General features: G+C 69.3%; 49 protein-coding genes and 2 tRNA genes (2 of these 51 running past the window's edge). 29 read left to right on the forward strand and 22 right to left on the reverse strand.

The window, feature by feature from the left end:
- Both NAM01S_RS13265 and pth read left to right on the forward strand, forming a co-directional pair.
- Positions 1-375, forward strand: the 3' portion of a protein-coding gene (locus NAM01S_RS13265) for a 50S ribosomal protein L25/general stress protein Ctc (RefSeq protein WP_067784456.1). 225 nt of this gene lie to the left of the window's left edge; only the last 375 of its 600 coding nucleotides appear in the window; the start codon falls outside the window, past its left edge; the stop codon is at positions 373-375.
- A 23-nt stretch (positions 376-398) separates the two neighbouring features.
- On the forward strand, positions 399-980 hold the full coding sequence (pth, locus tag NAM01S_RS13270) for an aminoacyl-tRNA hydrolase (protein ID WP_067784459.1): 582 nt from the start codon (positions 399-401) through the stop codon (positions 978-980).
- Between the two features lie 22 nt (positions 981-1,002).
- Here pth and NAM01S_RS13275 read toward each other — a convergent pair whose 3' ends face one another.
- The gene (locus NAM01S_RS13275) at positions 1,003-2,649 is read right to left on the reverse strand and encodes a fatty acyl-AMP ligase (protein ID WP_067784462.1); all 1,647 of its coding nucleotides are present in this window, start codon (positions 2,647-2,649) and stop codon (positions 1,003-1,005) included.
- A 590-nt stretch (positions 2,650-3,239) separates the two neighbouring features.
- Here NAM01S_RS13275 and NAM01S_RS13280 point away from each other — a divergent pair.
- Positions 3,240-4,109, forward strand: coding sequence for a hypothetical protein (locus NAM01S_RS13280; protein ID WP_067784827.1), 870 nt, complete (start codon positions 3,240-3,242; stop codon positions 4,107-4,109).
- Positions 4,110-4,142: 33 nt separating this feature from the next.
- On the opposite strand, the gene NAM01S_RS13285 is transcribed toward NAM01S_RS13280, so the two are convergent.
- Positions 4,143-5,060, reverse strand: a complete 918-nt coding sequence (locus NAM01S_RS13285) for a ribonuclease Z (protein WP_067784465.1) — start codon at positions 5,058-5,060, stop codon at positions 4,143-4,145.
- Positions 5,060-6,238: an aminotransferase class V-fold PLP-dependent enzyme gene (locus tag NAM01S_RS13290; protein WP_067784468.1), complete on the reverse strand. Its 1,179-nt coding sequence runs from the start codon at positions 6,236-6,238 to the stop codon at positions 5,060-5,062. The genes NAM01S_RS13285 and NAM01S_RS13290 overlap by 1 nt, the downstream gene beginning before the upstream one ends.
- A 241-nt stretch (positions 6,239-6,479) precedes the next feature.
- Between NAM01S_RS13290 and egtA the strand changes: the two genes are divergently transcribed.
- The 4 genes from egtA (at position 6,480) to egtD (ending at position 11,038) form a co-directional block, all read left to right on the forward strand.
- Positions 6,480-7,790 carry an ergothioneine biosynthesis glutamate--cysteine ligase EgtA gene (gene egtA / locus NAM01S_RS13295; RefSeq protein ID WP_067784830.1) on the forward strand — a complete coding sequence of 437 codons (1,311 nt, stop codon included), beginning with the start codon at positions 6,480-6,482 and terminating at the stop codon, positions 7,788-7,790.
- Between the two features lie 106 nt (positions 7,791-7,896).
- Positions 7,897-9,234: an ergothioneine biosynthesis protein EgtB gene (gene egtB / locus NAM01S_RS13300; RefSeq protein WP_067784471.1), complete on the forward strand. Its 1,338-nt coding sequence runs from the start codon at positions 7,897-7,899 to the stop codon at positions 9,232-9,234.
- Positions 9,234-10,070: an ergothioneine biosynthesis protein EgtC gene (gene egtC / locus NAM01S_RS13305; protein ID WP_067784474.1), complete on the forward strand. Its 837-nt coding sequence runs from the start codon at positions 9,234-9,236 to the stop codon at positions 10,068-10,070. The genes egtB and egtC overlap by 1 nt, the downstream gene beginning before the upstream one ends.
- Positions 10,067-11,038 carry an L-histidine N(alpha)-methyltransferase gene (egtD, locus tag NAM01S_RS13310; RefSeq protein ID WP_067784477.1) on the forward strand — a complete coding sequence of 324 codons (972 nt, stop codon included), beginning with the start codon at positions 10,067-10,069 and terminating at the stop codon, positions 11,036-11,038. The genes egtC and egtD overlap by 4 nt, the downstream gene beginning before the upstream one ends.
- Before the next feature lie 200 nt (positions 11,039-11,238).
- On the opposite strand, the gene NAM01S_RS13315 is transcribed toward egtD, so the two are convergent.
- From NAM01S_RS13315 to NAM01S_RS13345, 7 genes are all read right to left on the reverse strand, one after another.
- On the reverse strand, positions 11,239-11,883 hold the full coding sequence (locus tag NAM01S_RS13315) for a DUF2461 domain-containing protein (protein WP_067784480.1): 645 nt from the start codon (positions 11,881-11,883) through the stop codon (positions 11,239-11,241).
- Between the two features lie 28 nt (positions 11,884-11,911).
- Entirely contained in the window at positions 11,912-12,808 is an 897-nt protein-coding gene (locus NAM01S_RS13320) for a DUF4190 domain-containing protein (protein ID WP_067784483.1), read from the reverse strand.
- A gap of 50 nt (positions 12,809-12,858) precedes the next feature.
- Positions 12,859-13,125 carry a hypothetical protein gene (locus tag NAM01S_RS13325; protein ID WP_067784487.1) on the reverse strand — a complete coding sequence of 89 codons (267 nt, stop codon included), beginning with the start codon at positions 13,123-13,125 and terminating at the stop codon, positions 12,859-12,861.
- Positions 13,126-13,203: 78 nt separating this feature from the next.
- The gene (locus tag NAM01S_RS13330; RefSeq protein ID WP_067784490.1) at positions 13,204-14,025 is read right to left on the reverse strand and encodes a hypothetical protein; all 822 of its coding nucleotides are present in this window, start codon (positions 14,023-14,025) and stop codon (positions 13,204-13,206) included.
- 146 nt (positions 14,026-14,171) lie between these two features.
- Entirely contained in the window at positions 14,172-15,152 is a 981-nt protein-coding gene (locus NAM01S_RS13335) for a ribose-phosphate diphosphokinase (RefSeq protein ID WP_067784493.1), read from the reverse strand.
- On the reverse strand, positions 15,149-16,639 hold the full coding sequence (gene glmU, locus NAM01S_RS13340) for a bifunctional UDP-N-acetylglucosamine diphosphorylase/glucosamine-1-phosphate N-acetyltransferase GlmU (protein ID WP_067784496.1): 1,491 nt from the start codon (positions 16,637-16,639) through the stop codon (positions 15,149-15,151). Before glmU ends, NAM01S_RS13335 begins: the two co-directional genes overlap by 4 nt.
- Positions 16,640-16,727: 88 nt before the next feature.
- A tRNA-Gln gene (locus NAM01S_RS13345) sits at positions 16,728-16,798 on the reverse strand.
- A gap of 364 nt (positions 16,799-17,162) precedes the next feature.
- Between NAM01S_RS13345 and NAM01S_RS13350 the strand changes: the two genes are divergently transcribed.
- Positions 17,163-17,777 carry a TetR/AcrR family transcriptional regulator gene (locus NAM01S_RS13350; protein WP_067784498.1) on the forward strand — a complete coding sequence of 205 codons (615 nt, stop codon included), beginning with the start codon at positions 17,163-17,165 and terminating at the stop codon, positions 17,775-17,777.
- A gap of 181 nt (positions 17,778-17,958) precedes the next feature.
- A complete protein-coding gene (locus NAM01S_RS13355; RefSeq protein ID WP_067784501.1) occupies positions 17,959-18,606 on the forward strand; it encodes a TetR family transcriptional regulator in 648 nt (215 codons plus the stop codon).
- 36 nt (positions 18,607-18,642) lie between these two features.
- On the opposite strand, the gene NAM01S_RS13360 is transcribed toward NAM01S_RS13355, so the two are convergent.
- The gene (locus tag NAM01S_RS13360) at positions 18,643-19,005 is read right to left on the reverse strand and encodes a hypothetical protein (protein WP_067784504.1); all 363 of its coding nucleotides are present in this window, start codon (positions 19,003-19,005) and stop codon (positions 18,643-18,645) included.
- A 204-nt stretch (positions 19,006-19,209) separates the two neighbouring features.
- Here NAM01S_RS13360 and mfd point away from each other — a divergent pair, with 204 nt between their 5' ends.
- The 3 genes from mfd to NAM01S_RS13375 all read left to right on the forward strand — a co-directional run bounded on the left by mfd (position 19,210) and on the right by NAM01S_RS13375 (position 24,759).
- Positions 19,210-22,827, forward strand: coding sequence for a transcription-repair coupling factor (gene mfd / locus NAM01S_RS13365; RefSeq protein WP_067784507.1), 3,618 nt, complete (start codon positions 19,210-19,212; stop codon positions 22,825-22,827).
- Positions 22,824-23,543 carry a nucleoside triphosphate pyrophosphohydrolase gene (locus NAM01S_RS13370; RefSeq protein ID WP_067784510.1) on the forward strand — a complete coding sequence of 240 codons (720 nt, stop codon included), beginning with the start codon at positions 22,824-22,826 and terminating at the stop codon, positions 23,541-23,543. Before mfd ends, NAM01S_RS13370 begins: the two co-directional genes overlap by 4 nt.
- A 124-nt stretch (positions 23,544-23,667) precedes the next feature.
- A complete protein-coding gene (locus NAM01S_RS13375) occupies positions 23,668-24,759 on the forward strand; it encodes a glycerol dehydrogenase (RefSeq protein WP_067784513.1) in 1,092 nt (363 codons plus the stop codon).
- A gap of 213 nt (positions 24,760-24,972) precedes the next feature.
- On the opposite strand, the gene NAM01S_RS13380 is transcribed toward NAM01S_RS13375, so the two are convergent.
- Positions 24,973-25,584, reverse strand: a complete 612-nt coding sequence (locus NAM01S_RS13380; RefSeq protein ID WP_084482909.1) for a DUF4232 domain-containing protein — start codon at positions 25,582-25,584, stop codon at positions 24,973-24,975.
- Positions 25,585-25,751: 167 nt separating this feature from the next.
- On the opposite strand from NAM01S_RS13380, the gene NAM01S_RS13385 reads away from it, so the two are divergent.
- A complete protein-coding gene (locus tag NAM01S_RS13385) occupies positions 25,752-26,741 on the forward strand; it encodes a phosphodiesterase (protein ID WP_084482910.1) in 990 nt (329 codons plus the stop codon).
- On the opposite strand, the gene NAM01S_RS13390 is transcribed toward NAM01S_RS13385, so the two are convergent.
- Complete coding sequence (locus NAM01S_RS13390; RefSeq protein ID WP_084482911.1) at positions 26,689-28,173, reverse strand: stealth family protein; 1,485 nt, start codon at positions 28,171-28,173, stop codon at positions 26,689-26,691. The genes NAM01S_RS13385 and NAM01S_RS13390 overlap by 53 nt on opposite strands.
- A 520-nt stretch (positions 28,174-28,693) precedes the next feature.
- On the opposite strand from NAM01S_RS13390, the gene NAM01S_RS13395 reads away from it, so the two are divergent.
- The 3 genes from NAM01S_RS13395 to NAM01S_RS13405 all read left to right on the forward strand — a co-directional run bounded on the left by NAM01S_RS13395 (position 28,694) and on the right by NAM01S_RS13405 (position 30,462).
- The gene (locus tag NAM01S_RS13395) at positions 28,694-29,149 is read left to right on the forward strand and encodes a flavodoxin domain-containing protein (protein ID WP_067784518.1); all 456 of its coding nucleotides are present in this window, start codon (positions 28,694-28,696) and stop codon (positions 29,147-29,149) included.
- 205 nt (positions 29,150-29,354) lie between these two features.
- Positions 29,355-29,837, forward strand: coding sequence for a pyridoxamine 5'-phosphate oxidase family protein (locus tag NAM01S_RS13400; protein WP_067784836.1), 483 nt, complete (start codon positions 29,355-29,357; stop codon positions 29,835-29,837).
- Positions 29,838-29,886: 49 nt separating this feature from the next.
- Complete coding sequence (locus tag NAM01S_RS13405; protein WP_067784521.1) at positions 29,887-30,462, forward strand: TerD family protein; 576 nt, start codon at positions 29,887-29,889, stop codon at positions 30,460-30,462.
- A 19-nt stretch (positions 30,463-30,481) separates the two neighbouring features.
- Here NAM01S_RS13405 and NAM01S_RS13410 read toward each other — a convergent pair whose 3' ends face one another.
- The 5 genes from NAM01S_RS13410 to NAM01S_RS13430 form a co-directional block, all read right to left on the reverse strand.
- Positions 30,482-31,885 (reverse strand): MATE family efflux transporter, encoded by a 1,404-nt coding sequence (locus NAM01S_RS13410; protein ID WP_067784524.1) that lies wholly within the window; start codon positions 31,883-31,885, stop codon positions 30,482-30,484.
- Entirely contained in the window at positions 31,882-32,913 is a 1,032-nt protein-coding gene (locus tag NAM01S_RS13415; protein WP_067784527.1) for a PLP-dependent cysteine synthase family protein, read from the reverse strand. Before NAM01S_RS13415 ends, NAM01S_RS13410 begins: the two co-directional genes overlap by 4 nt.
- 102 nt (positions 32,914-33,015) lie before the next feature.
- Entirely contained in the window at positions 33,016-35,310 is a 2,295-nt protein-coding gene (locus tag NAM01S_RS37070) for a Y4yA family PLP-dependent enzyme (RefSeq protein WP_307188676.1), read from the reverse strand.
- Entirely contained in the window at positions 35,301-36,311 is a 1,011-nt protein-coding gene (locus NAM01S_RS13425; RefSeq protein WP_174554800.1) for an ornithine cyclodeaminase family protein, read from the reverse strand. Before NAM01S_RS13425 ends, NAM01S_RS37070 begins: the two co-directional genes overlap by 10 nt.
- Positions 36,283-37,413, reverse strand: a complete 1,131-nt coding sequence (locus NAM01S_RS13430; protein WP_157107727.1) for a TauD/TfdA family dioxygenase — start codon at positions 37,411-37,413, stop codon at positions 36,283-36,285. The genes NAM01S_RS13425 and NAM01S_RS13430 overlap by 29 nt, the downstream gene beginning before the upstream one ends.
- Before the next feature lie 332 nt (positions 37,414-37,745).
- Here NAM01S_RS13430 and NAM01S_RS13435 point away from each other — a divergent pair, with 332 nt between their 5' ends.
- From NAM01S_RS13435 to NAM01S_RS13470, 8 genes are all read left to right on the forward strand, one after another.
- Positions 37,746-39,275, forward strand: a complete 1,530-nt coding sequence (locus NAM01S_RS13435) for an ABC transporter substrate-binding protein (protein WP_067784536.1) — start codon at positions 37,746-37,748, stop codon at positions 39,273-39,275.
- The gene (locus tag NAM01S_RS13440; protein ID WP_067784539.1) at positions 39,272-40,201 is read left to right on the forward strand and encodes an ABC transporter permease; all 930 of its coding nucleotides are present in this window, start codon (positions 39,272-39,274) and stop codon (positions 40,199-40,201) included. Before NAM01S_RS13435 ends, NAM01S_RS13440 begins: the two co-directional genes overlap by 4 nt.
- Before the next feature lie 13 nt (positions 40,202-40,214).
- Positions 40,215-43,883, forward strand: coding sequence for an ATP-binding cassette domain-containing protein (locus NAM01S_RS36570; protein ID WP_253798415.1), 3,669 nt, complete (start codon positions 40,215-40,217; stop codon positions 43,881-43,883).
- 106 nt (positions 43,884-43,989) lie between these two features.
- Positions 43,990-44,715: a lytic transglycosylase domain-containing protein gene (locus NAM01S_RS13450; RefSeq protein WP_067784542.1), complete on the forward strand. Its 726-nt coding sequence runs from the start codon at positions 43,990-43,992 to the stop codon at positions 44,713-44,715.
- A gap of 123 nt (positions 44,716-44,838) precedes the next feature.
- Positions 44,839-46,125, forward strand: coding sequence for a phosphopyruvate hydratase (eno, locus tag NAM01S_RS13455; RefSeq protein WP_067784545.1), 1,287 nt, complete (start codon positions 44,839-44,841; stop codon positions 46,123-46,125).
- Between the two features lie 90 nt (positions 46,126-46,215).
- Complete coding sequence (locus NAM01S_RS13460; RefSeq protein ID WP_067784548.1) at positions 46,216-46,860, forward strand: FtsB family cell division protein; 645 nt, start codon at positions 46,216-46,218, stop codon at positions 46,858-46,860.
- Positions 46,857-47,384 (forward strand): DUF501 domain-containing protein, encoded by a 528-nt coding sequence (locus tag NAM01S_RS13465; RefSeq protein WP_067784551.1) that lies wholly within the window; start codon positions 46,857-46,859, stop codon positions 47,382-47,384. Before NAM01S_RS13460 ends, NAM01S_RS13465 begins: the two co-directional genes overlap by 4 nt.
- Positions 47,377-48,324: a Ppx/GppA phosphatase family protein gene (locus NAM01S_RS13470; protein WP_067784554.1), complete on the forward strand. Its 948-nt coding sequence runs from the start codon at positions 47,377-47,379 to the stop codon at positions 48,322-48,324. The genes NAM01S_RS13465 and NAM01S_RS13470 overlap by 8 nt, the downstream gene beginning before the upstream one ends.
- A gap of 155 nt (positions 48,325-48,479) precedes the next feature.
- On the opposite strand, the gene NAM01S_RS13475 is transcribed toward NAM01S_RS13470, so the two are convergent.
- Positions 48,480-49,028 carry a TetR/AcrR family transcriptional regulator gene (locus NAM01S_RS13475; protein ID WP_067784557.1) on the reverse strand — a complete coding sequence of 183 codons (549 nt, stop codon included), beginning with the start codon at positions 49,026-49,028 and terminating at the stop codon, positions 48,480-48,482.
- Positions 49,029-49,134: 106 nt separating this feature from the next.
- Here NAM01S_RS13475 and NAM01S_RS13480 point away from each other — a divergent pair, with 106 nt between their 5' ends.
- Positions 49,135-50,061 carry a lipase family alpha/beta hydrolase gene (locus NAM01S_RS13480; protein WP_067784560.1) on the forward strand — a complete coding sequence of 309 codons (927 nt, stop codon included), beginning with the start codon at positions 49,135-49,137 and terminating at the stop codon, positions 50,059-50,061.
- Here the strand turns inward: NAM01S_RS13480 and NAM01S_RS13485 are convergent.
- The gene (locus NAM01S_RS13485; RefSeq protein WP_067784563.1) at positions 50,037-50,504 is read right to left on the reverse strand and encodes an SRPBCC family protein; all 468 of its coding nucleotides are present in this window, start codon (positions 50,502-50,504) and stop codon (positions 50,037-50,039) included. The genes NAM01S_RS13480 and NAM01S_RS13485 overlap by 25 nt on opposite strands.
- 194 nt (positions 50,505-50,698) lie before the next feature.
- Between NAM01S_RS13485 and NAM01S_RS13490 the strand changes: the two genes are divergently transcribed.
- The 4 genes from NAM01S_RS13490 to NAM01S_RS13505 all read left to right on the forward strand — a co-directional run bounded on the left by NAM01S_RS13490 (position 50,699) and on the right by NAM01S_RS13505 (position 55,374).
- Positions 50,699-52,165, forward strand: coding sequence for a peptide MFS transporter (locus NAM01S_RS13490; RefSeq protein ID WP_067784567.1), 1,467 nt, complete (start codon positions 50,699-50,701; stop codon positions 52,163-52,165).
- A 55-nt stretch (positions 52,166-52,220) separates the two neighbouring features.
- A complete protein-coding gene (locus NAM01S_RS13495; protein ID WP_067784570.1) occupies positions 52,221-53,699 on the forward strand; it encodes an amino acid permease in 1,479 nt (492 codons plus the stop codon).
- Positions 53,700-53,826: 127 nt separating this feature from the next.
- Positions 53,827-53,900, forward strand: a tRNA-Leu gene (locus NAM01S_RS13500).
- Positions 53,901-54,102: 202 nt separating this feature from the next.
- Positions 54,103-55,374 carry a serine hydrolase domain-containing protein gene (locus NAM01S_RS13505; RefSeq protein WP_169810852.1) on the forward strand — a complete coding sequence of 424 codons (1,272 nt, stop codon included), beginning with the start codon at positions 54,103-54,105 and terminating at the stop codon, positions 55,372-55,374.
- Between the two features lie 299 nt (positions 55,375-55,673).
- Here the strand turns inward: NAM01S_RS13505 and NAM01S_RS13510 are convergent, their stop codons facing one another.
- A complete protein-coding gene (locus NAM01S_RS13510) occupies positions 55,674-56,897 on the reverse strand; it encodes an MFS transporter (RefSeq protein WP_067784576.1) in 1,224 nt (407 codons plus the stop codon).
- Positions 56,897-57,230: the 3' portion of a GntR family transcriptional regulator gene (locus NAM01S_RS13515; RefSeq protein WP_067784579.1), read on the reverse strand. Its footprint extends 308 nt past the window's final position; 334 of the gene's 642 nt are visible here — the last part of the coding sequence; its start codon lies off the right edge, out of view; it ends in the stop codon at positions 56,897-56,899. Before NAM01S_RS13515 ends, NAM01S_RS13510 begins: the two co-directional genes overlap by 1 nt.

Below are 57,230 nucleotides of genomic sequence, written 5' to 3' on the forward strand. Positions count from 1 at the left end.
ACCAAATCCGTTGTGGTGCACCCGATTCGCCGCTACATCGAGCACGCCGACCTGCTCATCGTCAAGCGTGGCGAGAAGGTCACCGCCGATGTCACCGTGACCGTCACCGGTGACGCCGCCGCGGGCACCCTGGTCACCCAGGAAGCCACCACCATCTCCATCGAGGCCGAGGCGCTGAACCTGCCCGAGACCATCGAGGTCTCCGTCGAGGGCGTCGAGGCGGGCACCCAGATCACCGCGGGCGAGCTTCAGCTGCCCTCCGGTGTCTCCCTGGCCGCCGACGCCGAGACCCTGGTCGTCAACGTGATCGCCGCGCCGGCCGCCGAGCCGGAGGCAGGCGAGGCCGAAGCCGCCGAGGCCGAGAGCGCCGAGTAAGGACGCCCGGAACCGGTTCGTAGATGACCGAATCCACGACCGGGCCCGCGCTCGTCGTCGGACTTGGCAACCCAGGTCCGGAGTACGAGCGCACCCGGCACAATGTCGGTTTCCTGGTCGCCGACGTGCTCGCCGAGCGCGTCGGCGGCCGTTTCGCCGTGCACAAGAAGTCCGGAGCCGACCTGCTGCAAGCCCGCCTCGACGGGCGCCAGGTCCTGATCGCCAAGCCGCGGTCCTACATGAATCTCTCCGGCAGGCCGGTGGCCGCGCTCGCCAGATTCTTCTCCGTGCCGCCCACCGAGGTGATCGTCGTGCACGACGAACTGGATCTGCCCTTCGGCGCGGTCAAGCTCAAGCGCGGCGGCGGGGAGGGCGGCCACAACGGCCTCCGATCCATCTCCAGCGCGCTGACCACCAAGGACTACGTGCGCACCCGGATCGGCATCGGGCGTCCGCCGGGCAGGCAGGACCCGGCCGATTTCGTGCTCAAGCCGTTCTCGACGCCCGAGCGCAAGGAAGTGCCGGTGATCGTCGAGCAGGCCGCCGACGCGGTGGAGCTGCTGCTGCGCGTCGGGCTGGAGACCGCGCAGAACCAATTGCACTGAGGCGCGGAGTATCTCGACTAGTTCAGTGCAGGTGGGCCGCGGTGGCGGAGCGGCGCAGTTTGCCCGACGAGGTCTTCGGCAGGGCGCCGGGGCCGAGCACGGCCACCGTGCGCGGGCGGACGCCGACCTCGGAGAAGACCGCGTGCACGATGTCGTGCTCGATGCGCTTGACCTCGACCGGGTTCTGATGGTCGTTGGATTCCACTACCACGGCGAAGCTTTCGCGCTTCTGCCCCGCGTCCAGCCGGACCGCGACCGCGTTGCCCGGTCGCACACCAGGTACACGCATGGCGGCGCGCTCGATGTCGGTCGGGAAGATGTTGCGGCCGCCCATGATGATGACGTCCTTCTTGCGGCCGCAGACCACCACCAGGCCGTCTTCGGTGAAGTAGCCGATGTCGCCGGTGTCGAGCCAGCCGTCCGCGTCCTGGGCCGGGCGGAAGCCGTCGACCGTCACGTAGCCGGAAGTGACCGCGGGACCGCGTAATTCGATGACGCCGACCGAGCGGGTCGGCAGCGGTTCGCGTTCGGCGTCCACCACCCGGCCCTCCAGGTGATCGACCAGGTAGCCCAGGGTCGGCAGGCGACGCACGTTTGCGTGATTGATGTGCTGGTCCGGCACCGGCACCGCCTTGCCGAGCGCTTCGAGCAGATCGGCGTCGATGACGTCGACCACCTGGCCGAGACCCGGGTCCGGGACCGAAACGGCCAGCGTCGTCTCGGCCATGCCGTAGACCGGGGTGAGCGCCATCGGATTGAGCCCGAAGCGTTTTCCGGCCTCGGCCAGCGCGTCCATGGTGTCGGGGTCCACCGGCTCCGCGCCGTTCCACATGTACCGGACGCTGCTCAGGTCGAGCGCGCCGTCGTCGGCCTGCCGCAACCTGCGGGCCAGCAGGGAGTACGCGAAATTCGGTGCGGCCGTGACGGTTCCGCGATACTTGTCGATCAGCTCGGCCCACAGCAGCGGTCGTTGCAAGAAGTCGAGCGGCGTCACGCACACCACCTCGGCACCGAATTGCATGGGGACGCTGAGGAATCCGACCATGCCCATGTCGTGGAACAGCGGCAGCCAGCTGATCATCACGTCGCTGTCGAGCTGGAACTTCACCCGATCGAACATCGCGTAGGCGTTGACGTAGAAGTTGCCGTGCGTGATCCGCACCGCCTTCGGCGAACCGGTGGAGCCGGAGGTCAACTGCTGGAGGGCCACATCGGATTCGGTGGTCGGCACCGGGTCGGTCTCTGGCCCCTCCGCTAACTGGTCGATGCGCACGACGGTGATGCCGCGCTCGCGCAGCAGCGGTTCCGCCGCCTCGAACGGCGCGCCGAGCACCACCGCGCGCGCCTCGATCATGCCGAGCACGGTCTCGGTGTCGCGGGCCCACACCATGAGGTCGGTGCGCGGCGTCGGCTGGTGCAACATGGTGATGGACGCGCCGCGCATCCAGATCGCCTGGCACGCCGGTGCGATGTCGACCGGCATGCCGGCGAGCACGCCGACCGCGTCGCCGTGGTCGATGCCCGCCTCCGCGAGTCCGCCCGCCATCCGGCGCGCGATTTTGTGGATCTCACTCCAGGTCTGCCGCAGCGGGGCGCCCGGCTCCCCGGTCACCAGGCCGCGGCCGGACGACCGCCCCGTCTCGTACATCTCGTCGGTGAACCTGCTCATTTGTCGGTCTCCTCGTCACAGCTCGACCGAGCATCCGGCCTCCTCCCACTATCCCGCCGAATCGCCGCGACGTTAACCCCTCGCCGGGGTCGCCCAAAGAGGGCCGGGCTACGGACGTGCCCGACTTGTCGGCGTCCCCACCAGGGCGCGGCAGGGTCGGCGTCGCGCTGATCGCCGGATAGGCCCGCCCACGCGCACGATGACCGCGTGCACTGCCGCCGGTCGACGGGAACGTGGCCGCATAGGAGTCGACGTAGGGCCGACCGGATCGCCGCGCGAGCTCCCGCATCAGCGCCTCGGTCTCGATCCGCGCGTCGTCCACGCCTCGGCGGGCGGGTAGGAGCGCGGCCCGCCGGTCCGGTCGACCGACACCTGGCCCGCGGCGGAGAAGAGCCGCCTTACACGGCCTCGCGACGGTCCGCGCGAAGCAAATCCCACCCTCATCGCACCGACCTCCGACGACCGCACGCTCGTCGACGAAATCCTCGAATCACACCTGCGCTGAACACTTTTCCGCCCGCGCGGCGAGTCGTCGCACGGCACGCCGACGGGTGCGGGTTCTGTCGGTCGCCGCCGGTACTGTGCCGCGCATGCCGTCGCAGCAGCACGAGCTACTCATCGATCTGTTCCGTACGCAGCCGGACATGATTCCGCCATTGTTGACAGCGCTCGGCTGCCAGCTACCCGAGTTCGACAAAGTCGAGAACCTGTCCGGAGATCTGCCGATTCTCGCGCCGACCGAGTACCACGCGGATTCGGTCGCGGTGCTGCACGCCGCGGATGGACCCGTGCTCGCGGTGGTCGTCGAGGTTCAACTGCGCCCCGATCCGGACAAGCGATGGTCGTGGCCGGTGTACGTCGCCGCGCTGCGGGCGCGGTGGAAGTGCCCGACCGTGCTGATGGTGCTGTGTCCCGACCAGAGGACGGCGCGGTGGGCGGCCGAGCCGATAGATTTCGGTTACGGCCACCCCTATGCCCGCCTCGGGCCGCTGGTGCTCGATCCTTCCGCTGTTCCGGTTGTCACCGAACTCGATACCGCCAAGGAGCTGCCAGAACTCGCTGTGCTGTCGGCCGTGGCGCACCCGGCGCATCCGGACAACACCAAGGTGTTCGCGGCCGCGTTGGCGGCGCTCAGGACCTTCGATGGGGATCGGTCCAAGCTGTATTATGACTTCATCCTGAAGAGGCTGCCGCGAGCCGCCCGAGCCGTTTGGGAGACGCTGATGACCGCCACGCTCCACAATTACGAGTACCAGAGCGACTTCGCGCGCCGGTATTACGCGGACGGTCAGAAGAAGGGGGAAGTACGCGCTCTGCTGACAGTGCTGGAAGCTCGCGGCATCCCCGTGTCCGACGAGGTTCGCGAGCGCATCACGGAGTGCACGGATACCGACCTGTTGGCCGAGTGGGTGCGCCGAGCGGTGACGGTCGCGACGGCCGAGGAACTGTTCGCGGAGTGACACGCCCCGAGCATTCGGAGTGGGTATCGGTGGCTAGCGGCGGGGTGGGAACGGGATGCGCGCGAGGTCCTCGGCGATGAAAAGGTCTCCGGTGAAGTACTTCTCGGCTTCGGCGCGGTGGGCGTCGAGGGTGCGGTAGCGCTGGGAGAAGTGGGTGAGGACGAGGGTGTGGGCGCCTGCTTCGGCGGCGACGCGGGCGGCTTGGCCCGCGGTGAGGTGGCCGTATTCCTCGGCGAGGTGGGCGTCGGCGTCGAGGAAGGTCGCCTCGATCACGAGAACGTCCACGCCGGAAGCCAATTCGTAGACGCCGTCGCACAGCCGGGTGTCCATGACGAAGGCGAAGCTCTGCCCGGGCCTGGGTTCGCTGACGTCGGCCAAAGTGACTGGGACGCCGTTGATGTCGACAACGCCCTCGCGTTGCAGTCGGCCGATATCGGGCCCGCGCACCCCGCGGGCGCGCAAGAGTTCCGGCAGCATCCGATGACCGGAAGGCTCGGTCAGCCGGTAGCCGAACGCCTCGACCGGATGCGACAGCGGCACCGCTTCGATCCCGAACGGCGCGTCGGGCGCGGGCAACGCACCGGGTCCCGCGATCGGCCGCGCCCGTAACTCGACGGTCCGGTAGAACGCCGTCGCGTTGCACAACCGCTCGAAATACACCTCGCCGGACGCCGGGTAGTACACGTCCACCGGGTGCGCGACCCGATCCAGATTGATCCGCTGCACGATGCCTGGCAGCCCGAGGCAGTGATCGCCGTGGAAGTGCGTGATCGCGATCCGCGTGATGTCGCCCGCCGCCAGCCCGGCGAACGCCATCTGCCGCTGGGTCCCCTCGCCGGGATCGAACAGCACACCCTCCGCACCCCAACGCAGCAGATAACCGTTGTGGTTGCGGTGCTTGGTCGGCACCTGGCTCGCGGTGCCGAGGACGACGAGCTCGCGCTGCGACATCAGAGGGCGGCGACGGCGGCCACGAACCGGTCCAGTTCGTCGAAGGAGACGAAGCAGTGCGGCGACGCGCGCACCACCGCGTCCAGCCCGCGCGCGGTCATGTCCAACAGGGTGGAGCTCGCGAAACTGACCGTCACCGTGATGTTCTGGGCCGCGAGCCGATCGCGCACCTCGGCGGCCGCGACCCCGTCGACCGTGAACGAGACGATGCCGCTGTGCCGAACACCGTTGTCGCGCACGGTGACTCCGTCGATCTCGGGCAGTGCCTTGCGCAGATACTCCGCCCGCGCGCCGATCGCCGCGTAGACATCCTCCGGCCCGAGGTCGAGCAGGTACCGAACGGCCGCGCCGAGCCCGAGCCGGGCGGCCACGTCGCACTCCCAGAACTCGAAGCGGCTGGCGTCCCGCGCGAGCCGGTACTCCTCGGGGCCGGTCCACTCGGCGCTGTGCAGATCGAGCCGCTGCGGCTCCATCGTGGCGGCCAATTCCGGTCGCACATAGAGGAATCCGGTGCCGCGCGGCCCGCGCAGCCACTTGCGCCCGGTGACCGAGAGCGCGTCGACGCCGAGCTCGGCCACGTCGATCGGGATCTGCCCTGCCGACTGGCAGGCGTCGAGCAACACCAGCGCGCCCACCGAGTGCGCGATCCGGGTCGCCTCGGCCGCCGGATTCACCAGCCCGCCATTGGTCGGCGCGTGCAGCACCGACACCAGCTTGACCCGCTCGTCGACCAGCTCGGCCATCGCGTCCAGATCCAGCTGCCCGCTGCCGTCGCTGGGAATCTGCTCGACGCTCGCGCCGACCGCGCGGGCCCGCTGGATCGCCGCGATGGCGTTGCTCGCGTAGTCCGAACCGGAGATGAGCACGCGATCGCCCGGTCCGAGCGGGACGGAGTAGAAGAAGTCGGCCCAGGAGCGCGTCGCGCTGTCGCTGAGGGCGATGGCGCTCGGGTCGGCGTTGATCAGCGCGCCGATCGCGGTCTTGACCGCGGCGAGGTCGTCGAGGCGTTCGTTGGCGGCGCGGTAGCCGCCGATCTCGGCTTCCCTGCGCAGGTGGTCGACGACGGTGTCCAGGACGATCCGGGGCGGGAGCGAGGAACCCGCGCTGTCGAGGAAGACCAGCCCGGCATCGGGCCGGCAGCCCGGCGTGTCTTCGCGTACCCGTGTCTCGTCCAACATGCCGACGACATTATCGGTACCGGAACTCCCCGCGCAGGCGCTCGGCAGCGCCCCAGGTAGGACCGTCTGTTCGGCTGCTGGACGGTTTCTTGTCGGTATCCCTGGCTACCCTGGTCTGAACGGAACCACGGTGAGAGCGCGTTCGGATCTGTGTTCGAGCGCGGACGACAGCGACACGAACAACGATCATGGCGTTCGGACGGATGTCCGGCCCCGCGCAGGAACTCAGGTGGAGGTTGGCATGGCGATCACGCTCGAACACCCGGAATCGGCCAGGCAAACCCTCGAGCCCGGCGATCTGTCCTCGCGCGCTGCCGCCGAGGCCTACGTCGGCGGTGTCTGCTTCAAGCTGGGGCCACCGACGCTGATCGGCGCCGAGCTCGAGTGGCTCACCGTGCAGGGTGAGTGTTCGGCGTCCGGGCCCGCCGCGGCCCCCCGCCCGCAGCTGTCGGCTCTCGCAGCCGCGCTCGGACCGCACGCACCGCGGTCCATCGCCCCCGATTCGCCTGCGCTACCGCTGCCAGGGGGTAGCCGGGTCACCCTCGAACCCGGCGGTCAGATCGAACTCTCCAGCGCACCGTATGCCACCGCCGCCGAGCTGTGCGAGCGTCTGATCGGCGACGCCCGCCTGCTGCGCGAGCTGCTCGAAACCCGGTGCATCCGAACACTTTCCCTCTCCGCCGATGCCGACCGCCGCCCGAAGCGGGTGTTGCAGTTGCCCCGCTACCGCGCGATGGAGCAGTCCTTCGGCGGAATCGGCCCCTTCGGCAAGCTGATGATGTGCAACACCGCGGCCACCCAGGTCAGCGTCGACGCGGGCGCCGACCGCGCCGAGGTCACCGCCAGATGGACCGCGCTGTACGCCATGGGCCCTGCCCTGGTGGCCGCCTTCGCCTGTTCGCCCGCACTCCGCGGCGCGCCCGAAGGCACGTGGGCCTCCCAGCGGATGCGCGCCTGGCTGCGCCTGGACAACGCAAGGACCCGTCCGCCGGTGCAGGAATGGTCCGATCCGGTGACCGCGTACGCCCGCTGGGCGCTGGACGTGCCGCTGCTGTGCGTCCGCAGACCAGACGCGTCGTCGGACGGCAACGGTGTCGGCTGGACGGCCCCGCCGGGCGCGACCTTCGCCGACTGGCTGTCCGGCGCGCTGGACGACGAGATCGGCCGCCGCCCCGACACCGCCGACCTCGACTACCACCTGACGACCCTGTTCCCGCAGGTCCGCGCTTCGGGTCACCTGGAGGTCCGCTACCTGGACGCGCAGCCTGGCGACACCTGGACGGTCCCGGTGCACGCGTTCGACGCGCTGCTGTCCGCGCCCGCCGTCGTCGCCGAGGCGACCGCGCTCGCCGCGCCCGTCGCGGGCAGGTGGTTGCAGGCGGCCCGCTACGGCCTGGTCGACACGGAGATCAGGAAGGTCGCCGTCGAGCTGCTTGCCCTCGCCGCCGCGCACGCTCGCACGCCGTCGGCGGCCCGCGAACTCGACGACGCCTCGCAACGATGTCGCGGCGGCCGCACCCCGGCAGACACCCGGGTGGAGGCCGCGTCGTGAAGCCTGCGGCAGCGCGGAACAAGCACGCGCACAGCACCATTCGGCGAGGCCGCGGCACATCCCGCCGCGCAGCGCTGACGACCACTACCGCCCGGAGAGCGTTACCGTGACCACTTTCGCCCCCACCGATCATTCCGGCACCGAGCGGCTCCGCGAGCGAATCGCCGAGGTGCTCACCACCGCACGCACCAGGACGCACGGCCTGACCGACGTCGTCGACGAGGCCGAACTCGTCGCCCAGCATTCCCGCCTGATGAGCCCGCTGGTCTGGGACCTCGCGCACATCGGCAACCAGGAGGAGCTGTGGCTGGTCCGCGACGTGGGCGGACGCGATCCCGTTCGCGCCGATATCGACTCCCTCTACGACGCCTTCAAACACGCGCGGGCCAACCGCCCAGGGCTGCCGCTGCTCAATCCCACCGAGGCGCGTGGCTACGTCGGCACCGTCCGCGACAAGGTGCTCGACGTGCTCGACAGCAGCGCGCTGCGCGGAAACCCCTTGGTGGACGGCGGTTTCGCGTTCGGCATGATCGCCCAGCACGAACAGCAGCACGACGAGACCATGCTGGCCACGCACCAGTTGCGAACCGGCGCAGCGGTACTCGCCGCGCCGAGCGCGCCCGCCGCCGCGGTCCCGGTCTTCGGCGAGGTGATCATCCCGGCGGGCGAGTTCACCATGGGCACCTCCACCGATCCGTGGGCGCTGGACAACGAACGCCCCGCGCACCGGGTCCACGTGCCCGCCTTCGCGATCGACGCCGCGCCGATCGCCAACGAGCAGTACCTCGCCTTCATCGAGGACGGCGGCTACGAACGCCCCGAACTGTGGTCCGAGCGCGGCTGGGCGCACCGCACCGAGGCCGGTCTGGTGGCGCCCGAGTTCTGGGACCGCGATCCGGCCGGACGCTGGTGGCGGCGGGTCTTCGGTGTGATGACCCCGTTGCGTCCGCGTCAGCCGGTGCTGCACGTCTGCTGGTTCGAGGCCGAGGCCTACGCGAACTGGGCGGGCAAGCGACTGCCCACCGAAGCCGAGTGGGAGAAGGCCGCGCGGTACGACCCGGACACCGGCGCCGAACGCCGCTACCCGTGGGGCGATGCCGAACCCGACTCCGCCACGGCCAATCTCGGACAGCGCCATCTCGAACCGGCCGAGGTGGGCGCGTACCCGGCGGGCGCGTCGCCCTCGGGTGTGCACCAGCTGATCGGCGACGTCTGGGAGTGGACGTCCTCGGGCTTCGAGGCCTACCCCGGCTTCCGCGCGTTCCCGTACAAGGAGTACTCCGAGGTGTTCTTCGGCGGCGACTATCGCGTGCTGCGGGGCGGTTCGTTCGGCACCGATCCGGTCGCCTGCCGCGGCACCTTCCGCAACTGGGACCATCCGATCCGCCGGCAGATCTTCTCCGGTTTCCGCCTCGCCCGCGACCTCGGGCGGGACGAAATCTGATGTGTCGGCACCTGGGCTATGTCGGCCCGCCGACGTCCGTCGGCGAATTGCTCACTCGCGGTACACATTCCCTACGCACGCAGGCGTGGGCGCCCAAGGAGATGCGCGGCGGCGGCACCATCAACGCCGATGGTTTCGGTGTCGCGTGGTGGCGCGACGGTGCCTGCGGCGCGCCGCAGGCCAGCCGCTATCGCAACCCCGACCCGATCTGGACCGATCCGGCGGTGGAAGAGGTTCTGCCCCAGCTCGTTTCGGGAGCGGTGCTCGGCTCGATCCGCTCGGCCACCGTCGGGATGCCCGTCGAACGGGCCGCGTGCGCGCCCTTCGTCGACGGGCGCTGGGCGTTCAGTCACAACGGCGCGATACCGGAGTGGCGTCGGGTGCTCACCGCGGTCACCTCGGACCTCGACGTGGCCGCGACCCGCGCGGGCGCGACCCGGCTTTTCGAGACCGCCCGGCTGCTGGAGGCCGAAGCGGCGACCGATTCCGCGGCCCTGTGGGTGCTGCTGCGAGACCTGTTGCGCTCCACCGACTCCGGCGACTACGCGAAGACACCGGCGACCGCGTTGCGGTTGCTGGTCGACGCCGTGCTCCGGCACATGCCGACGGCCCGGCTCAACCTGCTGATCGGCGACGGCGAACAGGTGTGGGCCACCACGGTGCACCACGCGCTGTCCGCGTTCGTCACCGACGACGTCGCCATCCTCTCCTCCGAACCGTACGACGACGATCCGCGCTGGCAGCCGATTCCCGACCGGAAACTGGTGTCCGCCAGGCCCGGGGTGCTCTCGATCGAAGAGCTGACCCCGCCCGATACCGAAAGGTCCACGCCATGACCGCACCGACGCTGGAAGTCCATCTCTCCGACGAGGATCTCACGACGGCACTGCGGGCCGACGCCAGGCGCGGGCTCACCGCCGATCCGAAGTGGTTGCCGCCCAAATGGTTCTACGACGCTCGCGGCAGCGAACTGTTCGAGCGCATCACCGAACTACCCGAGTACTACCCGACGCGCACCGAACGCGCCCTGCTGGAACGGGTGGTCGGCGAGATCGCGCGGATCGCGCAAGCCGAAGTCCTCGTCGAACTCGGCGCGGGCTCGGCCCACAAGACCCGCCTGCTGCTCTCCGCGTTGACCGCCGAAGGGCCGCTGAAGACCTATGTGCCGCAGGATGTCTCGTCGGCGGCGCTGAGCGCGGCGGCCGAACAGGTCGCCGCGGAGTTCCCCGCGCTCGGTGTGCACGGCGTGGTCAGCGATTTCACCGACACCCTGCGCAATCTGCCGCGCGGCGGCCGCCGGATGATCGCCTTCCTCGGCGGCACCATCGGCAATCTGGTGCCCGACGAGCGCGCCGAATTCCTCGCGGGCATCCGGGAGGTGCTCGAGCCGGGCGAGCGGCTGTTGCTCGGCGCCGGGCTGGTCATCGATCCGGACGTGCTCGTTCCCGCCTACGACGACGCGGCCGGGGTCACCGCCGAGTTCAACCGAAACGTCCTGCACGTGCTCAACCACCGCCTGCGGGCGAACTTCGATCCTGAGAAGTTCGAGCACGTCGCGCTGTGGGACGCCGAGCGCGAGTGGATCGAGATGCGCCTCGCGGCGACCGAGGACATGACGGTCACCGTCGCCGACCTCGACCTCACGGTGCACTTCGCGCGCGGCGAGCGGTTGCGCACGGAGATCTCGGCGAAGTTCCGCGTCGACGGGCTGGATACCGAACTCGCCGCCGCCGGCTTCCGCGCCGAGCGGGTGTGGACCGACGACGACGATCGATTCGCCCTGGTGCTCGCGGCACGGATCTAGACGCCGCACGTCGTCGCCGGGCTGCGCTGGCTGGCCGTGTCTCCGCCCGGCGGACTCCAGCTATGCGTTCGGGGTCATGCGCCGTCCGCCTCTGCTGGATTCCGCGTTTGCCGGGCGACGCGCGATGGGCCGGGCAGCGCGGGATTCCGTCTTCGCCCGGTGACGCGCGTCGGTCTCGGTCCGCCAGCGCCGGAAGTCGTCTACGCGTTGGCCGGTCCGACGATCGAGGTCAGCCGATCGATGAACGGACGCATCGTCTCCCACGCCTTGCGGACCTCCTTGGCCGCGCGCGGCGTCTCCAGCCATTCGGGTGCGCCGAACTGGCGGCTCGCGGTCAGGGATTTGTGCCGCAGCAGGTCGATGCGCGGGTGGTCGGCCTCGTAGCCCTTGGGCTTGGTCTTCAGCTTGTCGCCGCCGATGGTGAACCCCGCCTTGGTCAGTTTCGCGAGGATCTTCTCCAGCTCCGGGCCGCGCACGTCGTCATCGATCGCGGCGCGCAGTTGCGCGACCTGGGCGGGGGTGCCGGAATAGAAGCCGCCGCCGACGAACAACCCGGCGGCGCTGATCTGCACGTACCAGCCGACGCCCGGCGCGGTGCCGACCACCGCGCCCTGCGCCGTCTTGTACGGGGACTTGTCCTTGGCGAAGCGCACATCCCGGTAGGGACGGAAGATCTTCGCGGTCCCGAAGTCGGCTTCCAACTCCGCGGTCAGCGCGACCATCGGCGCTTTCACCGCGTCCTCGTACACCGACTTGTGCGCGTTCCAGAACGCCTTGGAGTTGTCGGCCTCCAAGTCCTCGTAGAAATCGAGCCCGGCCAACGGAAATCCACCGAAACCACTCATGACCGAGAACTTACGGCTGGCCACCGACTCAATTCTGGTTGGGGACGACGTCGGTGTTGAACACCACGAAACTCAGGATGAGCCCGATGACCAGCGCCGCGCCCGCGGCGATGGCGGCCCACCGACCGAGCGGCTCCCCCTTGTTGTGGCCGAGGATGCCGAACACGATGCCCGCGGGGCCGAACAGGATCGGGCACAGGAACAGCGCGAGCGCCGCGCACACGAATCCGATGATCGACATCGTCTGGGTGCCGGGCTTCCTCGGCTGTTCGGCGCCGAAGGGTTGCCCCTGCTGCGGATACGACGGATAGCCGCCCTGCCCTTGCGGATACGCGCCGCCGTACTGCGGCTGTCCGTACGGCTGCGCCGCGGGGTAGTCGGCCTGGTCGGAGGTCGAGTACGAGGACGGGCCACCGGGCGGATATCCGGGTTGTCCGTACTGTCCGCCGGGATACGGCTGCTCGCCGCCGGGATAGCCGGACTGCCCACCCGCCGCATAGCCGGGCTGTCCCGGCGCGCCGGGCTGCTCGCCCGAGGGATAGCTGGCAGGACCCGCGCCGGGGTAGCCGGGTTGTCCGCCGAACGGATACTCGGGTTGGCCCGCCCCCGGCTGATTCCATCCCTCCGGTCCCGTCGACTGCGGTGCCGAGCCGGTCACCGGTGGTTCGGTCGCGCTACCGGACGCCGAGGACTCCCCACCGCCCGAGGTCGCCGGGGATTCGCTCGCCGCGTCGGTCTCGCGCGGGGTCTGCGTCGGCTCGCCGGGGACCGGCTGGGCGGAGGCGGGAGTCGCCCATTCGGTGCCCGTCGGCTCGGGTTCCCGCGGCTTCTTCGACAGCGACGCCCCCGATTCCTGCCCCGACTGCGGCGCGCTGCCGGTCAGCGGTTCCTCGGGCGACTCGTCGGGATTCTTCGGTGTGGTCATCAGCGGCCTCCTGGTCGTAGTCAACCCCCGGGTACCACGTGGTTCGAGCTTTAACGTTCCAGATCGGAATCGTCGACGATCTCCATCGCCGCCTCTTCGGCGGGCAGGGTGGAATCGTCCACGTCCTCGGCGCGCTGACCGCGCCGGGTCCAGCGCTCGTCGAGATCCTCACCGATGCCGAGCCTGCCGTCGTCCTCGCTCTCCCGATCGCGGATGGTGAGGTTCTCCGGCGGATTCTCGATGTAGCGCTCGTACTCGCGGATCTCGTCTTCTTGCTCGTCGTCTCCCATGTCCATGTCCAGCGGGTCACGGTTCATGGGTCCCAGTATCGTCCTGTCGACACCGGGGCGGAGGTAACTCGACGCCGCGAATTCGCGGATCCGCCGAGTCCGTACCTACGACGAGAAGCTCGCTATTCCGACGAAGAAGACGACCAGCAGGATCGCAAGCACCAACACCACGGCGTTGGCGATGGCCGCCCATTTGCCGAGCGATTCGTTCTTGGAGTGCCCGACGAAACCGAGGATGATGCCCGCGGGTCCGGTGAGCAGGATGGGGAAGAAGCAGAATCCGGCACCGAGCACGCTGAGCCCGAGGCAGACGAAGCTGATGATCGACAGCGTTTGCGTCTGGGTCGGCGTGTACGGCCCCGCCGGGTACGGCGAGTAGCCGCCGCCCGGCGCGGCGGGATAACCAGGAGCGGCCGGATAACCCGAGGCGGCCGGATAACCCGGTGCGGCAGGGTAACCCGGTGCGGCAGGGTAACCGGGCGCCGCGGGGTAAGCGGGCGGGGAGGCGGGCGCCGCGGGGTAGGCGGGCGGCGCGTTGTACGGACTCGGCTGCTGCGGGTAGCCCCCGGGCGGCGTGCCCGCCGGAGCGCCGTCGAGCGGCGGATACCCGTAGACACCACCCGCCGGATATTGCGGAGCCGAGGGCGGCTGATAGGCGGGCGCTTCCGGCGGCTGATAGACCGGCGCCTCGGGAAGACTCGGCGAACCAGGTTGGTACACCTGCGTTTCCGGCGCGGTGCCGGAACCGTACGCCTGCCCAGGCTGGTAGACCTGCGTCTCCGGCGCCGTGCTCGGTGGCTGGTAGACCTGCGTCTCCGGCGCCGTGCTCGGCGGATGGTAGACCTGGGTCTCCGCCGACCGGCGATCGTCCTGCGCGCCAGACTTGCCGATGTCGATGCCGGGTCGCGGTTCTTGCGGCGTGGTCATGGCGATGCCCCCCTCTACGTGTTCGATTGCCCCACATGGGTATCACGTTCGCCCTGCCAACTCCAGCGCGGGCTCGGCAGGCGCACCGGCCGCCGAAACGACAGCGGCCCGGGCGCTGAGCCCGGGCCGCTGTCGTTATCGAAGTATCACGCGTTGCCGTTGAACAGCCCGGTGACCGAACCGTTCTCGAAGACCTCGCGGATGGTGCGCGCCAGCAGCGGCGCGATGGACAGCACCGTCAGCTGCGGGAACTTCTTGTCCTCGGTGATCGGCAGCGTGTTGGTGACCACGACCTCGCGCGCGCCGCAGGCGGCGAGGCGCTCGGCGGCCGGGTTGGACAGCACGCCGTGCGTCGCCGCGATGACGACGTCGCCCGCGCCCGCCTCGCGCAGCACGCGCACGGCCTCGGCGATGGTGCCACCGGTGTCGATCATGTCGTCGATCAGGATGCAGGTGCGGCCGTCGACGTCACCGACCGGACGGTGCGACTTCACCTGGTTCGGGACCAGCGGGTCGCGGGTCTTGTGGATGAACGCCACCGGCGCGCCGTCCAGCGCGTCGGCCCACTTCTCGGCGACCTTCACGCGGCCCGCGTCGGGCGAGACGACGGTGATGTTCTCCAGGCTGTAGTTGGCGCGCACGTGCTCGGAAAGCTGGAACAGCGCGTGCATGTGGTCGACGGGGCCGTCGAAGAAGCCCTGAATCTGGTCGGTGTGCAGGTCGACGGTGATGATGCGGTCGGCGCCCGCGGTCTTCAGCATGTCGGCGACCAGGCGGGCCGAGATCGGCTCGCGGCCGCGGTGCTTCTTGTCCTGCCGCGCGTACGGGTAGAACGGCAGCACCGCGGTGATCCGCTTGGCCGAACCGCGCTTGAGCGCGTCGATCATGATGAGCTGTTCCATCAGCCACTGGTTCACCGGCGCCGGGAAGCTCTGCAGCACGAAGGCGTCCGAACCGCGGACGGATTCCTCGAAGCGAACGAAGGTCTCGCCGTTGGCGAAGTCGCGCGCGATCTGGGGCGTGACGTGGACGTCGAGTTCCTTGGCGACCTGCTCGGCCAGCTCAGGATGGGAGCGTCCCGCGAAGAGCATCAGGTTCTTCTGGTTATCGATCCATGACGCGGTCACTGCTGTTTGCCATCCTTTTGCTCGATTGCCTGACCCGACATCTCGTCGGCCGCGATGGCTGCCGCCGCCGCGATCGCCGCCGCGGTCCCCGGCCGGTACCGCTGCACCCAGTTCTCAATATTGCGCTGTGCTCCACCCGACACCGCGAGCGCCCCCGGTGGAACGTTTCTGCGCAGTACAGTACCCGCCGCCGTATAGGCGCCGTCACCCACGGTCACCGGCGCGACGAACATGGTGTCGCTGCCGGTGCGGACATGCGAGCCGACCACGGTGTGGTGTTTGCGCACGCCGTCGTAGTTGACGAAGACGCTGGAAGCGCCGATGTTGCTGTGTTCGCCGATCGTCGCGTCACCCACGTAGGTGAGGTGCGGCACCTTGGAGTGCGCGCCGATGGTGGCGTTCTTGGTCTCGACGAAGGCGCCGAGCTTGCCGGAATCGCCGACCACGGTGCCCGGTCGCAGATAGCTGAACGGTCCGATGGCCGCGCCGGGTCCGACGGTGGACTGCTCGCCGTGTGTGCGCACCACCTTCGCGCCGTCGCCGACCAGCACGTCGGTCAGCGTGCTGTCCGGCCCGATCTCGGCGTCCTCGCCGATGACCGTCGCGCCGAGCAGCTGCACGCCGGGCCGCAGCACCGCGTCCCTGCCGATCCGCACGCTCGCGTCCACCCAGGTGGTGGCCGGATCCATGATGGTGACACCGGCCCGCATGTGGCGTTCCAGGATGTAGCGGTTCAGGGTTCGAGCGGCCTGCGAGAGCTGCACCCGATCGTTGACGCCGGTGACCTTGGCCGCGTCGACCAGGCGGGCGCCGTGCACCGGATGCCCGGCCTCGCGCGCCAGGCGCAGCACGTCGGTGAGATACAGCTCGTGCTGGGCGTTCGCGGTGGACAGCCTGCCGATCATGGTGCGCAGCACCGCGGCGTCGAACGCGTACACGCCGGAGTTGACCTCGTTGATCGCGGCCTGCTCCGGGGTGGCGTCGGCGTGCTCGACGATCTCGACGACCTGACCGTCCCGATCCCGGATGATCCGGCCGTAGCCGTTCGGGTCGTCCGGGACGAAGGTCAGCACGGTGACCGCGGAGCGCTCGGTGTAGCTGCGATGCTCGTCGAGCAGCGCGGCCAGCGTGTGTCCGTCGAGCAGCGGTACGTCGGCGGAGGTGACGAGCAGATCGCCGGTGAAGTCCTCGGGCAGCGAGCGCAGCGCGCACTGGACCGCGTGGCCGGTGCCGAGCTGCTCCTCTTGGAGGGCGGGGGTGATGTCGCGGCCGAGTTCGGCGGCCACTTCGGCGACCGCGGCGCCGACTTGCTCTCTGTCGTGGCCCACCACCGTGATGAGGTGCGCGGGGTCGATCTCGTTCGCCGCATGCAGCGCGTGCGCGAGCATGCTCCGGCCGGCCAGCGAATGCAGAACTTTGGGGGTCTTCGACCGCATTCGCGTCCCGGCTCCGGCGGCGAGAACGACGACGGCGGTCTGCTGTGGCATGGATCTCCCTCGGCTGCCTGTCATCGTGCTGGCTATGAGTGCTTGGTCAGCGATGTGCGGGGCCAACGATAGTCACCGTGCCGGTGTGCTCCGCCGCCAGGACTCGAACCTGAACTATCTGAACCAAAATCAGAGGTGCTGCCATTACACTACGGCGGATTGCCACACCGGCGGATCAAGGAAACCGCCGCTGTGCCTCGGCACGGGTTGAATCCTCGCACGAAGACCCGTCTCACGTCGAACCGATCCCACCCACGCGCGCGTTAGCACGGTCGTCGGCGGGTCGGCGGGCCCGGGGGACTCCGCTGTCTGGAACAGTTGTCGTTTGACGGTAAGGTTCTGCGCGAGGGCCAGGTACCTGCCGGACGCCCGACACAACGACTGATTTCGCAAGAACATGGACAACTCGCCCGGAACGCCCGGCACCGAGCACAGCCCGCTCGGTGGGCAGGCGCGGAACCGGCGAGGCGCTCTGGACCGGCGACATGACACGGAGAGGCGGAACAGTGTGTCTCGTCCGCGGATGACGGGAACCCAACGGCGCCAGCAGTTGATCGAGATCGGTAGGGCGCTGTTCGCGGAACGCGGCTACGACGCGACCTCGATCGAGGAGATCGCGCAGCGAGCCCAGGTCTCCAAACCCGTGGTGTACGAACACTTCGGCGGCAAAGAGGGGCTCTACGCGGTGGTCGTCGACCGCGAGATGTCGATGCTGCTGGACATGATCACGTCCTCGCTCACACAGAACCGTTCGCGGGTGCGGCTCGAGCAGGTCGCGCTCGCGCTGCTCACCTACATCGAGGAGCGCACCGACGGGTTCCGGATCCTGGTGCGCGACCAGGTCGCGACCACCGACGACGGTCGCTACTCCAGCCTGCTCAACGAGGCGGTCAACCAGGTCGCGCACATCCTGGCCGGTGACTTCGAGCGGCGCGATTTCGACACCAGCCTGGCGACTCTCTACGCGCAGGGTCTGGTGGGTATGGTCTCCACGGCCGCGACGTGGTGGCTGGACGTGCGCGAACCACCCAAAGAGGTTGTGGCAGCGCATCTGGTGAATCTCTGCTGGAACGGTCTGAGCCACTTGGAGGCCGATCCGCAGTTGGTTTCCGAATGGCGCGCGGGCACGTCGGATTGACCGGTTGTTAACCAGCGAATTGCGATGGAGGCTCGGCCGAATGCTCGAATTGACTGTCGTGTGCCCACCTGGTGGTACGGTTCACCCATCCTCTGGGTGCTGTTCGGGCGGTATGTCGGTCTTACTTCGGGATGTCGGTCTACTTCAGGATGGCTGGTTTTAGGGATGACAGGCGGATCTGATGGCTAGGCAAGCGCGCGCGGAGATCACCCGCGATTACGTCCTTGCGGGCGCTGCCGATGTCTTTCTGCGCTTGGGATATGCGAACGCGAGCCTGAGCGAGATCATCGCGCAGTCCAACGTGACCAAGGGCGCCTTGTACTTTCACTTCGGTTCGAAGGAAGAACTGGCGCGCGCCGTCGTCGATCAGGGCAACGAGCGACTGATCAGCTCGTGCCAGGGTTTCTTCGATCCTCGGGTGCCCGCGCTGGAGGCGTGCATCGGCATCACCTACGTGGTGGCGGACCTATCGATGAACGACCCGATGGTCGGCGCCATGCTCAAGCTCACCCACCAGATCGGCGACTACCGCGGCGCCCAGGGCGACAACATCGCCAAGACCTGGGGCGATACGTATCGCCTTCTGGCCGAACGTGCCATCGCCCAAGGCGATCTGGAGTCCGACCTCGATCCCGAGGTCGTCGGCCTGCTGCTGCAGGAGGTTACCGCCGGCGTGCACATCGTCGCGGTCGGCACCGAGTCGATGGACCAGATGGCCACCCGGATGGAACGTGCCTGGTACTTCCTGCTTCCGTCCATCGTGCCGACGGAAAAGCTTTCGTACTTCCGCGAATTCGCCGCGCGACGGTTGCGCCGCTACGTGCCGTAGGGCGGGAAAGCGCGGGCGCGCAACGGGTTCAGCGGATCAGCGCCGCCAATCGTGCTGTAATCGGCTCTGGTACACCACGATCGGCTCGGTCGCGTTGTGTACGAATCCCGAACTCGGCGACGGGGTACCGGCCCGCACGACGAGCGCGGCGAGTGATCGTTCGCCGCGGTTCTCGCAGTCCAGTGACAGCACGTCGAGCAGGCCGCCGAGTTTCCGGTAGGGATACAACCCGCCGATCGCCCGGGACAATCCCTTGTAGGTAATGGTCTGTCCGGTGATCGCGACGGCGATCAACGCGGCTCGCGCCCTGATCGCCGCCGACAGCATCCGATCATCGACCACGACGGGGTCGTCCGGACGCCACGGAAATGTCAGCCGGTCGCCGACAGCGAAGGTCATCAATGCTGGGTCGTTGTCTCGTATGGGCACATGATGGGTGTCGTCGCGAGGTGGCGCGGTGTTGCGGCTGCCGACTCGATTCCGGCCCACCTCCGTCCGGCGCGCGAGCCGGGAGCGAACACAACCCCGCGAACCTGAGCATGTCGGCGCGCAAATAGACTCAGCTGGCCGCTCGAAACGCCCGCCTGAGCTCAGGAGTTATCGATGTCCACCCACCGTCCACCACTGGCAGGACTGGTCGCGGCGGCCGGGGCGGATACCGCGCTGCGTACGGTCGCCGACCTGATCGGGAAGTCGTCGGTCGAGATGGTGGCGCCGTCGGCGGTGCGGCCGTTCGTCGCGGCGACGGTGGCGGCCAAACGCCCGCTGGTCGTGGTGACCGCGACCGGCCGCGAAGCCGACGATCTGACCGTCGAGCTGCAGGAAATGCTCGGCGAGACAGTCGCGCAGTTCCCCTCCTGGGAGACGCTGCCGCACGAGCGGCTTTCGCCGGGCGCCGACACGGTCGGGCGCAGGCTGGAGGTACTGCGCAGGCTCGCGCATCCCGAAGATCCGGTGTTCCCGGAGCCGCTGCGCGTGGTGGTGACCACCGTGCGTTCGCTGATGCAGCCGATGGCGGCCGGTCTCGGTGACATCGAGCCGATCGTGCTGCGGGTCGGCGCGGAGTTCGATTTCGACGAATTGCTCGTTCGCCTGGTGGAATTCGCCTATACCCGGGTGGACATGGTGGGCAAGCGCGGCGAGTTCGCGGTGCGCGGCGGCATCCTCGATCTGTTCCCGCCGACCGCCGACCATCCGGTGCGTGTCGAGTTCTGGGGCGACGAGGTGACCGAGCTGCGGCCGTTCGCGGTCGCCGACCAGCGGTCGATCGGCGATCTCGAGGTGGAGGTCGTCGTCGCGCCGCCCTGTCGCGAGCTGCTGCTCACCCCCGAGGTGCGGGCGCGAGCGGCGGAGGTTGCCGAGGCGAACGCGGCCGACGCGGCGCTGGTGGAGATGCTGGAGAAGCTGGCCGAGGGCATCCCGGTGGACGGCATGGAGGCGTTGCTTCCGGTGTTGCAGCCCGGTGAGCTGCGGCTGCTGACCGAGCAACTGGCCGAGGGCACGCACGTGCTGCTGTGCGATCCGGAGAAGATCCGCACCCGAGCCGCCGACCTGGTGCGCACCGGCGAAGAGTTCCTGGAGGCGTCCTGGACGGCGGCCTCGTTCGGTGGCGCCGCGCCGCTGGGCGGGCACGGCCTCGATCTGGCGGCCTCCTCGTACCGCGCGCTGCCGGTGATCCGCGAGAGCGCCGACCGGCACGGGCTGCCGTGGTGGAGTCTGAGCCCGCTGGAGTCGGGTGATCCGGCCGAGGTCGTGCTTCCGGTGCTGGCCGGACCCGCTGCGCGCGGCTCCGACGAGCTGGTGGCGACAATCTTCGCGTCACTGCGCGCGCACGTGGCGACCGGCGGTCGCGCCGTTGTCGTCGTGGCCGGTCACGGCACCGCGCAGCGCGTGCTGGAGCGACTGGCCGACGCGGAGGTGCCCGCCGCGGCGCTGGACGCGGGCGCCGAACCCAACCCCGGCGTGGTCGGCGTGCTGTGCGGCTCGCTGCACGACGGTCTGGTGTTCGACAACGCCGGGCTGGTCGTGGTCGCCGAGTCGGATCTGACCGGTAACCGCGTCACCGCGCCCGCCGAAGGCAAACGGCTGCCCGCCAAGCGGCGCAACCAGGTGGACCCGCTCGCCCTCAACGCCGGCGACATGGTGGTGCACGATCAGCACGGCATCGGCCGGTTCGTGGAGATGATCGAGCGCACCGTCGGCGGCGCGCGCCGGGAGTACTTGGTCATCGAGTACGCGCCGAGCAAGCGGGGCCAGCCCGGGGACCGGCTGTTCGTGCCGATGGAGTCGCTGGATCAGCTGTCGCGCTACGTCGGCGGCGAGATGCCGAGCCTGTCCAAGCTGGGCGGCTCCGACTGGGCGAACACGAAACGCAAGGCGCGCAAGGCCGTTCGCGAGATCGCCGGCGAGCTGGTGCAGCTCTACGCCGCGCGGCAGGCGGCGCCGGGTCACGCGTTCGGCCCGGATACGCCGTGGCAGCAGGAGATGGAGGACGCCTTCGCGTTCACCGAGACGGTCGACCAGATGACCGCGATCGCCGAGGTCAAGGCGGACATGGAGAAGGCGGTCCCGATGGACCGCGTGGTCTGCGGTGACGTCGGCTACGGCAAGACCGAGATCGCGGTGCGCGCGGCGTTCAAGGCGGTGCAGGACGGCAAACAGGTGGTCGTGCTTGTGCCGACGACGCTGCTCGCGCAGCAGCACCTCCAGACCTTCACCGAGCGCGTCGCCGGATTCCCGGTAACCGTGAAGGGCCTGTCCCGGTTCACCGACCCGGCCGAATCGCGGGCGGTGCTCGAGGGCATGGCCGACGGCGCGGTCGACGTCGTGGTCGGCACCCACCGCCTGCTCCAGACGGGCGTGCGGTGGAAGGACCTCGGCCTGGTGATCGTCGACGAGGAGCAGCGCTTCGGCGTCGAGCACAAGGAGCACATCAAGGCGCTGCGCACGCACGTCGACGTGTTGACCATGTCGGCGACCCCGATCCCGCGCACCCTGGAGATGAGCCTGGCCGGCATCCGCGAGATGTCGACCATCCTGACCCCGCCCGAGGAACGGCACCCGGTGCTCACCTACGTGGGCGGCTACAACGACAAGCAGGTCACCGCCGCCATCCGCCGCGAGCTGCTGCGCGACGGCCAGGTTTTCTACGTGCACAACCGGGTGTCCTCGATCGACAAGGCGGCCAAGCGAATTCGCGATCTGGTGCCGGAGGCGCGGGTGGTCGTCGCGCACGGTCAGATGAACGAGGACATGCTCGAGCAGACCGTGCAGGGCTTCTGGCAGCGCGAGTTCGATGTGCTGGTCTGCACCACCATCATCGAGACCGGCCTCGACATCTCCAACGCCAACACCTTGATCGTGGAACGCGCCGACGCCCTTGGCCTTTCGCAGCTGCATCAGTTGCGCGGTCGCGTCGGGCGCAGCAGGGAGCGCGGCTACGCCTACTTCCTGTATCCGCCGGAGAAGCCGCTCACCGAGACCGCCTACGACCGGCTGGCCACCATCGCGCAGAACTCCGATCTCGGCGCGGGCATGGCGGTGGCCATGAAGGACCTGGAGATCCGCGGCGCGGGCAATGTGCTCGGCGCCGAGCAGTCCGGTCACGTCGCGGGCGTCGGTTTCGACCTGTACGTGCGCCTGGTCGGCGAGGCGGTGGAGGCGTATCGGGCCGCCGCGGATGGCAAGCCGATCACCACCGAAGAGGTCAAGGAGGTGCGCATCGACCTCCCCGTCGACGCGCACATCCCGCCCGACTACATCGCCAGCGATCGGCTGCGCCTGGAGGCGTACCGCAAACTGGCTGCCGCCCAAGATGATCCGGCGCTCGCCGCGGTGGTGGAGGAGCTGGTCGACCGCTACGGTCCGCTGCCCGTCGAGGTGGGTCGTCTGGTGTCGGTGGCGAAGCTGCGTTTGGTCGCGCGGGAGTACGGCGTCACCGAGATCGCCGTCACCGGAACGACTTTGAAGGTTTCGCCGCTGCTGAACCTGCCCGACTCCAAGCAGTTGCGGTTGAAGCGGCTGTATCCGAGCGCGGGCTACAAGGCGGCGAGCGGTGTCGTCCAGTTGCCACTGCCACGGGTCGAGGACAGTGTCGGCGCGGAGCGGGTTCGCGACGTGCGGTTGTTGCAGTTCGTCGCCGATCTGCTGCTCGCGCTGGACGGAAAGGCCCAGGGGGCAGTGGATCTCACGGTGGACACCGAGGCGACGGCGGCTCGATGAGTGAGGGCACCGAATCGCGGGGCGACGGTCCTGGAGCCGACGTCGCACTGGTGGCGGCCGGATTGACGGGAGCCGTCGAGGTCATGGACCGGCTGTGGAGTTTCGGCGGCTGGGAGGTCACCCAGACCCACGACTCGCTGCGCCCCTACCTGCTGGAAGAGACCTACGAACTGCTCGACGCCATCCAGCACGACGACGCCGACACCATCAAGGAGGAGCTCGGCGACCTGCTGCTCCAGGTGCTCTTCCACTCCCGAATCGCTGAAGCCGCAGGCGAATTCACCGTTGATGATGTCGCAGCCGCATTGGTTGCCAAGCTCGTCAATCGGAGCCCGCACCTGATCGATTCCGGCATCGCGCCCGACGCCACCGTCGAGGAGAAGATCGCCGCCCAGGAACGCGCCTGGGAGGAACGCAAGTCCGCCGAGAAATCCCGCCGCTCCTGCCTCGACGGCATCGCCATGGCCCAACCCGCCCTCGCCCTCGCCGAGAAGATCATCTCCCGCAGCACCCGCGCGGGCCTCCCCGACGACCTCGTCCCCACCGACCTGCGCGTCGTCCACCTCGGCGGCCCCGACAGCGCAGAAGAACGCCTCCGCAAAGCCACCCTCGCCTTCGCCGCCACCATCCGCGCCGCGGAAGACGCCGCCGAATCCACCCGCGGCACCCGCACCCCCCTCACCCCCACCGACTGGCGCCACTTCTGGCCGCGCTGAGGAAGCGCCGAAGGGAATCGCCGCGGGTGAATTCGCGGTGCGGCGGGGGCTCGGCGCGTAGCGTTGGGCGGGTCGTTGGCGGCTGGTTGGGGTGCGCCGGTGCCCCTCGAGCGGGAGGTGTCGGATGCTGAGTGTGTTCTCGTCGCCCGGGCACTATGTGCAGGGGCGTGACGCCACGGCGGCGTTGGGGGAGGAGTTGCGCCGGTTGGGGATCGACGGGCCGGTGTTGATCGTGGCGGGGAGTAGTGCGCGGCGGTTGCTTTCCTCGGCGTGGGAGCGGTCGTTGGGGGAGGCGAAGATCGAGTATTCGGTGCATCCCTCCGGAGGGGAGTGCAGCAGAGCGGAGATCGGACGGATCACCGACGCCGTGCGGGCGAGCGGCAGTGCGGCGGTGCTCGGCGCCGGGGGCGGGAAGGTGATCGATTCGGCGCGGGCGGTGGCCGACGATCTGGGCCTGCCGATGATCAGCTGCCCGACCACCGCGTCGAGCGACGCGCCGTGCAGCGCGCTGTCGGTGATCTACACGGACGCGGGCGAATTCGAGGCGTACCAGCTGGTGCGCCGCAATCCCGCACTGGTGCTGGTGGATACCTCGGCCATCGCGCAAGCGCCAGCGCGGCTGCTCGTCGCAGGCATGGGCGACGCGCTCGCCACCTGGTTCGAGGCGCGCACCTGTCTCGCCGGACACGTGCGCAACATGCGCGGCGGCGCGTCCACCCGCAGCGCCGGTGCGCTCGCCGAATTGTGTTACCGCACTTTGCTCTCCGACGGACCGCAGGCGTTGGCCGCAGTGCACACCCGGACCGTCACCCCGGCCCTGGAACGCATCGTCGAGGCCAATACCTTGCTCTCCGGGCTCGGCTTCGAATCCTCCGGCCTCGCGGCCGCGCACGCGGTGCACAACGGTCTCACCGCCGCACCCCAGACCCACCCGTTCCTGCACGGCGAGAAGGTCGCCTTCGGCGTGCTCACCCAGCTGGTGCTGGAAGGCGCGCCCGCCGACGAGATCGACACCGTCCTCGACTTCTGCGACCACATCGGCCTGCCGACCTCCCTCGCCGACCTCGGCCTCGCCGACGCGGACCGGGAAACCTTGTCCGCCATTGCGACTCGCGCCACCGCCCCGGGCGAGACGATCCACAACGAGCCGTTCGCGGTGGACGCCGCGATGGTGCTCGACGCTCTGTGCGCCGCAGACGCTCTCGGCGGCCGCTGACCTGCTCCGCCGGCGGCCGACCGAGCGGCGTTGGGCAGCAGCTGATTTGGCGGTGGACACTCGTCGGCGTGGGGGCCGCGGTGGCGAATCACCGACCGGCGCTCGCCGACGGCCGGTCCGAACGGGCGCCGTCGGCGGAATCGAATGCGCGGGCTGAATCGCGAGTCCCGCTGCCCGAGCGCCGATCAGATGCGCCAACCGGGGGACGAGGCCCTACTTCCGCGGCAAGCCCCGCGCCGTCGTGAACGCGCCAACCGTGACGACCTTGTCGCAGACGCGAAACCTCGCCACGGGCCCGGCGTGCAGGTCGACGAGCGGAGTGGTCAGCGCCACGGTCTCGTCCGGCGGGACGACCCGAATGGCATTCATCTCGGTGCAGGTTCCACCCGGTTCACCGCGAAAAACGAACTCCGCCGCGGTCGATTCGCCGGGATCCAGCGTCTGCACCGCGCGGGGCGCCGACGCACTCGGCGGTACCGGCTCGGTTCTGGCGCCGAAGAGTGTGTCATTGTTCACAAAATCGACGCCAGGATGGCCGAACACCGTGCAGGTGCGCCCCGACGCGTTGGTCAGCACCAGGTAGGCGCGGACGGCCCCGCCGCCGTCCCGCGGACCCGCCACCGAGCGCAGCGAGAGCTCGGCGCTCCGGCACCGCAGCGGGTCGTCCGGCACCCCAGATGTGGACTGCGCGCCCGCCGCCTTCGCGGTCGTCGTCGACGCCCAGATCGCGTCGTCGGTGCCGTATTCGCGCGGACTCGCGCACCCCGCGCAACCGATCAGCACCCCCGCGATCCCAGCGCCGATCACGCATGCCCGCATGCCCATCAGAACCCCCTCCGAACACCGGTGCGCACCGGCCGTCTCGAGTCGCCCGCAGCGTATCCGACGCGCGGTGCGTACACCGAAACCTCACCTTCCCGCAAGCTTGTCGTCACAACTTGGCGGGAAAGCCGTTGGTAGGGGTTCGCTATCCTGGCTGGAACCCGAAGCCGATGGCGGGCCATCCGCCGGGAGGGACGTTCGGTCCGGTGCGCATAAGCAGAGTCGCGGAGCACCCGCGACCGGATCACGTGTTGTTTCACTTCAGTGACACCCATCTCATCGCCGGTGACGGCGAGCTGTACGGGGATGTGGATGCCGAGCAGCGTTTACGCAGGCTGCTCGGTCAGGCCGCGGCCAGCCGCATCCGCCCGACGGCACTGGTGTTCACCGGCGATCTCGCCGACCGCGGCGAGCCCGGCGCGTACGCGAAGCTGCGCGCGCTGGTCGAGCCCTTCGCACGCCACATCGGCGCGCCGGTGGTCTGGGTGATGGGCAACCACGACGATCGCGGTGTGCTGCGGCACACGCTGCTCGACGAGGCCCCGTCGACCAAGCCGTTCGACCGCGTGCACATGATCGACGGCTTGCGCATCATCGCGCTGGACACCTCGGTGCCAGGCCACCACCACGGCGAGATCTCCGACGAGCAGCTGGACTGGCTGCGCGACGTGCTCGCCGAGCCCGCGCCGTTCGGCACCATCCTGGCCATGCATCACCCGCCGGTGCCGTGCGTGGTCGACCTGGCCGTCACGGTGGAGCTGCGCGACCAGCGCAGGCTCGCCGACGTGCTGGACGGCACCGATGTGCGCGCCATCCTCGCGGGCCACGTGCACTTCTCCACCTACGCGACGTTCGCGGGCATCCCGGTCTCGGTCGCCTCGTCCACCTGCTACACGCAGGATCTGGCCGCCGCGACCGGCGGACTGCGCGGCCGCGACGGCGCCCAGGCCTTCAACTTCGTGCACGTCTACCCGGACACGGTCGTGCATTCGGTGGTCCCGATCGACGTGGGCGCGACCGTCGGCGAGCCCGCCACTCCCGAGGAGGCGGCGGCGAAACTCGCCGAGGCGGGCATCGTCATTCCGCCCGCCGGCCGCATCCCGCACGTCATGCGGCGCCAGGAGCCGACTCCGGAAGTGGACGACGAGGCGGTGCACTGAGCCGTTCCCACGGCGCCGGATCCGGGAACCAGTCCGCGAGGAATTCCGAAACCCGTTCGACCCGTTCGGATTCCGGCACCTCGGGGAAGCTGCCGTCGTTGAGGCAGAAGAAGTCGACGTCCCGCACGGCGGCCAAGTGATCGAGCAGCGCGAGCCCGTCGTGGCGCGTGGTGTCGACGTAGCGCACGCGCGCCGCCTCCTGCGGCACCGCGCGGCCGGTCAACAGCGCGTAGTAGTGGTACAGCGAGTTGGTGACGGAAATGTCGGTGGCCGAACGGAATCGGCTCGCCATGGTGCGGGCGAAGTCGGCGCCGAACTCCGCCTCCATCTCCAGCAGCACGCTGCGCCGCAACGGCGCGGGGGTGTGCTCGAGGTGTCGGGTGATGACGTGCCCGAAGCGGTCGGCGAGCAGCGCGCGGTTCACCCGCGCCGCGTTCTCGAATCCGCTGCGGCGCTCGTTGTTCCGGCCCGGCCCGATGCGGGTGTCCGCCTCGATGAACCGGCTGATGCCGCCGGGCGTGAAGAACATCTCGGGACGCACCGGCCTGGCGAAGAACATGTCGTCGTTGGAGTACAGGAAGTGCTCGCTGAGCCCCTCGATGTGCTGCAACTGGCATTCCACCGCGTGCGAGTTGAAGGTCGGCAGCGCCGCCGGATCGCTGAAATGGTCGATCGCGGGGACGACGGTGACCTTCGGGTGCTCGCTGAGCCAGTCGGGGACCGCCGAATCGGTGGCGACGAAGATGCGGCGGATCCACGGCGCGTTCTTGTGCACCGAGCGCATGGCGTACTTCAGCTCGTCGATCTGGCGGATCCTGGCGTCCGCGTCGTCGCCCTCACCGACGACGACCTGCGCCATCAGGCCCGCGCGGCGGGCGCGGAATTCCGGGTCCGAGCCGTCCACCCAGGAGAAGACGATGTCGATGTCGAAGGCGACGTCGGTGGCCTGCGGCGCGAACATGTCGGCCAGGGTCGGCCACGTCCGGTCGAACAGCCGGACCTGGGTGAATTCCACGTCGGCCAGGTCGAAGACGTTACGGGTCAACGCGTTCGGCCGCGGGCATTCGACGGTGTCGCCGTGGTACTCCCACAGCTCGAGCTCGACGTGGTGCGCCGGATCGGCGTCGCGGCCGAGCCGGTAGATCTGGTGACCGGCCTCCGCGACGGCGAAGCCAGCGGCGCGCGCGGCGTCCGTCACGCGGCGCACCATTCCGCGGTGCGCGGCGTCGGCGGCCAGGATCAGCCGGTGCCCGCTGTCCCTGATCAGCAGAAACGGCACCTCCGCCGCGGCGAGCTGGCCGCGTAGGTACCCGAGATCCGCGATCGCCGCCGCCGAGACCGCCAGATTGGCCGCCGCGATCGCGACGGTGTCGTATCCGACCCGAGCCGTGCCCGGATCCCAACCCCCTGGTGGATTCACTGCCCTGTCCATGTTCGCCTCCCTTTGGGCCGTTTCCGACGATGCGCCCGTACCTTCACCCGCACCGCACCGGGAGCCGAGCGGTCCCGGCGACGCCGACGCGTCGCAGGACGTGCCCGGTGCGGTGCGGAGTCAGAAATGCGGAGCGCTGCCGTAGTGCAGGAACGCGGTGATTCGCGGACGTCCTGACGATCGGTACACCATCGTTCTCACCTCACTCACGGCCGGACGCGGGAAAGCGTCGTATGGATGGAGGAGTGTTGACCGGACTCGCGGGGCGATGAGACCGAGCGCGGCCGGGAGCAACACGCAGGGCCGGACAGTCATCGGCCGGCTGATAGGAGAACCCCCGCTGAACAGGAGGTTGCTACTGAATGATGCATCCGTGGCGGCGGTCCGTCAATCGAAAACCAGCACGGATACCGGACCGGGCATCGGCGCCGACCGTTCCGCTGCATATTAGGGTAGCCTCGCCAAAGTAGAAAGGGGCTTCCGGCGCGAGCCGGAACGGCGACGGGAAGGAGCGGGCGCGGTGCGCGTAGTCATTCTGTTCGGGTCGGAGATGGGCACTTCCGAAACCGCGGCCGAGTGCGTCGCGGACGAGCTGGCGACCGCGCACGATATCTCGGTCTACGACATGACCGACTTCGATGTCGACGATCTCGACGCCGCCAACTTCTACATCGTCGTCTGCTCGACCTACGGCGACGGCGATCTGCCGACCGGCGCGGAACCGTTCTTCGACTCCCTCGACGCGCGCACGCCCGATCTGACCGGTCTGCGCTTCGCGGTGTTCGGTCTCGGCGATTCCGGCTACGGCGACACGTTCAACCGCGGCGGCGAGATCGCTGCCGAGAAGCTGATCGCTCGCGGCGCCGTCCAGGTCGGCGAGCACGCGCGCCACGACGCGTCCACCGAGGTGCGCGTGCGCGACATGGCGCGCGAGTGGGCGCGGTCGCTGCCCGTTCCCGAATTCGCCTCGGCCTGAGACGAACCTGCGACTCGCCGAGCCGACCGGGGCGATCGCGCGCTGTACGCCAAGGCGAATCGCGCAGGCGCCAGTGGGCGAACGGACAAAAAGCCCTGCGCCAGCGGACAATAGGCCCAGCGCCAGCGCGCAAGTGTCCCAGCACCTTAGACTGCTAGCAGCGCGACACAGCCCGTCGCGCGCGACGATCCATGAGGTGACGAAGATGGCAGCCGGAGCGAGCCCTGCGCAACGACAAGACCACTCGACCGATCATCCCGAACTGGACGTGCTGCCGGAATGGCCGCAGGAAACGATCGCCGTGTTGGTCACCACCGACCCGGCGCCGCATGCGATTCCGGTGTCCTGGCCGGTGCGCGCCGGTGATCGGCGCATTCTGATCAGCCTGAAGTTCGACCGGGGTTCGCTGGCGCGGTTGCGGGAACGGCCCGAGGTCGCGTTGCTGATCCTCGGCGGCGGCAATGTCGCGCTGTGCGCGCGTGGCACGGCCAAGGTGATCGCCGAACAGATGCCCGACGCCGAGGATTACGTCGCGGTGCAGATCGATGTCGCGGTGATCGACGATCACCGCCAGTCCGCGTTCGCGGTGGACAAGGGCATCCAGCGCACCGTGCTCGACGCGAGCGAATTGCACGCGTTGCAGGGCCGCTTCGCCACGCTGCGCGGCTGGTCCGACGACCAGAACTGAACCGGTACAACGAGAAAGGCGGCGCCCGCGCGCCGTACGGGAAGGGATCATGAGCGTCACACTCGCCAAGGGCGGAAACGTTTCGCTGTCCAAGCAGGCGCCGAACCTGACCAAGGTCGCGGTGGGACTCGGCTGGGACGTGCGCACCACGACCGGTGCGGATTACGACCTCGACGCGAGCGCACTGGCCACCGGCCCGAACCTGAAGGTGCTCTCCGATCAGCACTTCGTGTTCTACAACAACCTGCGTTCGCCCGAGGGAACCATCGAGCACACCGGCGACAACCTCACCGGTGAGGGCGAGGGTGACGACGAGGTGATCAACGTCGATCTCGCGGCGACGCCGCCGACGATCACCAACATCTTCTTCCCGGTGTCCATCCACGACGCCGACGCGCGCGGGCAGTCGTTCGGTCAGATCCGCAACGCCTTCATCCGCGTCGTCGACGCCACCACCGGCGCCGAACTGGCCCGCTACGACCTCACCGAGGACGCGTCGACCGAGACCGCCATGGTGTTCGGCGAGCTGTACCGGCACAGCGGCGAGTGGAAGTTCCGCGCCATCGGCCAGGGCTACGCGTCCGGTCTCGCGGGCATCGCCCGCGATTACGGCGTCAATATCTGAGCGGTCGGCCCCGGCGGGTTCAGCTGGGGCTCGACAGCCTCTCCGGCAGGCGCCGCGGGTACGCGTGCGCCATGCCGTCGAGCAGAGCGAAGTAGCGCCGCACCATGAGGACGGCGGTGGTGGCCAACCCCGCGGTCAGCCCCCACCAGACGCCCGCGGCGCCGAGGTGCAACGGGAAGGCCAGCAGCAGGGCGGTGGGTAGGCCGACCATCCAGTAGCCGACCAGCGAAAGCCGGAAGCCCGCGTTGGTCTCCTTCAACCCGCGCAGCAAGCCGGTGCCGATGTTCTGCGCGGCGTCGAAGAACTGCAACACGATGCCGATCAGCAGCAGCGTGCGGGCGATCTCGATCGTCGCGGTGTCGCCGGGCTCCAGGAACGGCCGCAGCACCGCGCTCGGCGCGAGCACGTACACCGCGCCGGTGATCGCGGCGACGATGCCCGCGTAGCGCAGCGCCAGCCAGGCCAGCGCCTTGGCGTGCTGGTATTCGTCGCGCGCCACCGCGTGACTGACCAGGATGGACGCGCCGTGCGAGAGCCCGATCGCCACCTGGAACACGATGTAGATGATCTGGTAGACGACGTTGTGCGCGGCGAGCGCGGCCGGTCCGATGCTGCCCATCACGAGCGCGAGCACCGAGAACATGCCCGCCTCCGACCCGTAGGTGAGCGCGATCGGGGTGCCGAGCTTCAGCTCCGAGACGACCGTCGAACGGTGCACCGGCCACGGCCGGATCGACAGGGTCGGTCCGAGTCGCGGATCGTGGTGCACCATCGCCCAGAACACACCGAAGGTGATCAGGAAGACCAGCGAGGTCGCCACGCCGATGCCGGTCAGGCCGAGCGCGGGCAGCCCCGCCCAGCCGTGCATGAAGGCGAGGGCCAACGCCAGATTCAGCGCGACCGAACCCAATGTCACCAGCAGCAGGGCCTGCGGACGCTGCATGCCGACCGTGTACTGCCGAAGCACCTGGAACCACAGGCAGGGCAACAGTCCGGGAGCCAGCGCGACCATGAGCGGGCGCGCGTCGGCGAGCACCCCGGCGTCCTGGCCCAGCCACTGCAGCGACCAGCCGAGGCCGATGAGGACGAGGCCACCGAGCAGACCGGCCATCGTCGCGATGAGGAAACTCGACCGGACCACCTCGCGCACCTCGCGGTCGGCGGAATCGCCGCGCTTGTCCGCCGCGCTCACCGCCGACGCGATCTGGTTGCCGGTGCCGGTGATCAATCCGACGCACATCGTCCGGATCTGGTTGAACAGCACGATCGCCAGGCCGCCCGCGGCCACCTGGCGCACCCCGAGGGTGCCCATCAGCGCGATATTGGTCGTGGAGACCGCGATCTGAGCCAGCTGGGTCAGTGCGATCGGCGTCGCCAGCGCGGCGAGCCGACGACCGTCTGCGCGGAACTCTCCCAGGTTCACCGCGCCTCCACCAACTGCTTTCGGCGGGCGGGGGAGTAGCGATCGAGCAGACCAAGCACCTCGCGCTCGGAGTCGGCGTCGAGCAGATCGCGGTCGTTCATCCAGTCGTCGTCGAAGACGGTGTCCAGGTACTTCTCGCCGCCGTCGCAGACGATGGTGACCACCGTCGAGCTTGCGGGGAACTCCTCGAGCCTGGTCAGCCCCGCGTACACCGAGCCGCCCGCCGAACCGCCGAGCATCAGGCCCAGCTTCTTGGCGACGGCGCGGGCGGTGGCGAAGGCCGCCACATCGGACACCTTCACGCCCTCGTCGAGCAGCGAATAGTCGACCGCGGTGCCGATGGTGGCGCCGGGCGGCGTGCCCGTGCCGGATTGCCAATACGGCCCGCCAGGCCCGCCGAAGGCGATGGAACCCACCGGTTCCACCCCGATCACATGCGGCGGGCAGCCGAGCTGCCGCAGCCGGGTCGCGGTGCCGAACAGCGAACCGCCGGTGCCGACCGCCGAGAGCAGGATGTCGACGCGCTCCACGTCCTCGAGCAACTCCTCGGCGACGGCGTAGTAGCCGACCGCGTTGGCGTCGTTGTTGTGCTGTTCGGTGAAGTAGGCGTCGTCCTGCGCGGCGGCCATCGCCTCGGCGAGGTCCTCCCGCGCCGAAGTGGCCAGGTTGTCGTCGCCCTCGTCGGCGACGTACACCAACTCCGCACCCATCGCTCGCATCGCGCGCAACTTGTCCTTACATGCGTGGTGATCGACCACGGCGGTGAAGCGGTACCCGCGTTCGGCAGCAACCACCGCCAAGCCGAGCCCGGTGTTACCGGACGTGGATTCGATGATATGCCCGCCACTCGGCAGCAAACCGCGCCGTTCGGCGTCGAGCACCATCTCGCGCGCCATCCTGATCTTGGCCGCGCCCGTCGGATTGAACTGTTCGAGCTTGAGCAGCAGCCGGGTTCCGGTCGCGGTGGTGGCCAGCTCGAAGAGCGGGGTGCGACCGATCAGGTCCGTCACGCGCGTGACGACAGGCATGAAAGTCTCCTATCCAGTGGCGACCCGGTCTTCGGAGTCGCCTGCCCGTGCTGCGGGGTTGCGGTGCGCGCGGGCGATGGTGAGTTGTGGTTCTCTGGTTGATTACCCGGCGTCGAGCGTCCAGCGCAGCCGATCTTCCCGAACGTCGGAGAGCACGACCTTCGGCGGGATCGGCAGTTCGTGGAAGGCCGACTCGTTCGAATCCATCTGATAACCGGCGGTATTCGGATAGACGAGCAGATCACCCTCCTCGGCGCGCCTCGGCAGCGGGATGCGCCGCCAGCTGAGCATGTCGGATTCCAGGCAGCTCGCCGCGCCGACACTGGTCGGCGTCGGTTCGCCGGGGCGTTGCGGCCACAGCACCGGATCGGGCAGGTACTCGCTGTCGAACCACTGCTCGGACAGGCTGAGGCTGGTGCCGTCGACGGTGAGCAGCTGGTACGGCTGCCCGTCGGCGTGCCGGATCTTGCTGCCCTGCACACGGAAAACGGTGCTGCCCGCGCGATCCAGCAGCGCCCTGCCGGGCTCCACGGCCAGGCGGATGTCGTTGTCGCGCAGTCGGTCGGCCAGGTCGCCGTGGGCGAGGATCGCCGAGAGCATGGCAGGCCCCGGCGCGGGGAAGTGGTACGGGTAGTACGAGCCGAAGGATTTCCCGGCGTGGAACCACGAGCGGTCGACGCCGTCGGTGAACTCGCGCCACGCGCCCTCCGGCACGTAGTCGACGCCGAATCCGCCGCCGATCGAGATCGTGTCCGCGGCGTGTCCGAGTTCGCGCGCCGCCGCGCAGCGGTCGATCAGATCGGCGGCCTGCTCGGCGCGGGCGATCGCGTCGTAGCCGGACAGGTGGAAGCTGAAGCCCTCCAACTGAACCGGCTCCAGTCCGCGCGGCCCGGACGCGGCGATCACCGACTGCGCCCGGTCCAGTTCGTCCTCGGTCATCCCGAATCGGCTGGCCGAGCCCGCGGGCAGCACCCGGAGCAGCACCCTGGCCGGAGTCGCGGCGGAGGCGATCGCCGCGAGGCGGTCGAGCTCGCCGAGGCCGTCCACCGCGATCAGCGCACCGTGGCGGACGGCGAGCCACAGCAGGTCGTCGGACTTGGCCGGGCCGGTGACCATCAGTTCGCCGCCGCGCACACCCGCCGCCAGTGCGGCCGTCAGCTCGCCGACGCTGGAGACGTCGACGCCAGCGCCGTTCTCCGCGCAGGCCCGCGCCACACAGGCCGCCTTGTTCGCCTTCTTGCCGTAGTAGACGAGCCCGTCGACGCCCGCCCGCGCGAACGCGTCGCGGAAGCCTCGGATGTTCTCCCCGACTCGCGCGGGGTACATGAGGTGGAACGGTCCACCGACCGCGAACGCGATGTCGTCGAGCAGGTGCGGGTCGGCCAGCACCCGACGCTCCCACTCGTCGACGTGCGCGGGCATGGGCGGAGCCGCGATGCCGGGTGCGCGGCCGGCCGGGTCGTCGGCGATCTCCTCTACGAGGAGCTCGAGGAAGGCGTCGTCGGAATCGGTGTCGTCCCAGTCAGTTTCGGGGTGGTCGCCGAAATCGTTGGGAGTGTGCGCGAGAGCGTCGTCGGTGGTCGACTCCGGTTCGTCGTACTCCGTTTCGGCTTCCGCAGTGAATGGCACGTCCGCTCGCGGCGACGCGTCTTCGTCGAGAGCGCTCGCCTCGGTGTCCGCTGGCATGTCCGCTCGCGGCGACGCGGCTTCGTGGAGAGCGCTCGCCTCGGTGCCCGCTGGGTTTGGCGCGTCCGTGTGAAGCAGCGTGGTGCTGGTCTTCCACGGCGACGGCTGGGCACCGAGGGGCGCTGTGTCTGGGTCCAGTGCTGCCGCCTCGGCCTCGGACGGCGGCATGACATCGCCGACCCCGTGCGCACCGGTGCCGAGCGGACTCGCCTTGGCGTTCTTGGAGATCGGGGCGTCCGGGTGACCCGGCGTTGTAGTGGCCTCGAGCGGTGCCGAGTCGACACCGAGCGGCGCTGTGTCGGTGCCGAGCGCCGCTGCCTCCGCATCGAGCGGCGGCGAGCCGGCATCACGTGGCGACGAGATTTCGGCGGGTGGCGCGCCGGCGGGACGGAGGGCCGCCGCCGCGGCCTCGAATGGCGGTGCGGTCGGCTCGACCGTCCGCGTGTCGGTGTCGAGCGGCGATGCCCCGGCCGCGGGTGGTGCGGGTTCGACCTCGCGCGGCGATGCGTCGGCCTCGGGTGACGTCATCTGTTCGAGCGTCTCCGTGCCGGTGTGCGGCGCGGTCGTGTCGCTGGGTGCGGTGGGCACGGGGAGTTCGCGCGAGCGGCTCGCGCGCGCACCGCCTTTCGCCTTGCGGGGCGCGGCGACGTCGAACAGCACCATGGTGTCGTGGTCGACCAGCTCCGGCTCGACGGCGGCCTCTAATCCCACAGGGGCACCTCCGTGCCCCGGCCTTCGGCGATGGCGCGTTCGGCGAGCGCGTGCGCGACGGCGACGTCGGTGAGGACGAGGCCGCTGTTGTAGACGAAGATCTTCTCCTCGTCCGAGCGACGCGCAACGGCCCTGCGGTGGAGGATCTGCGGCAGTTCGGCGTCGACCGCGCGCAGCGTGCCGTCCGGGCCGACCATGTCGGTGCCGGTGAGCTGCATCTGTTCGGCGCTGGTCGCCACCACCCGGTCCGCCTCGACCAGCGCCGAGGGCGCGAGTCCGTAACCGACCAGCACGGCGGTCGAGCCGGGCGCGAGATCCTCGGCCTCCAACGCGACTTCGGTTCCCGGACCCGCTGTCGCCAACACCACGTCGGCGTGCGCCGCGGCGGCGCGCGGATCGGGCACGGTCTCCAGCAGCGCCTGCGGGTTGTACTCGGCGAGCTGGCTGTGCACAGCGGCAAGACCGTCCGGATGCGTTCCGTACACCATCAGCTTGCGCAGCTGCGGATTCGCGGCGAGCAGATGCGGCAGCGCGTTGCGTCCCTGGGTTCCGGTGCCGATCAGCAGCACGCTCTCCGCCCCGCGGCGCATGGTCTCGCGTACCAGCAGCGCGGAGACGGCCGGTGTGCGCAGCGCGCCGACCCGTGCGCAATCCATCATGGCGATGGGCGCGCCGGTGGAGTCGTCGTAGAGAGTGATGGTCGTGTAATAGCGCTTGGTGCTGCGGTCGTGCCCGGGATCGAACTTGTACGAGGTCTTCATGGCGACCACGCGCCGCCTGCCGTCGCGGCCGAGCATGGCATAGGCCACCGACCAGCCGTCCGGATTGGCGACGCTCAATTTGCGCGGGTTGTCCGAATCTCCCGCCGCGAAAGCCAGATACGCGTCTTCGACCGCACGCACCACGTCGCCCGGCGTGATGGGGACGTCGGCGAGGTCGCTACGGCTCAGCACGCGCAGCGGCGTGCTCCGATCACGAGTGTTCAACGGTTCCTCGTTCATCTGGTGTTGTGTCCCGCTCTGCATCCGCTCGGCCAGTTCCCATTCGGAACGGGGCGACAGTTCGTTGCCCGTAACCATTCTCATCGGCCTCGGCGGCTCGGCGCCGACGTTCGGGCAGGCGGATGTTGACCCGCTTGAGCCAGCGGTCGGTGCCGTCGTAACGCGCGGTGAACGGTACCCGACCGTGCACGGCCACGTCATTGTCCACCAGCAACAACTCGCCGGGCGCCAACGCCGCGGTGTGGCACACCCGTTCGAGTTCCGCGGTGAGCCGGGCGTATGCGCTGCGGAACTCGGGGTCGGCGTCGTCGAGCGGGGTGTAGGCCGGGTCGTAACGCAAGGTCGGATGCGTTGTGTCCGAGCTCGATTCGGCCGCGTCCCACACCGTCGGGATGGGCGGCGGGGTGAACCGTTCGTGGCCGTCGCCGTAGGAGACGTCGGGCAGGATCGGCAGCGTCGGGGTGCTGAGCAGCCGGTACTCGTCCTCGGTCAGCTCGACCTGCCGCACCGAGGACACCGTGGTGCCCACCATGTCGGGATTGCGGAGGCAGGCGAGCACCAGCAGGTTCGCGCGGTCGGGGTGGAAGGCGTCTTCGGTGTGCGGGCTGAGCAGCGTCTTGCTGCTGGCGCCCGACTGCTCGTCCTCGTGGCCCGGCGTTGGCACGATGTTGTTGACCAAGCGGCCGTCCTGCTGTCCGGACCAGCCGAACGGCTCACCCGCGCAGCGCGCGAGCAGCAGCATGGCGATGTCGAGCTGAAAGGAGTTGCCGCGCTGCGGATCACCGCTCCACCGGGCGGCTTCGCGCCAGCTCGGCGGTGTCGGACCGAATTCGTCGTCGGTCAGCGGCAGCCCGCGCACGATGGTCGCGCCCGAGGGGCTCGCGGGCGGGCGCATGGCGATCCGGACCGATTCGGGCAGCTCGCGGGCGCCCGCTTCGATCAGCGCGATCAGCGCCGGATCCGTCAGTCTTCGCGTCAGGCGTGCCGCGCCGCCGGAGCCGAGATCGACTGTGCTACAAATCTCACGCGCGAGCTCACGCACCGCGCGCCCGGCGTCCGGGGGCAGCTCGCGTCGTTCGATGCCTTGCGGGTGAAGCGTCATACGTTCGGAGAGAACGCTTTTCACCGGGGATTCCCTTCTTCGCATCGGGTCGAAAAGCGGGTGGGGACGATTCGATCTGCGAAGCTAGTGCCTCTCGCGCGCTTAAGCAAGGCTAACCTAAGCGAGTCGGAAAAATAGCGAAAACGCATCGAAAAGCCTAGATCTCGCCCGGGGCGTGTGCCGGACATTCGTCGGCAACTGTCGTCCCGCCGTCGCGTCCGTGTGCTGATTGGCGGATACGCACTGGTAGGCGGCGTATTTAGGCTAGCCTGTCCTAGCCTTGTAGTGTCGGGTCTCAGGCCCGCAGTGAACGATGAGGGAAGGCGACACCGATGGGTTTCAACCGACGGCAACTTCTGCGCTCCAGTGCCGGAGTCGGCGCGCTACTTTTCGTCGCGGCGTGTACCGACAGTGCCGATCCGAGCGGCCCCGCGCGGCGCGGCGGCACCCTGCGCGTCGGTGCGCTCGGCACCGCGGCGCGCATCGAACGCGACCCGCACGCGAACCTCAGCAACGACAGCGATTTCCTGATCACGTCGCTGGTCTACGACGCGCTGACCGTATCGGGTGACAAGCCGAATACCGTTGCACGCCTTGCGAGTTCGTGGGAGCCGGACGCGGCGCAGCGGCGCTGGGCGTTCACGATCGCCGAGGGCGCCACCTTCCACGACGGCGCGCCGGTTACCGCCGACGACGTGGTGTGGTCGCTGCGCCGACTGCGCTCGGTGGGCGGCGCGTCGAAGATGCCCGTGGCGGCCGAGGACATCACCGCCGACGGCCCGAACCGGGTTGTGCTCACCGTGCCGGAGCCGAATACCCAACTGCCCCTGCTGGTTCGGTTGATGACCTTCACTGTGAGAAAAGACACTACGGACTTCACCAAGGCCAACGGCACCGGCCCGTTCCGGCTCGAGTCCTTCCAGGGCGGCAACGCGCGGCTGGTGCGCAACGAGAACTGGCATGGCGCGGGCGCGGAACCGCGACTGCCGTTGCTCGACGCCATCGAGGTGACGATGTTCGAAAGCGTGACGGCACTGGGCAATGCGGTGCTCGGCGGGCAGATCGATCTGGCGTCCAATGTCGGCGCGATCGCGGGCCGCACCGCCGAAGGTCGCGGCGATCTCCGTGTGGTGCGGCGCGCGAACGACACCATGCTCGGTGTGGCCATGCGCGCCGCCGACGGTCCGTTCGCCGATCCGCGGGTGCGCGCCGCGGTGCGCCTCGGTGTCGACCGAAAGGCGTTGGTGGATCAGGTGCATTCGGGCTATGGCACGATCGCCAACGACGTCCTCGGCACCGCCGACCCGACCTACGACACCAGCATTCCGCAGCGGACGCGCGATATCGAGCGAGCGAAAACCCTGCTGCGCGAGGCCAGTTTCGACACCGGTCGCAGCTACCCGCTGGTGACGAAGCCGGAGGCGCCCGGCGAAGTGGAGTCTGCGAAGGTGATCGCCACCCAGCTGGCCGACATCGGCCTCCGGTTGGACGTGGTCGAGCAGGAGTCCAACGCCTTCTACGACCGCACCTGGTTGCAGGCCCCGCTCTACACCGTCTCGTGGGGCACCAACGATTCGACGATGTTTTACGCGAGCAAACTCATGTCGAGTGGCTCCAACCGCAACGAAACCGCCTTCAAGGACGCGGAATTCGACACAGCCACCGCGGCGGCGCTGGCTGCCTCCGATCCCGCCGAGCTCGAAAAGGCGAGTCGCCGTGTGCAAGCCATCCAGCACGAGCGCGGCGGCTATCTGGTGTGGGGCATGGCCGACGGTATCGATATCGCCACCAGCGCCGTGCGCGACCTGCCGACGCTCGGCGGCTTCGGACGGGTGCAGCTCGAACGGGTCTGGTTGGCGTGACGACCTTCGCCCGACTTCTGCTCCGGCGCGTCGCCCTGCTGCTGGCACTGCTCGCCGCGGTGTTCGTGGCCGTGGATCTGTTGCCGGGCAATACAGCCCGCGCGGTCCTCGGCAGGGAGGCGACGCCGGAGCAGGTCGCGGCGAAGGAGCGCGAGCTCGGACTCGACCGGCCGCTCGTCGTGCGGTTCCTTGACTGGATCTCCGGCGTCGCGACCGGCGATTTCGGCCGCACCGCGCGCGGCAGGTCGATCAACGAGTTGCTCGCGGACAAGTTTCCGCCGACTCTGCTGCTCGGCGGCATCGCGCTCACCGTGACAGTGGTCGCGTCGCTGCTCCTCGGCGCCTGGTGGGCGACGCGTTCGCGCGGCGTCGCGGCGCGGCTGTTGCAGCCGGGCAGCACGGTGGCCGCGGCCGTTCCGGAGTTCGTACTGGCGACCTTGCTGATCATGGTGTTCTCATTGGCCACGGGATGGCTACCCGCGGTTACCATCACCGGCCGCTCCGGCTTCCCGGTGAGCGCGGACATGCTGGTGCTGCCGGTACTCGCGCTCGCCATCCCGCAGATCGGCTGGAACACCAGGGTGGTGCGCGCCGCGCTGGCCGACGCCGCCCGCGCACCGCACGTGGAAAGCGCGGTGCTGGACGGACTTTCGACGCCGCACGTGCTGACCCGTTACCTGGTGCCGTTCGCCGCGCCGACCATCGTCGCCAGCTTCGCCACGACCGTCGGCATGCTGCTCGGCGGCGCGCTGGTGGTCGAGACCATCTTCAACTATCCGGGGCTCGGCGCGGTGCTCGCCGGGTCGGTGGCCGACCGGGACACGTCGGTGGTCGCGGCGGTGGTCGCGCTGTCGGGCGTGGTCATCATGCTGATGCTCGCCGTCGCGGACGGTATTCGGGCGTGGTCGCTGCGGGGGCGGCGATGAGAAAGGGGACGCGATGACCCGGCTTCGACTGCTGACGGTGCTGCCCGCGCTGCTGATGATCCTCCTCGCCGTGCTCGGCCCGAGTCTCGCGCCGCGATCCGCCGAGCGAGCGGTGGGGATACCGTTCGCCGACCCGAGCGCCGACGCCTGGCTCGGCACCGATCGGCTCGGTCGCGACGTGCTGAGCCATCTGCTGTACGGCGGCTGGGGTCTGCTGCTGCTCGCCGCCGTGATCGCGGTACTCGTGACCGCGGTGTCGAGTGTGCTCGGCGCGATCGCCGCGCTGCGGCCGCGGGTCGGTGGGCTGATCGAGACAGCAACGGATTTCGCCATGCTCGTCCCCGCGGTACTCGGTATCCTGCTCGTGCTCACGAGCTGGCCGGACGCCGGTGTCTACGGGCTGATCGTGGTCGCGCTGCTGTTCGGGGCGCCGTACTGCGCAAGGGTTTTCACTGCCGCTGCGGCAGGCGTCGCGGCCAGCGGCTACGTCGAAGCCGCACGTGCGAGCGGAGAAACTCTCGCCCACTTGGTTTTCCGTGAAGTACTGCCGAACCTTCGTGAAGTGCTCGCCGCCCAGCTGGGCTTGCGCTTCGTCGCCGCCGTCTACCTGGTCAGCACCGCTTCCTTTCTGCACCTGCCGACGACCCTCGGCGCGAGCAACTGGGCGGTGATGGTCCGTGACAATGCCTCCGGCATGCTGCTCAACCCGTGGTCGGTGCTGGCGCCGAGCCTGGCGATCGCCATCGTGGCGGTCAGCGTCAACCTCGCGGTCACCGAATTCGGCCGTGGTACACGGATCTCGGCGATCGTGGACACGGCGTCTCTGCGTCAGGGTGACAGCCCAGGACCGGCAGAGAGCGCGGTGTTCGCCGAGGGCGCCGACGTCGGCATCCGTTCGTCGTCGGCGAAGTTGTCGGTGGACTCCGGACGGCACAACGGTTCCGGTGCGAACGCGCTCCCCGAGACGGCGACCACGGCGGCGCGCCGCGAGCACCTCGGTTCTACAGCGGCGTCCGTGGCCTCGACGCCGGTGGACGAGTCAGCCGTCGTCGCAGCCGATGGACTCGGCTCCGGCTCTGCGCACTCGGCGCCCGCTCGGTCCGGGCCAGAGTCATCCGGCGGCCACCCACGGCCCGCTGATGGGTCGACAGCGACTCCGCACTCCGACGGTGCCGGTGCGGCGGCAGGCTCCAGGTGCGAGGTGCCCACGCGCGAACGATCTGTCGTTCCGGACGACGTCGGCGTGAACTCGAAGACTGCACGAGCCCACCAGGATCCGAGTGGTGGCCGTGCGTTCCCCGCTGCCTGGGCAGAGACACCGGAGACATCCGATGGGGTCGATGCCACTGGAGCAGCCGAGGGTGGCAACTCGATCGCTAGCGAGCCGGACTCGATCGTGATCGTCGACGGACTCTTCGTGCGAGGGCAGGCGGGGCAGGAGTTGGTCGGGCCCGTTTCCTTCCGGATGCGGCCGGGCACGGTGACCGCGCTCACCGGGCCGTCGGGATCGGGCAAGACGACCGTGATGCGGGCGCTGCTCGGCCACTTGCCGTCCGGAGCGGTGCTGGCGGCGGGCACGGTCACGGTGGCCGAACAATCGGTGTTCGCACTGGATCCGGCGCAGCTGCGGCGTTTTCGGCGTACGCGCGTCACCTACGTCGGACAGGACCCCGGCTCCGCGTTGAATCCGCTCATGCGCGTGCGGACCCTGCTCGCCGAAGTCGCACAGGATCGCTCCGAGTCGGCCCTCCTGGAAGCCTTGGCGGCGGTCGGTCTCTCCGCCGAGCACCTGCGCCGCCGCCCCGGCGAACTCTCGGGCGGTCAGCAACGCCGAGTCGCATTGGCCCGAGCCCTGGTCCGCCGCACCGACATCGTGGTGCTCGATGAACCGTTGGCCGGACTGCACGGCGCCCTGCGCGCCGAAATAGCCAGCCTGCTGGTCGATCTCGCGCAACGCGGCACCACGATCCTGCTCTCCGGCCACGACACCGCCGCCATCCACGCCATCGCCGACCAGGTGATCGAGGTAGGCACCCACCCGACGCCGCACCCCGCAACCGCGCCAGATCTCCCCGCGAACCGCCCTCTTCCGGCGTGGCCCAGCACCGGGCCGAATTGGCACGCGGCCGCCGCTCCGCCGCCTCCCATCGCCGCGCCGAATGGGCACGCGGCCGCCGCTCCGCCGTCGCCCTCCGCTGGACCGGATGCGCATGCGGCCAGCCTTCCGTCCTCGCCTGCCGCCGCACCGAATGCGCTACCGGCCAACACACTTCCGCCGGTGGACACGCACCGATCCGATGCCGATGCCGATGCCGCCGACAGCGACACCGTCGACACCGGTTCGTCGCCGCAGGCAGACGCCGATCGCTCCACCGCTGCGCCGACCGCAGTCGGGTCAACGTCCGTCGGGAAGGCGCAGCACGATGTGCGCGCGGTGCCGGAAACCGACGCCGATCACTCCACCGCTGCGCCGACCGCAGTCGGGCCAACGCCCGTCGGGAAGGCGCGCAACGATGTCCGCGCGGCGTCGCAGACCGAGGCGGGTCCGCCGCGGGAGGACCTCGCCGATCCGTCGCACCGCACCGCCTCTGCGATGCATGACGGGGATGCAGCCGCCCACGCCCACGCCGCCGCCCACACCCACGCGGACGCCGCCGCCGCCGACGCCCACGCCCACGCAGACGCCGCCGCCCACACCGACGCAGACGCCGCCGCCCACGCCCACACCCACGCGGACGCCGCAGGCAACGAGACCGTCGCCGCCGGTCCGTCGGCACACCCGGACACCGGCTCTGCTTCCGCCTCTGCCGCAACCGGACCGCACCCGCCGCGCACTACCGACGGCAACGGAATTGGATCGGATGCCCGCCCGCACAAGGCACCCACCGAGCGGTCGGACACGGCGGCGAAACACTCGGCCGAACCCGCGCTCGGTAACCCACAACCCCCGATCGCCCTGCGCGCCAACGGCATCAGCGCCACCATCGGAGAACACCGAGTCCTCGCTGACATAGACCTCGCGCTCACCGCCGGCTCCGCGCTCGCGGTCGTGGGCGCTTCCGGCGCGGGCAAGACCACCCTCGCCAGGGTGATCGCCGGTCTCCGCGCGGCGGAGGGTGGCTCGCTGCTGCTGGCGGACAACCCGATCGAGATCGGTGGCAAGCGGCGCATCGGGCGCGGCGGCGACGGTATTCAACTCGTTCCGCAGAACCCGATGTCGGCGCTGAACCCGCGCCGCACCGTCGCCCAAACCCTCGGCAGACCGCTGCGCCGAATCGCGCGTGTGCGGAAAAGCGCTGCGCCGCAACGGATCACCGAACTCCTCGACGCCGTGGAGCTGCCCGCGGAGTTGGCGGCGCGCTACCCGCACGAACTGTCCGGCGGCCAACGCCAGCGGGTGGCGCTCGCCCGCGCCCTCGCCGCCGAGCCCTCGGTGCTGATCTGCGACGAGATCACCTCGGCCCTCGATCACGCGACCGCGGCCTCGATCATGGCCCTGCTGGACCGGATTCGCGCCGACCGAGGCACCGCCCTGCTCGTGATCACCCACGACATGAATCTGGTCGCCGGGCACTGCGCCGAACTGGTCGTGCTCGATCGGGGCCGCATCGTCGAATCCGGCCGCACCGCCGAGGTACTCGCGAATCCCGTCGAACAGGCCACCCACGATCTGCTGGTCTGAGCGGGCGGTGACCCGCGCCACGCCGCGAACCCCGAACTACCAGGGGTGATCTTCGCGACCGAGGAAATCGACCGGGAGCACTCCGGCGGATCTGGATGATGGAAGAGTGCTCCCGAAGAAGACCGGCGCCGTGGCCGCCGCGCTGCTGGCCGTAGTGCTCGCCGGCTGCGGCATCGGCCCCGATCTGCCGCCCATTCCCGAAGGCATCCCGCCCGGTCCCGGCACCCCGCTGCCGCTGATCGACGTGGACGGACCCGGCCGCACCGCACTGCAATTGCGCGGCTGGGCGGGAGACCAGGCCGACACGCTCGGCATCCCGCAGGTCGCGCTGGAGGCCTACGGCTACGCCGCCGCGGTGATGGCCAGGTCGCGGCCCGACTGCGGCATCACGTGGACCACCATCGCGGGCATCGCCAGCGTCGAGAGCAAGCACGGCACCCACCGCGGGTCCGACGTCGACGAGTACGGCACCGTCGTCCCGCCGATCATCGGCATCCCGCTGGACGGCGCGCCGGGCGTCGCGCTGATCCGCGACACGGACGGCGGAAGGCTGGACGGCGACGAGACCTACGATCGCGCGGTCGGTCCGCTGCAATTCATCCCGGAGACATGGAAGCGCTGGGGCGTGGACGCCAACGGCGACGGTGTGATCGACCCGCAGAACATCGATGACGCCGCGCTCACCGCCGCCCGCTACCTGTGCGCCAGCGGCGGCGATCTCACCTCCGAACGCGGTTGGCAGCAGGCGCTGATGACCTACAACCAGTCCACCCGCTACCTGCTCACCGTTCGCGACCGCGCCGCCGCCTACAGCGTGGGCCGCCGGGTCTGAGCGCTGGGCCGCGCGGTGCGCCGGAGTGCCGGTTACCTCGTACGCGGCGGGGGCGCTAGGCTCGGCACCGCACGGCCCATCCGTGAGACCTACCGTGCCAGCAGCCGAAGGAGTGTCGTTTTCGTGGCCATCATCGAACAGGTCGGAGCTCGCGAGATCCTGGATTCGCGCGGTAACCCCACTGTCGAGGTCGAGATCGCCCTCGACGACGGCACGCTGACCCGCGCCGCTGTCCCGTCCGGCGCCTCCACCGGTGAGCACGAGGCCGTCGAGCTGCGCGACGGCGGCGACCGCTACCTGGGCAAGGGCGTGCAGAAGGCCGTCGAGGGCGTCCTCGACGAGATCGCGCCCGCCGTCATCGGCCTGGACGCGGTCGAGCAGCGCACCGTCGACCAGGCGCTGCTTGACCTGGACGGCACCCCGGACAAGTCCCGCCTCGGCGCGAACGCCCTGCTCGGCGTCTCGCTCGCCGTGGCACGCGCCGCCGCCGAGTCCTCGGGCCTGGAGCTGTTCCGCTACCTGGGCGGTCCGAACGCGCACGTGCTTCCGGTCCCGATGATGAACATCCTCAACGGTGGCGCGCACGCCGACACCGGCGTCGACGTCCAGGAGTTCATGGTCGCCCCGATCGGCGCGCCGACCTTCAAGGAGTCGCTGCGCTGGGGCGCCGAGGTCTACCACGCGCTGAAGTCGGTGCTGAAGGCCAAGGGCCTGGCCACCGGCCTCGGTGACGAGGGCGGCTTCGCTCCCGACGTGGCGGGCACCCGCGAGGCGCTCGACCTGATCAGCACCGCGATCGCCAAGACCGGCCTGAAGCTTGGCAGCGACGTCGCGCTGGCGCTGGACGTCGCGGCCACCGAGTTCTACACCGCCGGTAGCGGTTACAAGTTCGAGGGCGCCGTCCGCAACGCCGCCGAGATGGCCCAGTTCTACGCCGACCTGCTCACCGCCTACCCGCTGGTCTCCATCGAAGACCCGCTGTCGGAGGACGACTGGGACGGCTGGGTCGCGCTGACCGACCAGATCGGCGACAAGATCCAGCTGGTCGGCGACGACCTGTTCGTCACCAACCCGGAGCGTCTGGAAGAGGGCATCACCAAGGGCGCGGCCAACGCGCTGCTGGTGAAGGTCAACCAGATCGGCACCCTGACCGAGACGCTGGACGCCGTCGAGCTGGCGCACCGCAACGGCTACAAGACGATGATGTCGCACCGGTCCGGCGAGACCGAGGACACCACCATCGCCGACCTCGCCGTCGCGGTCGGCAGCGGCCAGATCAAGACCGGCGCGCCCGCCCGTAGCGAGCGGGTCGCCAAGTACAACCAGCTGCTGCGCATCGAGGACGCACTGGGCGACTCCGCCCGTTACGCGGGTGACGTGGCGTTCCCGCGCTTCGCGTTCGAGGGCTGACAGCCGCGGTGCGAGCGACGGGCCCGGAGGCGGCGGCCTTCGTGACCACGCAGGGCCCCGGGAGCACCGCAGAGTGATACAGGGAGCGGTATGACCGAGCGACGTGCGCGTGGGACCAGTCCGGCCGGACGTGGGGACCGCCGCACGTCGCGTGCCGCTCGCTCACGCCCGAGGGCGGGCGCGGACACCGAGACCGCGGCCCGTCCCGCCGCGGTCAAACGCACGCGCAGGCGCACCGAGACCGCGGAGAAGAAGGCGCGACCGCGCAAGATTGCCCCGCGCGCCGGAGCGGACAAGCACGAGCGCACCATCCTCGGCTTGTCCACCGGCAAGGCGGTGATCCTCGCGGTCGTGGTGTGCGCGCTGGCGCTGACGCTGTCCGTGCCGATGCGCACGTACTTCAGCCAGCGCGCCGAGGCCGCGCAGCTGGCCCAGGAGCGCAATCAGCTGGAGACCGATCTGGCCCGGCTGCGGGATCGCCGTGCGCAGCAACAGGATCCGGCCTACATCCGCTCGGAGGCCAGGGACCGGTTGCGTCTGGTGATGCCGGGGGAGACGCCCTACATCGTGCAGGTGCCTGGTATCGAGGCACCGCCGCGTCCCGCTGCGCCGCCGCGCTCCAAGGCGCCGGACCCGTGGTACACGGACCTGTGGCGGACCCTCTCCGAACCGCAGCCCGCGCCCGCCGCCGAAACGACGACGCCCGCCCCGCCAGGACCGGAAGGACCCAGGTGACCGCACCGACAGACCGCGATCTGGAGATCATCGCCGAACAGCTCGGCCGTGCGCCGCGCGGCGTGCTCGCCGTCGCCTACCGCACACCGGACGGGCTGCCCGCGGTGGTCAAGACCGCGCCGCGGTTGCCGGACGGCACCCCCTTCCCGACGCTGTACTACCTGACCGATCCCCGGCTGACCGCCGAGGCGAGCAGGCAGGAATCGGCGGGCGTGATGCGCGAGATGACCGAGCGCCTCGGCCGCGATCCGGAACTGGCCGCGGCCTACCGCGCCGCCCACGAGAGCTACCTGGCCGAGCGGAACGCGATCGAATCGCTCGGCACCGACTTCACCGGCGGCGGCATGCCCGACCGGGTCAAGTGCCTGCATGTGCTCATCGCGCACAGCTTGGCAAAGGGGCCCGGCGTCAACCCGTTCGGCGACGAGGCGGTGGCGCTGGCCGCCGAGCACGGACTGCGCGGCACCGCCATCCCGGCCGACTGGCCGACGTACCAGCCCGAGGACGGAGCACACCATGAGTGACCGGGTCGCCGCCATCGACTGCGGAACGAACTCCATCCGACTGTTGATCGCCGACGTGCTCGAGAACGGCCGCCTCGCCGACGTGCACCGGGAGATGCGGATCGTCCGGCTCGGCCAGGGCGTCGACGCGACGGGTTCGCTGGCGCCCGAGGCGATCGAACGCACCAGGGTCGCGCTCGCGGAATACACCCGGATGATGCGGGAAGCCGGTGTCGCGCGGGTGCGGATGGTCGCCACCTCCGCGACCCGCGACGCGTCCAACCGCGAGGACTTCTTCGCCATGGCCCGCGCCGAACTCGGCACCGTGGTGCCCGGCGCGGAGGCCGAGGTGATCACCGGCGACGAAGAGGCGCGTCTGTCGTTCACCGGCGCGATCGGCGAATTGTCAAGCGCGGCAGGGCCGTTCGTCGTCGTCGATCTGGGCGGCGGCTCCACCGAGCTGGTCTTCGGTGACGCCGACGGCGTGCACGCCGCGTTCTCCGCCGACATCGGCTGTGTGCGGATCACCGAGCGCTGCCTGCCCGGCGACCCGCCCACCGCCGAACAGGTCTCCGCCGCACGCGAATTCGCCACCGAGCGGCTCGCGGAGGCCTTCGCCGAGGTGCCCGTCGAGAACGCGCACACCTGGGTCGGCGTCGCGGGCACCATGACCACGATCGCCGCCGTCGCTCTCGACCTGCCCGAATACGACTCGGAGCGGGTGCATTTGACCGCGCTCACGCTGGATCAGGTTCGCGAGGTCTGCGACCGGCTGATCGGGATGAACCACGACCAGCGCGCCGCGCTCGGCCCTATGCACCCCGGCCGGGTCGACGTGATCGGCGGCGGCGCCGTCATCACCGAGGTGCTCGCCTACGAACTGGCTCGGCGCGCGAACATCACCGAACTGATCGTCAGCGAGCACGACATCCTGGACGGCATCGCCCTGTCCATCGCCTGACCGATCCCGCGCGTAAGCGGTGCGGCGACAAGCGAATTCGTCGCGTCGCTACTCCATCGGCCGAACCGTGGCCCGCGCGCTCGCCGTGGGCGGTGACCGACCGCCGAGTTGTCGCGAATCGAACCGCTCGAGCTGTCGTGCAAGCCGACCGCGATCTAGGCGGGCGGTGATGCGATCAGCAGCAATGCCGCCGCACGCAGATCGGGGCGCGGTCCTTCGCCGTACAACTCGCTGAGGGCGATCTCGGCGGCCATGGCGACGAGCAGGTGCGCGACAGCCGCCGGGTCCGCCCAACCGACCGAGGCGAGATCGGGTTCGATCGCCGCGGCCGCCGACCGGTTGCGTGCGTGTACCTCGTCGAGCAGGTCGGTGTCGGTGCGCGATTGGGCGAGAAAGGCTTTCGTTCCTCTGGTCGCCAGGCAGGCGTCGAGGTAGGCGAGCACCCCGGTACGCAGCCGCTCCATGCCGGGCGGCAGGTCGGCGGTCGCGGCGGCCACGGTCGCGTTCAGCTCGTCGTGATAGCGGCGGTGCAGCGCGACGACGTAGCTGCGCCTATCCGAAAAGTGGTGGTAGAAGGTGCCTTTCGCCATTCCGGCGAGCTCGACCACCGCGTTGATCGATAGGCCGCGCAGCCCCTTGTCCTCGGCGACCTGTGCGCCAGCGGTCAGCAGGGCGGTGCGACCTGGCTCGGCCGGACGTGGCATGCGGGTTCCTTTCGTCGTCCCTCTTTCGCAGATCCTACCGACCCGCTACGGTGTGACCGACCGGTCGGTCACGACGGATCGACGGTACCTCACGAGGAGATCGACCATGCGAACTTCCCGACGATGGATCGCGGTCGTCGCGGTCGCGGTGGCCATGGTGGCGGGCTGGCCCGCGGGTCCTGCGGTGGCCGAGGAGCTACCGACCTACAGCTATCTGTCCGGCCTCGCCGCCCAGCTCATGGGCCCTAGCCAGGCGCCGCCCGGCGCCAACGACTGGTCCTGCCGACCGAGCGAGGCGCACCCGAACCCGGTGGTGCTGCTGCACGGACTGAGCAACGACACCATCACCTGGAACACCCTCTCGCCGGTGCTCGCCGCCGCGGGGCACTGCGTCTTCTCCACCACCTACGGCACCGGGCCGCTCGGTCCGATCGGCGCCGTGGCGCCCATCGCGGACAGCGCCCGGCAGATCGCGGACTTCATCGACCGGGTCCGGGCCGCGACCGGTGCGCGGCAGGTCGACCTCGTCGGCCACTCGATGGGCGGCGCGATTCCCTTCTACTACCTGAACCACCTGGGCGGCGTGCCGAACATCGATGACTACATCGCGCTGGCCGCGCCCCTGCACGGATCGACACTCAGCGGTACCGACACGCTGTTCTCCTCGGTGCTCGACGCATTCGGGGTGCGCGAGGAGGTCGCCGACCGCTGCGGTCCCTGTCAGGTGTCGCCGGGATCGCCGTATCTGGACGTCCTCAATCCGGACCCGGCGATCGCGCCCGACATCGACTTCACGACCATCGTCACCCGATACGACCAGATCGCCACGCCGTACACCACCGGATTGCTCGACGGCCCCAACGTTCGCAACATCGTCCTACAGGATCTGTGCGCGACGGACTACACCGAACACTACGAACTGACGGCCGACCCGGTGGCCGTGCGTGAAGTGCTGAACGCCCTCGACCCGGCGAATGCCCGACCCGCCGAATGCGCGGTGGTGCTGCCTTACGTCGGTCCCGTCGGCCGATAACGCTCGTCGGCGCGGCCCACGATGAGGGCGGCCAGCCGGGCAAGCGACTCCTGGTTGCGCAATTTCAGCATCGCCCGCTGCAGTTGGCTCGGCAGCAGCTTGCCCGGCCCGCTCATGGCGTGTTCGGTCATCCGAATGTGCGTGGTGTTGGGCTGAATCTCGGTGAGCTCCAGCAAGATTCGGGCGGAGCCGACCGGCCACAGGCGGGCCTCCAGCTCGATAAGCCGCGGCGGATCGACGTCGCGGACGGTGGTGTGGTCCCGCACGTTCAGCGGCCACAGGCCGACGCTGTGGTGAATCCGGGTGCCCACATCGGGCCAACCGGGATCGACCTCCCTGATGTGTGAGGCCCCGACCACCCAGCTGGAATACAACCAGCCGTCGGCGAGGACAGCGAAGGCCTGTTCGGGGTCGACCGGCACGGTCAGTTCGGCATCCAACATGTGCGCATCGCTTCCTTCCGGCTTCGACTGTCACGTTGCTGGGATCTCGCTCGTCCGCTTATCCAGGGTAGGCGGGAACCCCTACGGCCGCGCGGCAATGCGCCTCCGCTATCCCTGCCGTGGGTAAACGCCGCCCCAATGCCTGGGGACAGGTGAGTTGCTGCACAGTTGCAATTTGTGTCAAGGTGCTCTGCATGTCCCAAGTAGTGGAATCCGAGCGGCCGATCCCGGCTCGGACTCTGTTCGGCCACCCGATCGGATTGGCGAACCTGTTCGGCGTCGAGCTGTGGGAGCGGTTCTCCTTCTACGGCATGGTCACCATCCTCGGGTACTACCTGTATTACTCGGTGACCGACGGCGGACTCGGGCTGGAGCAGAGCACCGGCGTCGGCATCGTCGGCGCGTACGGCGGCCTGGTGTATCTGTCCACCGTGCTCGGCGGTTGGATCGCCGATCGGCTGCTCGGGATGGAGCGGACCGTCTTCTACGGCGGCGTGGTCGTCATGGCCGGGCACATCGCCCTCGCGGTGCTGCCTGGGCTGGCGGGTGTCGGCGTCGGTCTCGTCCTGGTGGCCCTCGGCAGCGGCGCGCTGAAGGCGAACGCCTCCTCACTGCTCGGCACGCTCTACCCGAAGGACGACGCCCGCATCGACGGCGGCTTCACCCTCTTCTACCTCGGCATCAACATCGGCGCGTTCACCGGACCGTTGCTGACCGGCCTGCTCCAGACCCACCTCGGCTTCCACTACGGTTTCGGCGCCGCCGCCATCGGCATGGCGCTCGGCCTCACCCAGTACGTGGTCTTCCGGCGAAACCTGGGCAACGCGGGCCGCGAGGTGCCGAACCCGTTGCCGCGCAGCGCGATCTGGCCCGCCGTCGGCGTGGTGCTCGGCGCCGCGGTGGTCGTCGTCGTGGCCTTCGCGACCGGGCTGGTCACGCTGGAGAGCCTGCCCGAGGCGACGACGGTGGTGATTGCCGTGGCCTCGCTCGGGTATTTCGCCGTCATGCTCACCAGCGCCAAGGTCGCACCCGTCGAACGAAGCAGGGTGCGGGCGTTCATCCCGCTGTTCCTCGCCAACGCGGTGTTCTGGTCGTTGTTCCAGCAGATCTTCACGGTGCTCGCCGTCTACTCCGATGAGCGGATGAACTGGAGCATCTTCGGCTGGACCGCCCCGTCCAGCTGGATCGGCTCGGTGGAGCCGGTGTGGATCATCACGCTCTCGCCGTTGTTCGCGCTGCTGTGGACCAAGCTCGGCAACCGCGCGCCGAGCACGCCGCGCAAGTTCGCGCTCGGCGTCGTCGGAATGGGTCTGTCGTTCCTACTGTTCGTGCCGCTCGCCGGATTCGACGACAAGTCGGTGCCCGCGCTGGCGGTTCTGGTGATCATGGCCGGGTTCGCTGTCTCCGAGCTGCTGCTCTCGCCGATCGGGCTCGCGGTCACCACCCAGCTCGCCCCCGAGGCGTTCCGGGCGCAAATGATGGCGTTGTACTTCTTTTCCGTCGGTATCGGTACGTCGATGTCGGGCGTTCTTGCTCGTTTTTACGCCCCTGAGCACGAAGTCGCCTACTTTGGCATCACCGGGGCCGTGGCGATAACGGTGGGACTGATCGTCGCGGCACTGGGACCGTGGATCAGTCGCTACATGGCCGGCGTCCACTAGCAAACCGGCGGCACCCGGCAATCCCGGCGTCCTGCCTCATCAGTAAGGAGAACACGTGGCGATTTCGAGCTCTTCTCGGCGAGATGGCCTATTTCGAACGAAGTCCGTCGAGCAATCGATTCGCGATACCGACGAGCCGGACTCGAAACTACGCAAAGATCTGACCGCTTGGGATCTCACCATTTTCGGTGTCGCCGTCGTCGTCGGCGCTGGCATCTTCACACTCACCGCCCGCACCGCGGGAAACGTTGCGGGACCGTCGGTTTCGCTGGCCTTCGTGTTCGCCGCCATCGCCTGCGGCCTGACCGCGCTGTGCTACGCCGAGTTCGCCTCCACCGTGCCGGTGGCGGGCAGCGCCTACACCTACTCCTACGCCACCTTCGGTGAGCTCGCCGCGTGGATCATCGGCTGGGACCTGATCCTCGAGTTCGCGCTCGCCGCCGCGGTGGTGGCCAAGGGCTGGTCGCAGTACCTCGGGCAGGTGATGGGCACCGGGCCCGCCGTCGTAGAGCTCGGGCCGGTGACCTTCGACTGGGGCGCGGTCAGCCTGATCACGGTGCTCGGCATTCTGCTCGCCGTCGGCACCAAGCTGTCGTCCCGGGTGTCGGCGATCGCGGTCGCCATCAAACTCGGCGTCATCGCCGTGGTGCTCGTCGTCGGCGTGACCTACTTCGACAAGTCGAACCTCTCGCCCTACATCCCGCCGTCCGAGCCGGGCGCTGGCGGCGAGGGCATCCGCCAGTCGCTTTTCTCCTTCCTGACCGGCGCGGGCAACAGCAACTTCGGCTGGTACGGCCTGCTCGCGGCGGCCAGCCTGGTGTTTTTCGCGTTCATCGGGTTCGACGTCGTCGCCACCACCGCGGAGGAGACCAAGAACCCGCAGCGCAACGTGCCGCGCGGCATCCTCGGCTCGCTGCTGATCGTCACCGTGCTCTACGTCGCCGTCTCGCTGGTGCTCACCGGCATGGTTCCCTACACCGAGCTGTCCGGCGACGACGCGACGCTCGCGACGGCGTTCGCACTGCACGGCGCGGACTGGGCGAAGAACATCATCTCCATCGGCGCGCTCGCCGGCCTGACCACCGTCGTCATGGTGATGTACCTGGGACAGACCCGCGTGCTGTTCGCCATGGCGCGCGACGGACTGCTGCCCAAGCAGCTCGCGCACACCGGTTCCAAAGGCACGCCCGTCCGGCTGACCGTCATCGTCGGCGTGGCCTGCGCGTTGCTCGCCGGTTTCGTGGACTTCGGCACCCTGGAGGAAATGGTCAACATCGGCACGCTGTTCGCCTTCGTGCTGGTCTCGCTCGGCGTGCTCGTCCTGCGTCGCACCCGACCCGACCTGCCGCGCGGCTTCCGCGTCCCGCTGGTCCCGCTCATCCCGATCCTCGGCGTGCTCTCCTGCCTGTGGCTGATGCTCAACCTCTCCGTCGAGACCTGGCTGCGCTTCATCGTCTGGATGCTGCTCGGCTTCGTGGTCTACTTCGCCTACAGCCGCAGGAACTCCCTGCTCGGCAAGAGTCTCGCCGAATGACCCGGCCGCCGTGCCCCGCCCTCTCGGCCGGGCACGGCGTATCCTGAACCCCCGCCGATCCCACAACCCGAGACCCGCCGCGCCACCAATTCCGGTACAGCCGTACGAGTCGGTAGGCTGACCACACGCCCCTATAGCCCAATTGGCAGAGGCAGTGGACTTAAAATCCATTCAGTGTCGGTTCGAGTCCGACTGGGGGCACTGTTTCGTCGGCTCGCCGCTGTATTTGCGGCCGAGTGGGTGCCCAAGGAAGTTTTGCCCAGGGAATTCGGGGGGTTGAGCAGGGGGATTTCGCGTAACGGGGTTCGGTCGCCGCCGATGTCACAAGCGGATCTCGGGGAGCGGAAGGCGGGCCATGCGGATTTCCCTGAAAAGTGTTGTGGCGCTGGGTATCACATTTGGAATGTGGGTGGTAGCCGGTGGTTTCGGTGGCACCGCCGCGGCGGAGACGGGCGGGTTGAAGTACTGCGCGGTGAGTCAGGGGCGGCAGTTCGAGACGGCGACTCCGGAGGAGGTCGGGCTCGACTCCGTGACGCTGGGTAGGGCGATCGCGGCGGCTTCTTCGCCGAATCGGCTGAATTTCAAGGTGTTTCGGAACAATTGTCTGATCGCGTCGGGGCCGCGGAACGGGTTGAGTGGGGCGGTGCCGTGGAACCTGTGGAGTGCGACCAAGAGCGTGGTTTCGCTGGTCGCGGGCGTTGCCGTGGACGAAGAGCTGCTGCGGCTCGACGATCCCATCGACAACTATCTGCCGCCCGGACTCGGCGATGCGGAACATCGGGGGATCCGCGTTCGGAACCTACTCACCGAGTCGTCGGGGATCGATGTCGCGGTGGTGTCCGAGGGGGTGACCGGGCTGGTGGAACTGGATTCCAATGTGGTCGCCCAGGCTTTGGCGATGCCGATCGAGTATCCACAGGGCACGAAATGGCAGTACAGCCAGCGCGCCGTCGATCTCATCGCCTACGTGGTGCAGCAGGCGGTCGGCGAGGATTTTCAAGCCTATGCGCAGCGTAAACTCTTCGACCCGTTGGGTATTCGGGCCAGCGACTATTACTGGGCACGTGATCGCAGCGGAAACACCTACGGCTACGCGCATCTGGTGATGGCACCCGACGATTTCGCGAAACTCGGTCTGCTGGTCGCCAATCGAGGAAACTGGGGTAGCACTCGGATCGTTTCGGAGGACTACCTGGCGCAGGCTTCGGAACCTTCGCCGTCGCACGAGTGCTACGGCTTCTTGTTCGTCGTCAACGGTCCCGGCTGCGCGCCGGAATTCCCCGCTCTGCCGACCGACGCGGTGAAGATGAGCGGCATGATGCGCCAGGACAACTACATCGTCCCGAGCCTGAACCTGCTGGTCAGTTGGACCGGGTTGACCGTGCCCGGCGAGGCAGGCTTCGCCTACGGCGTGCTCCGCGATGTCGCCGGTGCGTTCCGGGAACCGCCGCTGCCCGACCCCGGCCCGTACGTCCCGCTGCCCGACGTCAGCATCACCGACCCGATGATGACCAACCCGGACGCCACCCTCGCCGCACTCGGACTCGGTCCCTACGCCTATCCGGGCTGCGACCCGATCACCTGCCTGGGGAAGCCGTTGCCGCCGCCGTTCGCCGATTGGCCCGTCGGCTGCTTCATCGTCGGCTGCTTCACCAACACGCCCGGTCGGCGATAGGTCGGTGCGGACCGACCCGGAGTGGCTAGCTGAGCAAGAGCTGAACCTGGAGTTCTCCGACACGGAACAACTCCACAGCACCAGTCTGAAACGCAGCCACGGCCGGTCGACTCGGCTGGAAGCCGAACCCACGCCCACTGACCGCGGAAGGTGACGGCACCTAACGCGCCCGGCAGAGTTCGGAGCAAACCTGGGTTCGGCCGAACCAGAGGCGCTTCGTCACCCAAAGGCAGCCCACCGCCACAACAGCCACGCCGTCCCGAAACCCGCACCGTCCCGAAACCCGTATGCCCGTCAGCTCAGCTGTCGCGGTAGTTGCGCAACACGAGCGCCAAACACCCGGCCGCCGCCACCGCGAGCCCGGCGTACATCGAGGGATAGCTCAGCCCCGCCGTCTGATGCAGGAACGACAACGTCGCGGGCACGCCGAACCCCAGGTAGCTCACCGAGTAGAACACCGCCGTCAGTCCCGCGAGATCATCCGGCCGGGCGATGCGCTCGATCTCCTGCAACCCGGCGACGAGTCCGATCCCGTATCCCGCACCGAGCACGACGGCGGTCAGGATAGTCGCGCCCAGCGTGAGCGCACCGGAAGCCCAAGTGGCGGCGAGCATTCCGCAGGTGACCAACGAAAGCCCGACCACTGCGGCGCGCGCGGTTCCGGGGCGGTCGATGCGCCGAGCGATCGACTGGATGGCGAATCCGCACCCCAGCGTGATGACGGTGATCGACGCCGAGAACGCGATGGGCGCACCACTCACATGCGGCAGCATCAGGGTCGGCATCACCGCGTAAGCCGTTGCGGCAGAAGTGAACAACCACAGCGCGGCGGGCAGGGCGATGCAGAGGAAGCGGCGGTGGCCCGCAGCGGGGATCTTCAGATCGTCGATTAGCCGCTTCGAATCGAACTGAGGCAGAACCGTTTCCGGCGCGCGCGACATCCACGCGGCGGCGAGAACGCACAGCGCGGCATTGATCAGATAGGTGAGCGAGCCGGGCAGCGGCCCCCACTGCGCGAGCGCACCGGCCACGCCGGCGCCGACGGCGAACCCGCCGGTCAAGCTCATCGCCGACCGACGCGCACCGGTTCCCGCGGGCAGCGCCGGCCCGTGCGGTGGCTGTGAAAGCTCCTTGAGCCAGCTGCTGCCCACCGCCATCGCCAAGCCAAGGGCGACACCACACAGCACCCGCCCCGCCGCGAGCGCGGGCACCGAATCGGAGCCGACGGCCAGCAGGAGGGATCCGCAGGCCGCGATCAGCGGTGCGGGCAGCATGAGGCGGCGGCGTCCGTAGCGGTCGGACAGTGGCCCGCCGATCAACAGCGCGGGGACGATGCCAAGGACGTAGTAGAAGAGCAACAGGTCGACCGTCGTCAGCGGAAGGCCGTGGCTCTTGTACATGACCAGCAGCGGAGTGAACTCGTTGCCGCCCCAGGCGATGGCGAAGACGGCGGCGGCGACGCCCCACCACCGTCTGGTTCCGGTGGGTGCTTCGGCGGGACGTAGGGCGGTCAGGGTCGTCATCACAGGCCACGTAGCTCCAGCTGGTGCACGCCGGCGAGATGGTCGACCAGCGCCGTGGCGAAACCGTCGACGTCACCGCCGACGACCAGCTCCGCGAGGCGGGCGTGCTGGTCGACGATGCGGTCGATGTCGAGCGGGCCGCGGCGCAGGGCGACGCTGTTCATCCGGCGCTGCCGCTCCCGCAGCGAGTCGTAGAAGTCGGTCAACAGCGGATTGCCCGCCGCGACGACGTAGGTGCGGTGGAAGTCGGTGTCCTCGATGGCGAAGGCGTCCAGGTCTCGGCCCGCGGCGAGGGCGCGCTGCCGATCCAGCGAGGCGCACAGCGACTCCGCC

Origin of the sequence: Nocardia amikacinitolerans NBRC 108937 (assembly GCF_001612615.1) — a bacterium.
Classification (GTDB): Bacteria; Actinomycetota; Actinomycetes; order Mycobacteriales; family Mycobacteriaceae; genus Nocardia; species Nocardia amikacinitolerans.

Coding starts and splice junctions, on each gene's coding strand:
- pth (WP_067784459.1), top strand. CDS start 399: ATGACCGAATCCACGACCGGGCCCGCGCTCGTCGTCGGACTTGGCAAC.
- NAM01S_RS13275 (WP_067784462.1), bottom strand. CDS start 2,649: ATGAGCAGGTTCACCGACGAGATGTACGAGACGGGGCGGTCGTCCGGC.
- NAM01S_RS13280 (WP_067784827.1), top strand. CDS start 3,240: ATGCCGTCGCAGCAGCACGAGCTACTCATCGATCTGTTCCGTACGCAG.
- NAM01S_RS13285 (WP_067784465.1), bottom strand. CDS start 5,060: ATGTCGCAGCGCGAGCTCGTCGTCCTCGGCACCGCGAGCCAGGTGCCG.
- NAM01S_RS13290 (WP_067784468.1), bottom strand. CDS start 6,238: ATGTTGGACGAGACACGGGTACGCGAAGACACGCCGGGCTGCCGGCCC.
- egtA (WP_067784830.1), top strand. CDS start 6,480: ATGGCGATCACGCTCGAACACCCGGAATCGGCCAGGCAAACCCTCGAG.
- egtC (WP_067784474.1), top strand. CDS start 9,234: ATGTGTCGGCACCTGGGCTATGTCGGCCCGCCGACGTCCGTCGGCGAA.
- egtD (WP_067784477.1), top strand. CDS start 10,067: ATGACCGCACCGACGCTGGAAGTCCATCTCTCCGACGAGGATCTCACG.
- NAM01S_RS13315 (WP_067784480.1), bottom strand. CDS start 11,883: ATGAGTGGTTTCGGTGGATTTCCGTTGGCCGGGCTCGATTTCTACGAG.
- NAM01S_RS13320 (WP_067784483.1), bottom strand. CDS start 12,808: ATGACCACACCGAAGAATCCCGACGAGTCGCCCGAGGAACCGCTGACC.
- NAM01S_RS13325 (WP_067784487.1), bottom strand. CDS start 13,125: ATGAACCGTGACCCGCTGGACATGGACATGGGAGACGACGAGCAAGAA.
- NAM01S_RS13330 (WP_067784490.1), bottom strand. CDS start 14,025: ATGACCACGCCGCAAGAACCGCGACCCGGCATCGACATCGGCAAGTCT.
- glmU (WP_067784496.1), bottom strand. CDS start 16,639: ATGCCACAGCAGACCGCCGTCGTCGTTCTCGCCGCCGGAGCCGGGACG.
- NAM01S_RS13350 (WP_067784498.1), top strand. CDS start 17,163: ATGACGGGAACCCAACGGCGCCAGCAGTTGATCGAGATCGGTAGGGCG.
- NAM01S_RS13355 (WP_067784501.1), top strand. CDS start 17,959: ATGGCTAGGCAAGCGCGCGCGGAGATCACCCGCGATTACGTCCTTGCG.
- NAM01S_RS13360 (WP_067784504.1), bottom strand. CDS start 19,005: ATGACCTTCGCTGTCGGCGACCGGCTGACATTTCCGTGGCGTCCGGAC.
- mfd (WP_067784507.1), top strand. CDS start 19,210: ATGTCCACCCACCGTCCACCACTGGCAGGACTGGTCGCGGCGGCCGGG.
- NAM01S_RS13370 (WP_067784510.1), top strand. CDS start 22,824: ATGAGTGAGGGCACCGAATCGCGGGGCGACGGTCCTGGAGCCGACGTC.
- NAM01S_RS13375 (WP_067784513.1), top strand. CDS start 23,668: ATGCTGAGTGTGTTCTCGTCGCCCGGGCACTATGTGCAGGGGCGTGAC.
- NAM01S_RS13380 (WP_084482909.1), bottom strand. CDS start 25,584: ATGGGCATGCGGGCATGCGTGATCGGCGCTGGGATCGCGGGGGTGCTG.
- NAM01S_RS13385 (WP_084482910.1), top strand. CDS start 25,752: ATGGCGGGCCATCCGCCGGGAGGGACGTTCGGTCCGGTGCGCATAAGC.
- NAM01S_RS13390 (WP_084482911.1), bottom strand. CDS start 28,173: ATGGACAGGGCAGTGAATCCACCAGGGGGTTGGGATCCGGGCACGGCT.
- NAM01S_RS13400 (WP_067784836.1), top strand. CDS start 29,355: ATGGCAGCCGGAGCGAGCCCTGCGCAACGACAAGACCACTCGACCGAT.
- NAM01S_RS13405 (WP_067784521.1), top strand. CDS start 29,887: ATGAGCGTCACACTCGCCAAGGGCGGAAACGTTTCGCTGTCCAAGCAG.
- NAM01S_RS13415 (WP_067784527.1), bottom strand. CDS start 32,913: ATGCCTGTCGTCACGCGCGTGACGGACCTGATCGGTCGCACCCCGCTC.
- NAM01S_RS13425 (WP_174554800.1), bottom strand. CDS start 36,311: ATGAACGAGGAACCGTTGAACACTCGTGATCGGAGCACGCCGCTGCGC.
- NAM01S_RS13430 (WP_157107727.1), bottom strand. CDS start 37,413: ATGACGCTTCACCCGCAAGGCATCGAACGACGCGAGCTGCCCCCGGAC.
- NAM01S_RS13435 (WP_067784536.1), top strand. CDS start 37,746: ATGGGTTTCAACCGACGGCAACTTCTGCGCTCCAGTGCCGGAGTCGGC.
- NAM01S_RS36570 (WP_253798415.1), top strand. CDS start 40,215: ATGACCCGGCTTCGACTGCTGACGGTGCTGCCCGCGCTGCTGATGATC.
- NAM01S_RS13460 (WP_067784548.1), top strand. CDS start 46,216: ATGACCGAGCGACGTGCGCGTGGGACCAGTCCGGCCGGACGTGGGGAC.
- NAM01S_RS13470 (WP_067784554.1), top strand. CDS start 47,377: ATGAGTGACCGGGTCGCCGCCATCGACTGCGGAACGAACTCCATCCGA.
- NAM01S_RS13475 (WP_067784557.1), bottom strand. CDS start 49,028: ATGCCACGTCCGGCCGAGCCAGGTCGCACCGCCCTGCTGACCGCTGGC.
- NAM01S_RS13480 (WP_067784560.1), top strand. CDS start 49,135: ATGCGAACTTCCCGACGATGGATCGCGGTCGTCGCGGTCGCGGTGGCC.
- NAM01S_RS13485 (WP_067784563.1), bottom strand. CDS start 50,504: ATGTTGGATGCCGAACTGACCGTGCCGGTCGACCCCGAACAGGCCTTC.
- NAM01S_RS13490 (WP_067784567.1), top strand. CDS start 50,699: ATGTCCCAAGTAGTGGAATCCGAGCGGCCGATCCCGGCTCGGACTCTG.
- NAM01S_RS13505 (WP_169810852.1), top strand. CDS start 54,103: ATGTGGGTGGTAGCCGGTGGTTTCGGTGGCACCGCCGCGGCGGAGACG.
- NAM01S_RS13510 (WP_067784576.1), bottom strand. CDS start 56,897: ATGACGACCCTGACCGCCCTACGTCCCGCCGAAGCACCCACCGGAACC.